Raw genomic sequence first — 57,671 nt, 5'->3', positions numbered from 1 at the left:
TGCCGGAGGTGGGTCAGACGGCTGCGGTGTGGGATCAGGTGTGCTTAATTCAGATTCTCGCGTATCACCTGATTGCGCATTTTCCGGGCCAGGCAGATAAAGTAATTCATCCGGCAAATCCCAATCCTCATCGTCACTATCCAATCCGTCCCTATCTATCCTGACCATGGGTGAGTTGCGTACAAAACGATAAAAATTCAACCCATCCACCGCCCCCGCCGGATCCGGATTGATCCAGCGACTCAACCACGGTGCGTAGTAGCGGAACCCGTAGTAATACAAACCCGTCGTATCACGCTCCTTGCCTGAATATCGAATGGTCTTGTAAGCGCCCGCCTGATCGCTGTGGTCTTCCCACGCCGTGCCACCAAACGGGTAATAGTCTTCACGACTTTGCACGTTGCCCAGTCCGTCCACTTCCAAAGTGCCAGACCCCAGGTGGTCGGTCAGGTGATAACGCAGGGGATGGTCCGGTGCATCAGCCCCGTGAATCCACGTGACCCTATTACGCCCTGCGTCGAGGTCGAGCACTTGGTATTGCTCGCCAGTCGGACGCCGATGCAGTTCCAGGCCGGACAAATAACGAACTTCGGCGGTCACGGTGGTCGCGCTGGTCAGCGCGGTACGCACCTTGCGCAACCGCTTACCGCCCCCACCGTAGATATAGCGTTCGGTGTCGTCGTCCTCTTCCTCCCTCACCACCGGCGAAACGCTGGCCAGCTGATTGCGCAAGTCCCAACTCATGGTCTGACCGCGCTGGAGGTATCGCAGGTTGCCGTTGGCGTCGAACTGGCTGGGGAAATCCACCGGTTGGTCGTCATCAATAAGGCTGCGGTTGCTGTCAGGGGCCACGGCCCAGCGGCGGGTAAAGGCTTGCGCGCCGGCATGCTGCAGTTCAGTCATGTTACCGCCCGCGTCGTAGTCATACGCTTCGCGATAATTGAGGATCGCACCGGGACTGGCAGCTTCCCAACCGGTGGCGCTGATGAGCTGGCCCAAAGTGTCGTAAACGTATAAGCGCTGCGGGTCGATGCGTTGATTTTTGAAGTACCGGATCGGCAAGGCATGATCATCGATTTGCACGATGTTGCCCACCGGGTCTACGGAGTAACGCAAGTCCTGCAACGGCTCGGCGTTGGGCAACCCGGCAGACAGGCGCTCCAGCCGACCGTCACTGAGCGCGTACTCGGCGACGGTGACTACACCATTTCCGGCGGTCTCCCGCTCGACCTTGCCGTTGGGGTTGTAGCGGATGTCCCACACCAGACATTGGCCGGGTGCTGGCGTGTTAGCCGGTTGCAACCAGCCCTGGCTAAGTTGCCCGCCTACCGAGTAGATGAAATGCCGACAGTGGCCGTGGGCATCGGTCAGGCTCAACAGATCCCCCAACGGTGAATACGCCCAGCGACTGGCCAACCCCGGCTCGCCCTCCAGCAACGCATCACGCGCAGGCACCTCCAGCGGCCAGTCGGGTGAATCAAGCGTTTGTAAAAAATGGCTGACCTCGCACTGCGACCGCCCCGAGAGATCGTACTCGGTCATGTGCCGGGTGCCAGCCGGGTCGTCGTGACGAACCACTCGCCCACATTGATTGGCCGCGCTGGCATCAACGCCGCCATACTCGAAGCGCTCCACCACCCGCCCTTGCTCGGTGACCGCCACCGTACGCATCAACGTGTCGTATTCAATATCACCCTGGCTACCGCGACCGTCCCAGCCCGCCAGCACCTGATCCGCTTCGCCATACAGCGATACCCGCCAGCCGGCATCGACGCTGTCACTGGCCAGGACCTTGCCAGACAAACTGGCGCGCTGCCCCACCGCCGGCACACTCAACCGCGCATCCCATTGCTCCGCCAGCCGTCCTGCCCCATCGAACACCTGCCGCGTCGCCCGCGTCGCCGCAGCCTGCCCGACCTCGTCCCGCCAGTACGCCACGCCGCGCACGCCCAGCCCCCGCGAATCAATGACCGACAGGCTGGGTGTGTGCTGATGCAACTCGACCGTGTTCATCGAGTCTCAATACCACCCTGTGCCGAACAGCGTCTACTGACACAAATGACAGGTGTGCCTATGCTCTTCGGCTTTCACCCCGCCATAAGGATGCGATCATGAGTGACTGGCCGCTGGCTCAAACCTATCGTTTCAACGGGCATAACGTTCGCTATGCGGTGCGGGGCGACGGCCCGCCGCTGGTGTTCGTGCATGGCACGCCGTTCTCGTCCTTCGTGTGGCACCGCATCGTGCCGCATTTCATCTGCTCGCACCGGGTGTATTACTTTGACCTGCTGGGGTACGGGCAGTCCGAGAAGATTGACGGCGATGTGTCGCTGGGCGTGCAGAACCACCTGTTGGCGCAGTTGCTGGATCACTGGGGCCTGGATAGCCCGGACGTGGTGGCCCACGATTTCGGTGGCGCCACGGTGCTGCGCACGCATTTGCTCAACGGCAAGGACTACCGCAGCCTGACGCTGATCGACCCGGTGGCCCTGACGCCCTGGGGTTCACCGTTCGTGCGGCATGTGCGCCAGCATGAGGCCGCGTTCACCGGCCTGCCGGACTACATCCAGCGCGCCATTGTGCCCGCGTACATTCGCGGCGCGATCAAGCGTGATATCAGCGACGCCGAGCTCGCCCCCTACGTTCAACCCTGGTTGGGCGAGTCGGGCCAGGCGGGTTTCTACCGGCAGATCGCACAGATGGACGAGCGGTACACCCACGAAGTCGAGCCCCTGTACCCGACCATCCGCTGCCCGGTGCAGATTCTCTGGGGCGAAGATGACCAATGGATCCCCCTCGAGCGTGGGCGCGCCTTGCAGCAGTTGATAGCCGGCTCGCAGTTTCATCCGGTGCCCAACGCCGGGCACCTGGTCCAGGAGGATGCCCCGGAAGCCATCGTTGCCGCCCTGCTGCGCTTCCTGCCGCTGGCCGGCAATGGCTCTACCGCGCTACCGTAGAACAAACCCGCCCGATGAAAAAGGACACGCCCGATGCATATCGTCAACGCCCGTCTGCGTAACCAGGAAGGCCTGCATGAACTGCACCTGGAAAACGGTCTGATCAGTCACATTTCCCGTCAGACCGAAGCGCACACCCTGGGCCCTGAAGATCTGGACGCCGGGGGCAACCTGGTGGTGCCGCCTTTCGTCGAGCCCCACATTCACCTCGACGCCACACTGACAGCCGGCGAGCCGCGCTGGAACATGAGCGGCACGCTGTTCGAAGGCATCGAGTGCTGGGGTGAGCGCAAGGTGACGATCACCGCGCAAGACACCAAGGCTCGCGCCAGGAAAACCCTCCAGGCGCTGGCCGCCCACGGCATACAACATGTACGCACCCACGTGGATGTCACCGATCCGCAGCTCACTGCGCTGAAAGCCCTGCTCGAGGTGCGCGAGGAAAGCCGGCACCTGGTCGACATGCAGATCGTCGCCTTTCCCCAGGAAGGCATCGAGTCGTACCGCAATGGCCGCGAGCTGATGGAAGAAGCGATTCGCCTGGGCGCCGATGTGGTCGGCGGGATCCCGCATTTCGAGTACACCCGCGACCAGGGTGTGAGTTCGGTGAAGTTCCTGATGGACCTGGCCGAACGCACCGGTTGCCTGGTAGACGTGCATTGCGATGAAACCGACGACCCGCATTCACGCTTTCTCGAAGTGCTGGCCGAAGAAGCGCGCAGCCGCGACATGGGGTCCCGGGTCACGGCCAGCCATACCACGGCCATGGGCTCCTACGACAATGCCTATTGCGCCAAGCTGTTCCGCCTGCTCGGGCACTCAGGCATCAGCTTTGTCTCTTGCCCCACCGAAAGCATCCACCTGCAAGGACGGTTCGATACCTTCCCGAAACGTCGCGGCGTGACGCGGGTGAACGAGTTGCTCGAAGCGGGGATGAACGTGTGCTTCGGCCAGGACTCGATCGTCGATCCCTGGTACCCGCTGGGCAACGGCAACATCCTGCGTGTGCTCGAGGCCGGCCTGCATATCTGCCACATGCTCGGTTACCGCAATTTGCAGAGTGCCCTGGATCTGGTCACCGATAACAGCGCCCGGGCGCTGAACCTGGGCGAGCGTTATGGGCTGGAGCCCGGGCGGCCGGCGAACCTGTTGATTCTGTCGGCGGACAGCGATTACGAAGTGATCCGCAGCCAAGGGTTGCCGTTGTATTCGGTGCGTGGGGGGAAGGTGTTGATGAAGCGGGAGATGGCGGTGGTGGAGTTTTTGGGGTGATCCGGGATAGGCGTTGACTGGACAAGAAGCTCGCGAGCAGGCTCGCTTGTATGTTTAGACTTGAAGGGGTGGGGTGGGACTACAGACTCGATTCTGACTCTGACCAGTACAGACCGTGGGAGACTTCTCCTCCCACCCCTTCTACCCAAAGCGCCGATAAGGAATTCATCGGTTAACCGACGATAGAGACAAGCCAGCGCAACGGTAGACCCCAACAAGCACCTAAACCCTAGCTCCGAGGATTTGTTATGACAATCCTTACTTCGCAAACGGTTGTCGGTATCGATGTCGCCAAGGCCGAGATCGTTGTCTACCGCGCTGATCAGCAAACCCTTGAATCCATTAAAAACGAGCGAGCAGCCCTCAAACGTTGGCTTAAAACGCTGCCAGCTCAAAGTGCCATAGCACTTGAAGCCACCAACATTTACCACTTGGACACGGTCGAGCTGGCTCACGAAATGGGCCACCAGGTCTACGTAGTGGATGCTTATCGTGTGAGCCATTACCGCCGTGGAGTCGGTCAAAGAGCCAAGAATGATCCCTGCGATGCACGCTTGCTGGCGCGTTACCTGGAGAGCGAACAAAGCAAATTGCGGATCTGGACCCCGCCGCCCAAAGCCTACAGCACACTGAAGAGCCTTCTTCACAGGCGGGCAACGCTGATCAAGAACCATACTGGGCTGATGTTGAGTTGGACCAGTGAACCTCTGTTGAAAAAGCTACAAACCGCTCAACAGAAGGCATTCAAGCAGGCAGATCAGGCTATCCAGAAACTGCTGCGCAAGGTCAGTAAGGAGGCAGGAATTGAGGAAAATATCGAGCGCTGCAAAGCCATAGAAGGCGTTGGAGAGCTAACTGCAACGGGGTTGGCGGCGACCTATATACGGGGAGATTTTGCGAACGGCGATGCATTCATCGCGTTTCTAGGGATGGACTTGGCGGTCGATGACTCCGGCAAGAAAAATGGGCTGCGATCCCTGACCAAAAAAGGGGATCCGGAGGTGCGTCGTTTGGCTTACAACGCGGCAATGGCGGCGTGTCGCTCGGCCAAATGGAAGCCGTTTTACGAGGCATATCTGGTCAGAGGCTTCTCGAAAACCCAGGCCTTGGTAGCTTTGGCCCGAAAGCTCTGCCGAGTGGCATTCGCCCTGATGAAAAATCAGAGCGAATACCTGTCAGCTTGAGAATTCAAGCTTGTCGGGCAACATAGAATCTCCCACATTGGATTTGTGATCGACGCCCCCCTGTAGGAGCGAGCTTGAACTGGTCAAGTAATCTTGGACACTGATTACGGTTCACGCCGCCAATCTTTCCTTCACGACCGGCGACCTGTAGTCGTTATAGCTGTGAGGCCTGCTGATGTTGTAGCGCGAGACATAGCGCTGCACATCTGCCCGGGCCTCATGCTCCAGTTTGTAGCCCGTTTCAGGCACCCACTCGGACTTCAAACTACCAAAGAAACGCTCCATCGGGGCATTGTCCCAGCACTCGCCTTTACGGCTCATACTTTGCCTGAACCGATGTTTCACAAGCGCATTTCGGAATTTATGGCTGGTGTACTGGCAACCTTGATCAGAATGAAACAACACATCCTGGGGATGGCCGCGCAGCTCAACCGCCATGCGTAGCGCTTCGCAGGTCAGGTTGGCATCAGAAATCATCGAAAACGACCACCCTACGATCCTGCGAGCGTACAGATCCAAAACGGCGGCGAAGTACATCCACCGCTTGCCGACCTTGATGTATGTCACGTCGCCACACCACACCTGATTAACCGCCGTCACATCAAATTTTCGCTTGAGCACGTGCGGCGCCACCAAGGCCTCCACACCCGGCGACTTGTACTTATGGCGCCGGCGCTGACGACTAGCGATGCCAGCTTCGCGCATCAAACTGCGAGCCATATAACGCCCGATACGATGCCCTTTGGCTTGTAGCTCCTTGGACAAAGTACGTGCGCCGGCCGACTCTCTGGACGCCTTGTGGTGCCTGACCAACGCGGCTTTGAGCTTGTCCCGTTCAGGATTTGCTCTGCCTTGGCGCTGGCGCCAGGCGTAAAAGCTACTGCGGTTGCCCCCAAACGCCCGGCAACACTTTTTAACGCCGTACTGCTCGCCCAGCTCATCGATCAGCGTGAATGATCTTTGGCGTCCAAAAGCAGGAGAGCACTGGCCTTTTTTAGGATTTCGATATCCAGGTCTTTCTCTCTGAGCAGAGCTTTGAGTCTCTGGATTTCTCGTTGATCAGCGGTAATCGCCTTGGCCCCCACCGGAGTCGAGCCCAAGCGCTCTTTTTGCACTTGATCAACCCAACGGCGCAGGGCTGTGGGGCCGATATCCAGGCTGGCACAGACTTCGGTAACCGGCTGACCTTCATCCAACACCATGCTGGCAGCCTTGAGCTTGAACTCACTCGAATAGGATTTACGCATATCCAAACACCTCAGATTTGGGCGCTATCATAGCGCCCGATTGAAGTGTCCAAAATCATTAGGCCAGTTCAGCCTGCTCGCGATGGGTTCCCAAAGCTCAACGCATCAACCGCGCCGTCCCAAACAGACTCACCCGCCCCAACTCCCCATCCACCTCCTCCAGCAAAATCGGCGCCGTGCCCCCGGGCATCACCACCTTCACCTCCCCGGCCGCCACCCAGCCCACCCGCCATGCCGCGCAGGCCACCGCCGTGGCGCTGGTGCCGGACGACGCCGTCGGCCCTTCGCCGCGCTCGAACACCCGGGCGGCAATTCGGCCCTCTGCCTCGCGCATCGCCCATTGCAGGTTGATGCCCGCCGGGCACGGCCGCCCTGCCCCCGTCGGCATGGCGTAGGCGATCTGCATCAGGCCTTCGTTCAGGTCCGCCTGGCGCATCTGCTCATTGGTGGGCAAGGCGCTCGCCTGCTCCACCAGCGTCACGCAGTGGGGGTTGCCGACGCGGACGAACTGGCTGCATTGCCAGGCGGGGTTCAACGCCGCCAGCGGTTGCACATGGCTGACATCACGAGCATTGAACATCACCTCGCCGGTGTTCTGTGCACTGACCGCCGCCGGGCCGAAGCCGGGTTTGCCCAGGTCCAGCCAGAACCCCGACACGCCCTCGACCTGCGCGGCCTTCACCGAGGTTTCCCCGGGCGACGCCGTATCGGCCTTGTCATGATGAACCCGCAGCAAACAGGCTTCGTCCTGTGGCAGCAGTCCCTGGTCGGTGAGGGCCTGGGAGAAAATCGTCAGGCCATTGCCGCTACGCTCGGCCAGGGTGCCGTCGGTGTTGACGATCAACAGGTCGAACGGCGGCGCCGCTTGAAACGGGCCGACCAGCAGCCCGTCACTGCGGTGCGCCTTACCGCCTGCCGGTTGCGTGCCCGGTGCCCAGGCACAGAACGCCTCGATGGCCAGTGGAGCCCAGGCCGCACGGGTCTGCGCCGCCTGGCTGGCCAGCACCGGCACATCAATACCGGCAGCGCGCACTGCGTCCGGTGCCACCACCGCATAAATATTGCCGCGCGCATCGTAAAACGGCGTCATCTCGCCTCCTGTCCACCGATCAAAACCGACAACATATCGCGAAATGTCACCTGGCTGTGCAAGGATGTCGACCTGCCTCTGAGGCGCATCACAAGGACGCGGGTCGAACCTCACTGCTCGGCTATTGTCCCTTGCCGACGAGGATGTATTTTTACCAGGGATCGATATGACCAGCCTCAACACCCAGACCACCTTCGTGCCTGGACGTCTGCAACAGATGGCCACGCGCGTGGCTTTTTTTATTGCCGGTTTCGGCATCGCCGCCTGGGCGCCGCTGGTGCCCTATGCCAAGGCCCGGGCCGCACTGGATGAAGGTACGCTCGGTTTGCTGTTGTTGTGCCTGGGTGTCGGCTCGATTTTGGCGATGCCGGTCGCTGGCGCGTTGTCGGCGCGCTTGGGTTGTCGGCGCGTGATGATCGGCGGCACGCTGCTGATATGCACCGCCCTGCCCCTGCTGGCAACGGTGTCGGCGATGCCGGCACTGATCGCGGCGCTGTTCATGTTCGGCGCGGGCCTGGGCACGGTGGACTCTACGGTGAACCTGCAAGCCGTGGTCGTTGAACGGGCCAGCGGCAAAACCATGATGTCGGGCTTCCACGGGATGTTCAGCCTCGGCGGGATCGTCGGCGCGGCGGGTGTCAGCGGTTTGCTCGGTTTTGGCCTGTCGCCGTTGGCCGCCATGCTGGTGGTCGTGGTGGTGCTGATCGCTGCGCTGGTCAAGGCCGCGCCGCACATGTTGCCCTACGGCAGCGAAAGCTCGGGACCGGCGTTTGCGGTGCCCAAGGGCATTGTGCTGTTTATCGGCGGCATGTGTTGCATCGTGTTCCTCGCCGAAGGCGCGGCACTGGATTGGAGCGCGGTATTCCTGGTGCAGGAGCGCGGTATCGACACCGCCTACGCCGGCCTCGGTTATGCCGCGTTTGCCTTGACCATGACCGTCGGCCGCCTGACCGGCGACGCCATCGTGCGCCGCCTCGGCGCGACGCGGGTGATCGTGTGCGGCGGGCTGCTGGCGGCCGCCGGGCTGCTGCTGGCGACCTTTGCCCCCGATTGGGAGTTGGCGCTGGTGGGCTACGCCATGCTCGGCGCCGGATGCTCGAACATCGTGCCGGTGTTGTACACAGCCGTAGGCAAGCAGACCGTCATGCCCGAAAGCATCGCCGTGCCGGCCATTACCACCCTCGGTTATGCGGGCATCCTGGCCGGGCCGGCCGTGATCGGTTTCATCGCCCACGGCAGCAGCCTGAGTTTTGCCTTTGGGTTGATGGCCGTGTTGCTGGTAGCGGTGGCCGTTGGGGGGCGGGTGTTGAAGGTCTGATGTCCCGTGGTGTCTGGATGTCCATCGCGGGCAAGCCCGCTCCTACAGGGGCGGAGCGGGCTTGCCCGCGATGGTCGTTAACGATGACGCTGGTTGTCTGGGGCCCCGCGGTGTTTGAGCTACCATCGCGAGCATGCTCGCTCCTACAGGAGCGGCGGTGTTTTTGTGGGAGCGGGCCTGTCGAGGCGTCGAACCGTGGCGACAGGGTCAACGCGATCAGTCAGAACCCCACGCTGGCCTGCACGAAGAACGTTCGCGGCGTACCCACGTACATCCCCGCATTGTTGTCGCTGGAACGGGTGAAATACTGCTTGTCGAACACGTTCTTCACGCCGGCGCCCAGTTTCAGGTTCGACAGTTGCGGACCAAAGTCATAACCGCCGCGCACGTTCCAGGTGACGTAGCCCGGAATGTCCCCGTACCGGCCATCGGCGGTCCCTTCGGTGATGTAGTTGTTGGTGAAGCTGCCGTTGCCGTTCACCGAAACACCCGGTGAGCGCTGCTTGGACTGGGCGAAGGCATCGACGTTGTAGGTCCAGCGATCGATGTCGTAACGCAGGCCGGCGGTGGCCACCTGGCGCGAGTAGAACGGAAGGTCGCGGCCCTTGAAGGCAGGAATCTCGCCTTCATACACAGCGCGGGTGTAGGTGAAACCGGCGTTGGCGGTCAGGCCATCGAGGCGCGGATCGAGGGCCGCCATGTCGTAATGCACCGAGGCCTCGATGCCTTGGTGCGTGGTCGCGCCCAGGTTGGTCCAACCGGCATCGTTGCTGATGTATTGCAGTTCCTTGTCGAAGTCGATGTAGAACAGCGTCACTTCACCGCCCCACACGTCATCGTTGTAACGCGTACCCACCTCGTAGGTCTTGGCCTTTTCCGGCTCCAGGCCATTGGCCGTGCTGTCACCCGAACCGCCCTGGCCGAGCTGAAAATATTGCAGGCTGCCGAACGACGTCTCGTAGTTGGCGAACAGCTTCCACGCGTCGGAGAGGTGATACATCACGCTCAACGCTGGCAGCGGCTCGTTGCTTTCGATGCTGCGATTCTTTTCCGGCACGCGTTTGCCCGCCGCATCAAGCACCGGGCGGTCGTGCCAGTCGGTGCTGATGTGTTCAAAACGAATGCCCGGCGTGATGGTCCAGTTGCCAACGTCGATCTTGTTATCGACATACACCGAGTTGGCCTCGGTGCCGCCAGTACGGTCCTGATAGACATGACCGTCCGACGTCGGGGTCGCCACCGGAGTGTTGTTGACCAGTGCCAGTCGAGTGGCCTGCTCATGCATCGCTTCCTTGAGGTAGCGATAACCAACGCTCACCTCCTGGGTGGTCGGGCCGACGTCGAACACATGGGACACCCGCGGCTCGATGCCGAAGGTGTAATACGTCCGCGGGAACGAGCCAATGGTCTTCTGATCGAGGGCGGCGATGTTGCTGCCGCGGAAGCTGTCGGTGTAGTACGTCAGCACTTCGGCCTGGGTGCGATCGTCGATCTGGCGAATCCACTTGAACGAAATGTCCTTGCGGCGCCCGCTGAAATTGTCGTTGTTGCGATCGGACTGGAACGGATTGGCATCGTACTGCGCCTGGGTCAAGCCGCCGGGCATGTCTGCACTGGCATCGTAGTAATGCAGGTTGAGGCTGAAATCGTCGACGTCAGTCGGCGCCCAGTGGGTCTTGAGCAATACGTCGTCGATGTCGTTGCCATTGTTGCGTTCACGGTAACCGTTGCCGTTGACGCCCGAGTACAGCAGCGCCACACCGATGCCGTTGTCAGCGGTGCCACCGACGAACGCTGTGTCGATGTGCTTCCAGCCGCCGTGCCGGGAGGTTTCCAGGGTGGTGCCGATCTCAGCCGAGGCTTTTTCCGGAATGGCGCGGGTCACGAAGTTGATCACACCACCAACGTTCTGCGGTCCGTAGCGTACCGAACCGGCACCGCGTACCACGTCGATGCTGTCGAGGTTGCCGGAGGAAATCGGCGCCATGGACAACTGCGGCTGGCCGTACGGGGCGAACGCCGCCGGCACACCGTCGATCAATACGGTGGAGCGTGGCGACAGCCGCGACGTCAGGCCGCGCACACCGACGTTCAGGGAAATATCACTCCCGCCCGTACCGTTGGCTTCCTGCACCTGCACGCCGGGTACGCGCTTGAGCACATCGCCGACGTTCATCGCGCCCTGCTCGACCATGGCTTCACGACGAATCACCGTACGGGCGCCGGGGTGATTCTGCACCACGGCGGCGTCGGCATCGCCGAGCCAGTCACCGACTACCTTGATGTCCGTCACGCCCAGTTCCAGCGGACCATTGGCGGCGGAAGTCGGCGCCGGTGTCAGGGTCACCGAACCTTCGTCGATCTGGTATTCAAGGCCACTGCCTTGCAGCAACTGGCGCAGGGCCTGTTCCGGCGAAAGATTGCCGTCCACCGCCGGGGCCTGTTTGCCGGCGACCAGTTCCGGGCTGAAGAACACTTGCAACGAAGTCTGCTGACCCAGCTCGCTCAAGGCCTGGCCCAGGGGTTGCGCCGGAATGTGGATGGCATCGGCGGCAAACGCCTGGGGCAACGCAAGGTTGACCGCCAGCGCGAGCGCCAGCGGCAGCGGCAGCGGCAGCCAAGGGCATTTGTTGTTTTTGGCAGTGGAGTTTTTCACGTCGAACAGTGTCCTGTGAGCGCAAGAGAGTGCGTCTGTTAATGCAAACCAGTTGCAGTTGGACAAGAAGACGATGTACTCGAAAAAAACCTGAATCTATTTTGAAATTATTTCCTCGCTGCCATCAGGGCGCGTACGCACGGCCACCGGCAGGATGTTCGGCAGGGCCTTGAGCAAGGCTTCGGTATTGTCGGACTTGAACACGCTGGTCAGGCGCAACTGCCCGACTTTGTCGTCGCTGATGGTCAGCGGATTCTCGCGATAACGCGACACCTCCTCGACGACTTCGCGGAGGCTGGCGTTGTTGAACACCAGTTTGCCGCTGCGCCAGGCGGTCAGCTCCGCCGGGTTGACGGCATAGGCCGGGGCGACGTTTCCATGGGCATCCACCCGCGTCCCCAGGCCGGCGGAAAGCGAGACGAAAGCATCGCCTGGCGCTTCACGCCCCTGGACCCTGACCGTACCCTGCTCGACGACGACCCGCGTATCACGGGGACCGCGCCGCACATCGAAGCGCGTGCCGGTGACTGTGACCTTGCCTGCGCCCGACTCGACCACGAACGGACGATCACTGTCATGGGCGACGTTGAACATGGCCTCGCCTTCGGTCAGCTCGATACCGCGCCGGCCTTTCTCAAACCGCACCTGAAGACGGCTGCGGCTGTTGAGGTCGATCACCGAACCGTCCGGCAATGCCACCTGGCGGCGCTCGCCCAGCGCCGTGGCAAACTCGGCGGAGTACGTTGCGGATTGATTCAGACCACTAAAAAGGCCCAGCCCGAGCGCCACTGCCAGCACACTGGCCGCCACCGCATACCGCAAGATTGGACGACGCTTGCTGCGTTGCGGCGGTGCTTCGCACAAGGCGTGCAGGCGCGCAGGCGGCAGCAAGTCTGCCGCCGACCACAGACCCTGGAGCAATTGAAATTCGTCCCGGTGCTGCGGGTGTTCATGCAGCCATCGCTCGAACTCCAGATGTTCCTCGATGCTCACGGCCGGTTCCCGAAGACGCACAAACCACCGCGCCGCCTCATCGCGAACCGTTGTTTGCCCGCACGCGCAGTTATCCATCATGGAAGTTCCTGTGTGGCTGGGGATGAAAATGCGTTGCCGCTCATGATTGCAGTCCGTCGAGGCGGTCGCGCAGATGCCGCAGGGTGCGGATCATATACTTTTCCACCATGTTCCTGGACAGTCCCAGGCGTTCGGCGATTTCCGCCTGGGTCAGGCCTTCGATCTTCTGCCAGACGAACACCTTGCGGCAATTGATCGGCAGCTCGGCAAGGGCACGCTCGATGGAATCAGCCAACTGGACCGCATGCATGAAATGCTCCGGGTCGCCTGACGACGACACACTTTCATCGATTGCCTCGGACTCCCTGGCGCCCCGCCGATCCTCACGCCGATAACCATCTACCGCGATGTTGCGCGCGGTCTGGTGCAGATAGGCCCGGGGCTGCTGCACCGCACCCGAATCGGACTCGAGCACGCGCACAAAGGTGTCGTGGGCCAGATCCTCGGCCTGCTGACGATTTCTCAGGCGACGGGTCCAGGTGCCAACCAACTCTTCGTAATGCTCGAAAAAGCCGTGTCTGCGGGGCAGCTTGGGGATCATTGCGATGTGCTGTGAAGACGGGGCGTGAATAGTAATGTTTCCTATTAACTGGAATCAATGGCCACCCGGCAGGCGCCACACAACCCGTTTGCGCGGCAGATCAGCGGGAACAGTTGATTTAGGCACGCAGGCAAAGGATTCTGGCAGGCATACAACAAGAGCCCGCTACAGCCTGTAGCAAAGTGCGGTAATGCCAGTCATCGGTTTTTGCCCGGGAATACAGTCATGTTCACCTCCATCGCCGCACTTAAAAAACAACCCCTCGCCCGCCTCGCGCTGGCCATTGCCCTGGGCTTGCCCGCCTGGGCCGACAACGCCCTCGCCCACGGCGGCCATGCCGAAATGGTGCCGCTGCAAGCAGGCCTCGAAGCATTCGGCGCCTCGGTCAAGTGGGACGATTACGCCGACCTGTTCGTGATTGCCAAAGATGGCGTGTACCTCAAGGTCAAACCAGGCAGCAAGGTGGCGATGCTCAACGGCAAGCGCATGGAGCTGACGGTCCCGGTGGTGTTCAAGGGCAAGACCGCCTACATGTCCAAGGACTTCATCAACCAGGTGTTCCAGTCCGGCCTGGACAAGACCTTTGTCGTCGAAACCCGGCCGAACCCGCTCAACCCGTTGAGCGCGGACGAGATCAACAGCGCGGTCAACATCGTCAAGCAATCGGCCCATTACCAGCCGGGGTTCCGTTTCACGGAAGTGTCGGTCAAGGAGCCGCCAAAGGAACAGGTTTGGAATTTCGCCCTGAGCGGGCAGAAAGTCACGCAGCCACGTCAGGCCAACATTGTGGTGCTGGACGGCAAACACGTGATCGAAGCCCTGGTCGACCTCGACAGCAAGACCCTCAGGTCATGGACGCCGATCGAAGGCGCCCATGGCATGGTCCTGCTCGACGACTTCGCCACCGTGCAAGCGGCCATCGAGGCCAGTCCCGATTATGCCCAGGCATTGGCCAAGCGTGGCATCAACGATGTGAAGCAGGTGGTAGCCACTCCCCTGACCGTAGGCTACTTCGACGGCAAGGACGGGCTGACGCAAGACAAGCGCCTGCTGAAAATCGTCAGCTACCTCAATACCGGGGACGGCAACTACTGGGCACACCCGATCGAGGGCCTGGTGGCGGTGGTTGACCTGGAGCAGAAGAAGCTGATCAAGATCGAAGACCACGGCGTGATTCCGGTACCAATGAAACCCACGCCGTATGATGGGCGCGGCCGCAAGGGCGTGGCGGTCAAACCGCTGGAGATCACCGAGCCGGAAGGGAAAAACTACACCATTACCGGCAACAGCATTCACTGGCAGAACTGGGACTTCCACGTACGCCTCGACTCCCGGGTCGGGCCGATCCTGTCCACTGTCACCTATGACGACAAGGGCAAGAAACGCAAGATCATGTACGAAGGCTCGCTGGGCGGCATGATCGTGCCTTACGGCGATCCGGATGGCGGCTGGTACTTCAAGGCCTACCTGGACTCGGGCGAATACGGCATGGGCACGCTCACCTCACCGATTGCCCGGGGCAAGGACGCGCCGCAAAACGCCGTGCTGCTGGATGCGACCATCGCCGACTACACCGGCGCGCCGACCTCGATCCCGCGTGCCATGGCCGTGTTCGAACGCTACGCCGGACCGGAATACAAACACCAGGAAATGGGCCAGCCCAACCTCAGCACCGAGCGACGCGAGTTGGTGGTGCGCTGGATCAGCACCGTGGGCAACTACGACTACATCTTCGACTGGGTCTTCCAGCAGAACGGCACCATCGGCATAGACGCCGGGGCCACGGGTATCGAGGCGGTCAAGGGTGTGAAGTCCAAAACCATGCACGAAGCCACCGCCAAGGAAGACACACGCTACGGCACCCTGCTGGACCACAACATCGTCGGCACCACCCACCAGCACATCTACAACTTCCGCCTCGACATGGACGTCGATGGCGAGAACAACTCGCTGGTGGAAGTGAACCCGGTGATTGCGCCCAACGATCGTGACGGGCCGCGCACCAGTACCATGCAGACCGAAACACGCGTGGTCGGCACCGAGCAACAGGCGGCGCAGAAGTTCGACCCCTCGACCATTCGCCTGCTGAGCAACCCGGCCAAGGAAAACAAGGTCGGCAACCCGGTGTCCTACCAGTTGATACCGTACGCTGGCGGCACGCACCCGGTGGCCAAGGGTGCCAACTTCGGCAAGGATGAATGGCTCTACCACCGCCTGAGCTTCATGGACAAGCAACTGTGGGTGACGCGCTACAACCCCGAGGAAAAATACCCGGAAGGCAAATACCCGAATCGCTCGGACAAGGACTCGGGCCTGGGCCAGTTCACCCATGACAACCAGTCCATCGAGAACAGCGACGACGTGGTCTGGCTGACCACCGGCACCACCCACGTCGCCCGTGCCGAGGAATGGCCGATCATGCCGACCGAGTGGGTGCATGTATTGCTCAAGCCGTGGAACTTCTTCGACGAAACCCCGACGCTGAACCTAAACGCCCCGGACTGACACACCAACCCCCCTGTAGGAGCGAGCATGCTCGCGATGGTAGTCCAGACACCGCGGGGCGTCAGACAGCCAGTGTCATCGTTGACGACCATCGCGAGCATGCTCGCTCCTACAGGCGTTCGGGCAAGGGATCAGGCATGCTGCTTGCGATACTCACCCGGCGCAACGCCGAAGCGGGTCTTGAACGCGGTGGAGAAGTAGCTCGAATCCGAGAACCCCCAGGAATACCCCAGCACTGACAGCTTCTGTTCCTTGCCCGATTGGCGCAGGGATTCAGCGCACAGATCCAGGCGGCGGTTCTTGATGTAGCGGGCCACCACCAGGCCCTTTTTGGCGAACATCCGGTACAGGCCACGGGTGGACATGCCGACTTCCCGGGCCAACCATTCCGGGCACAGCTCCTCGGAGCGGATGTGCTGATCGATGAAACTCAGGGTCTTGCGAAAGGCGCGCTCGTGAGGGTCCGCGCTCTCTTCAGCCTGGCTGATCGCCGGGCGCAGCAGGCTGACAATCGCTTCCAGCGTCGCTTCGCTTTCGGTCTGGCTGAGGCTTCGCTGATGCGTGGCATCCAGAATCAACCGATGCGAGAGCATGGCAATTGGCGAGCTCGCGGCAATCCGGTGACCGCACCTGACCTGGTTGAAACGCAGGGTCTGCTCCACCAGTTGCGATGGCAGGATCAACGACAACTGCCGCGAGTTTTCGCTGTAGGTGAAGTCACTGGGGCGCGAGGCGTCGATCAGGGTGATGTCGCCTGCCGTCAACAGCACCTTGTCGTTGCCCTGGGCCATGCCGGCGCTGCCGTCGAGCTGGAACACGGCGAAGTACTTGCCACCCTCGCCCGCCGCGACTTCCTGAGGCGTGCGATACAGCCGCGCCTGGCGGGCGTCGACAAAGCTGAGCTTCAGCGCGCCATCCCGGTGTTCGCGGATCTGCCCGGCGAAGGCATCGCCCAGCGGTTGCGCATTAAAAGCGCCACAAATCTGGTTGATCTGATGAATCCACTGATCGAAACCATCACGGCGCTGTGCAATTGAAGAAATCATGTCGGGCCTCACGCAGGCTTGTTTTTATTATCTACGCCAATCCACGGGTTCTCCTGAACAGTGTTTCTTCCTGACAGCACACGGGTTTACTTGAGCCCGCCAAAACGTCTGTAGAAGCTCTCGCCGACATCCGGCAACGGCCCATCGGCGGTTTCCAGCGCACTGTTCAACCATTCTTCGGCCTTGGCGTAGATCAGCCGATAGATATTGCGACACAACTGCCGGGCGGCCCGTCCTTCCCAATCGCCGGGCAACAACTCATCCGGCAGTTGTGGGTCACGCAACAGCAATTTGCGGTACTCGTGAATAAGCAGGACACGTGCCAGGAAGCAGTCCGACGGTTGCAGGTTTTCCTGCTCGCGAAGCGCTTGCCAGAGCGGTCGGAACAACTGGATGAACTCGCTGTAATGGGCCGCCAGCTCCTCGATGTTCCAACTCTCGCGCACCTGCAGACGCAGGGCCTTGGAGGCCAGTACATCCTGCGCCGTGGTTTCGAAAACGATGGTGTCTTCCTGTGCGCCAAGGTCGAGCAACGTCGCATTGAGGTCTGAACGATCACTGCGCGGGCAAGCCAGCACCGCCGGCGAGATCGCACCAAAACCTTGCCACTCCAGTTCTTCACGCACCTGTTTGCGCTTGTCCTGGGTCAACTGGGTCAGCATCACCAGGCACCAGGAACCGTCCCAGGCCGGGACGCTGGAGCTGTAGACCCGCTTGAACGCCTTGTCGAAACGCCGCCGACCAGTGCCGGTCAGGCTGTAGTAGCTGCGTCGACCGACCTTTTCGGCGGTCAGCCAACCTTCCTTGGTCAGGCGGAAGATCGAGGTGCGGATCAGGCGTTCATTGATGCCGATCGGTTCGAGCAATTGAATCAGGCTGCCCAGCCACACCGTACCGCCATGGGGTTCGATGGCATCCCCGTATAGCGTGATGATCAGGGAACTGGCGCGGATCGGCGTCTGTTCCTGGAAGCGGGTAATCAGTTGGTTCAGGGGTGTCAGGGACGACATGGGCGTACCGAGCGAAAAAAGAAATGGAATATACCGAAAGTTTGCCTGTTGATCTCACCGACCCTGTAGGAGCGAGCTTGCTCGCGATGAGGGACTGCCAGCCAACCTCTCTGGCACTGACCCACCGCAATCGCGGGCAAGCCCGCTCCTACAGTGTCATTTGGCGCTGCCTTTGGGCCGCAACCCCCGATCGGCGATCCGCGGCCGATCCACTTCCGGCTCAGCCAGCGGTTCGCACACCTGCATCTGCTCCAGGCAGCGCTTCGCCAACTGCTGATATTCGCGAGTGCCCGCCTGTTTCCACGCCACTTCCTGATCGCTGAGCGCGCGCTTGACGCTCGCCGGTGCGCCCATGATCAACGACTGCTCCGGGCCTTCGAACCCGGCCTTGACGAACGCCGCCGCCGAAACGAACGAACGTGCACCGATGCGCGCGTTGTCCATCACCACCGCATTCATGCCCACCAGCGCGTCGGCGCCAATCCGGCAGCCGTGCAGCACAGCGCCATGGCCGATGTGGCCGTTGCGCTCGACCACTGTGTCGCTGTCCGGAAAGCCATGCATCACGCAGGTGTCCTGCACATTGGCGCCCTCCTCCAGGACGATCCGCCCGAAGTCTCCACGCAGGCTGGCCAGCGGCCCGACATAACAGTGGGGACCGACGATCACGTCACCGATCAGGACGGCCGAGGGGTGGACATAGGCGGTCGGATCAACCACCGGGGTCAAGCCATCGAGGCTGTAGCAGGTCATGGGCGATTCCCTTTCGAGGCATTCACAAAGCGATGCCGATATATGAACATTTTGTATCACATCACTTTTGATAGAACAAATAACAAAAGCGGTATCGCTTAGGAAATCACGCCAAACGACCGCTGGTCGGCCTCGCAAAAACCCGTAAAACACCCGTAAATTAGGCTTAAACGGCTTGATCTAAAGCGGCCTTTGGCCCTTCATGAAAAGCCAACGAACAACTAATAGGACACATTAAATCAATTCTTATGTTGATTTTACGTATCATATTGACGATATACTCCGACCAAACCGGCACACCTTGCCGATCCAATAATGAGCCGGCCGTTCAGCCGAGCGTGCACCGTGAGGGCATCCGCCATGCCTCTAACCCTTGCTGTCGACTTCATCGAGCCGGGCGTCCGCCTGATCACCCTGCAACGCCCACAAGCGTTGAACGCCCTTAACACCGAACTGCTCGGTGAACTGGCTGATGAACTGAACGCGGCCCAGGCCGATCCCGACACCCGTGCGGTGGTCCTGACTGGCAGCCGCAAGGCCTTTGCCGCCGGCGCCGACATCAAGGAAATGGCGGAACGCAACCTGGTGGGCATCCTCGATGACCCGCGCCAAGCGTCCTGGCAAACCATCACCCGTTTCAACAAACCACTGATCGCCGCCGTCAATGGCTTCGCCCTGGGCGGTGGCTGTGAATTGGCAATGCACGCCGACATCATCGTGGCCGGCGAAGACGCCCGCTTCGGCCAGCCGGAAATCAACCTGGGAATCATGCCCGGCGCCGGTGGCACCCAACGTCTGCTGCGCGCCGTGGGTAAATCCCTGGCCATGCAAATGGTCCTCACCGGCGAGCCGATCGACGCCCGCCAGGCCCAGCGCGCCGGACTGGTCAGCGAAGTGACACAGCCGGAATTCACTGTTGATCGCGCCGTACAGATCGCCGCCAGCATCGCCAACAAAGCGCCGCTGGCGGTGCGACTGGCCAAGGAAGCGCTGCTCAAGGCCATGGACACAGACCTCGCCAGCGGCCTGCGCTTCGAGCGCCACGCTTTCACCGTGCTGGCCGGCACCCGCGATCGCGACGAAGGCATCGCCGCGTTCCAGGAAAAACGCATGCCGACCTTCACCGGCCAGTAACCCCTTACAAAAAAGCGACCGACCTCCAAGAGAGCGCCAAGACCATGAACTTCGAACACATCCTGTTTTCCATCGAGGCCGGCGTCGCCCTGCTCAGCCTCAATCGCCCGGACCAGCTCAACAGTTTCAACGCGCAGATGCATGGCGAAGTCAAGGAGGCGCTGAAGCAGGTTCGACAGAGTCCAGACGTTCGCGTGCTCCTGCTGACGGGTGAAGGCCGAGGCTTCTGCGCCGGCCAGGACTTGAGCGACCGCAACGTCGCCCCGGGCGCTGCTGTGCCGGATCTGGGCGAGTCCATCGGGAAGTTCTACAACCCGCTGATCCGCCAACTCCGCGACCTGCCGCTGCCGGTGATCTGCGCGGTCAACGGCGTGGCGGCCGGTGCCGGTGCCAACATCCCGCTGGCCTGCGACCTGGTGCTGGCAGCGCGTTCGGCCAGCTTCATCCAGGCGTTCTGCAAGATCGGCCTGATCCCCGATTCCGGCGGCACCTGGACCTTGCCGCGCCTGGTCGGCATGGCTCGCGCCAAGGCCCTGGCCCTGCTCGGCAACCGTTTGAGCGCCGAACAGGCCGAGCAATGGGGCCTGATTTACCGCGTGGTGGACGATACCGACCTGCGCGAGGAAGCCCTGACCCTCGCCCGTCACCTGGCCACGCAACCGACCTATGGCCTGGCCCTGATCAAGCGCAGCCTCAACGCCGGCCTGAGCAACACGTTCGATGAACAGCTTGAGCTGGAGAAAGACCTGCAACGCCTGGCCGGACGCAGCGAGGACTACCGCGAAGGCGTCAGCGCCTTCATGGAAAAACGCAGCCCAAGTTTCAAGGGGCGCTGAATCATGACCGCTCTGAATATCAACGCACGCATCGCGGTCATCGGCGCCGGCGCCATGGGCGCCGGTATCGCCCAGGTCGCGGCACAGGCCGGTCACTCGGTGCTGTTGCTGGACAACCGCCCAGGCGCCGCCGCGCAAGCCATCGAAGGCATTGACCGACAACTGGGCAAGCGCGTCGACAGCGGCAAGCTGCCGGCCGAATCACGCAGCGCAACCCTCGGTCGCCTGCACGCCGTGGAAAGCATCGAAGCACTGGCCGATTGCGACCTGATCATCGAGGCCATCGTCGAGAACCTCGAGGTCAAGCGTGCATTGTTCCGCCAACTCGAAGAGCTCTGCGACGAACACTGCATCCTCGCCAGTAACACCTCGTCGCTGTCGATCACCAGTATTGCCGCGCAACTGCGTCACCCACAGCGCCTGCTGGGCCTGCACTTCTTCAACCCGGCGCCGGTCATGGCGCTGGTGGAGATCGTCTCGGGCCTGGCCAGCGATCCGGCCCTCGCCGAATGCTTGTACGACACGGCCAAAGCCTGGGGGAAAAAACCGGTGCACACCCGCTCGACCCCAGGTTTCATCGTCAACCGCGTGGCTCGGCCGTTCTATGCCGAAAGCCTGCGCCTGTTGCAGGAAGGCGCGGCAGACTGCGCGACCCTGGATGCCTTGATGCGCGAGGCCGGCGGTTTTGCCATGGGCGCGTTCGAGCTGACCGACCTGATCGGCCACGACGTCAACTACGCCGTGACCCGCTCGGTGTTCGACGCCTATTACCAGGACACGCGCTTTTTGCCGTCACTGATCCAGAAGGAACTGGTGGATGCCGGCCGCCTGGGCCGCAAGAGCGGACAAGGTTTTTACAGCTATGCCGAAGGCGCGGTTCGCCCGCAGCCGGCATCAATCCGTAGTGGCCAGAATGTTGCCACCTGCACGGTCGAAGGTGACCTCGGCATCGCGGGCGGCCTGGTCCCGCGCCTGCGCGATCACGGTATCGAGGTCATCCAGCGCGATGGCCGCGGCCTGCTGCGGGTGGGCGATGCGGTGCTGGCCCTGAGTGACGGGCGCATGGCCTGCCAACGCAGCCGCGAAGACGGCCTGCGCAACCTGATCCTGCTGGATTTGGCCGGCGACTACGCCAGGGCCAGCCGACTGGCGATCAGTTGCGCCACCGACATCGACCCGAGCGCCCTCGAACAGGGCGTGGCCCTGCTGCAACAGGCCGGGCTCACCGTCAGCCAGCTCAGCGACAGCCCGGCCCTGGCCGTGTTGCGCACCGTGGCCATGCTCGCCAACGAAGGTGCCGACGCGCTGCTGCAAGGCGTGGCCTCGGCCGCCGATATCGATCTGGCCATGCGCGCCGGGGTCAACTACCCGCAAGGCCCGCTCGCCTGGGCGGACAGCATTGGCCTGGCGCACATCCTCAAGGTACTGGAAAACCTGCAAGCCAGTTATGGCGAAGAACGCTACCGACCGTCGCTGCTGTTGCGTCGCCGCGTGGCCGAAGGGAGAACCTTGCATGACTAATCATGAAGCGATGAACCTGGCAAGCGCCTGCGCACAAGCGTTGTTCAGCCGCGACAACGCCAGCCAGGCCATGGGCATGCGCCTGCTGTCCGCCGGCCCAGGCTGCGCACGCGTCGGCATGACGGTACGCGACGATATGGTCCAGGGCCATGGCACCTGCCACGGCGGCTACCTGTTCGCCCTCGCCGACTCGGCGTTCGCGTTTGCCTGCAATAGCTACAACGAGGCCACGGTGGCCATCGGTTGCAGCATCGACTACATCGCCCCGGCGCGCCTGGGCGACACCCTGACCGCCGATTGTATCGAGCAAAGCCGTTCCGGCCGGACCGGCAACTACGACGTACGTATTGAAAACCAACAGGGCCAGCTGATCGCGCTGTTCCACGGCAAATCCTACAAAGTGCGCGGCGCTGTGCTGACGCAGGAGACTCCCAATGAATGATGCCTTGATCATCGATGCGGTGCGCACCCCCATCGGCCGCTACGCTGGCGCCTTGAGCAGCGTGCGTGCCGACGACCTCGGCGCGGTGCCGCTGCGCGAGCTCGTGCGTCGTCACCCGCAGGTGGACTGGGCGCGCGTCGACGACGTGGTCTACGGCTGCGCCAACCAGGCCGGCGAAGACAACCGCAACGTGGCACGCATGTCGGCACTGCTGGCCGGGCTGCCAGTCAGCGTGCCAGGCACCACCCTCAACCGTCTGTGCGGTTCGGGCCTGGACGCCATCGGCAGCGCGGCGCGGGCGATCCGTTGCGGCGAGGCCGGGTTGATGCTGGTGGGCGGCGTCGAGTCGATGTCCCGTGCGCCGCTGGTCATGGGCAAGGCGGAGCAGGCGTTTTCCCGCGACGCACAGGTTTACGACACCACCATCGGCTGGCGTTTCGTCAACCCGTTGATGAGCAAGACCTGGGGCATCGACTCCATGCCGGAAACCGCCGAGAACGTTGCCGAGCAGTTCAACGTGTCCCGCGCCGACCAGGACGCCTTCGCCCTGCGCAGCCAGCAACGCGCCGCAGCCGCCCAGGCCAGCGGGCGACTGGCCAAAGAGATCGTTGCGGTCGAAATCCCCCAGCGCAAGGGCCCGGCCAAAGTCGTCGAGCACGACGAGCACCCGCGTGGCGACACCACCCTTGAGCAATTGCAGAAACTTGGCACGCCGTTCCGCGAAGGCGGCAGCATCACCGCCGGCAATGCCTCCGGGGTCAACGACGGCGCCTGCGCGCTGCTGCTGGCCAGCCCGCAAGTGGCACGACGGCACGGCCTGAAGGCCCGCGGGCGGGTGGTCGCCATGGCCACCGCCGGCGTCGAACCGCGAATCATGGGCATCGGCCCGGTGCCCGCGACCCGCAAGGTGCTGGAACTGGCCAACCTGAGCCTGGCCGACATGGACGTGATCGAGCTCAACGAAGCCTTCGCCGCGCAAGGCCTGGCGGTGTTGCGCGAACTCGGCTTGAGCGACACCGACCCACGGGTCAACCCGAACGGCGGCGCGATTGCCCTTGGCCATCCACTGGGCATGAGCGGCGCGCGACTGGTGACCACCGCCCTGCACGAGCTTGAGGAACGGAAGGGGCGCTACGCCCTGTGCACCATGTGCATCGGCGTCGGCCAGGGCATCGCGCTGATCATCGAGCGACTGTCCGACTAAAGAACCGCGATTCCCGAGGAGCCGAGAGGTATCCTTGACACATGCACTCAAAGCCCCGCTGCGGTGGGGCCGAAACACAAAAATAATTCGAGTGAAGATATGAACATGCCAATTGCCAACGCCGTGCTTGATCCTGTGCTGGACCCGCTGGAAACCGCCAGCATCGACGAACTGCGCAGCCACCAGCTCGATCGCCTGCGCTGGAGCCTGAACCACGCCTACAACAACGTGCCGCTGTACCGCCAGCGCTTCGATGCCCTGGGCGTGCACCCCAATGACATCCGCTCCCTGCAAGACCTGGCGAAGTTTCCCTTCACCACCAAGTCCGATCTGCGCGACAACTACCCATATGGCATGTTTGCCGTGCCGATGCCGGAAGTGGTGCGCCTGCACGCCTCCAGCGGCACCACCGGCAAACCCACCGTCGTCGGCTATACCCAGAACGACATCGATACCTGGGCCAACGTGGTCGCCCGCTCGATCCGTGCGGCGGGTGGCCGACGCGGTGACAAAGTGCATATTTCCTACGGCTACGGCCTGTTCACCGGCGGCCTTGGCGCGCACTACGGCGCCGAACGCCTGGGCTGCACGGTGATCCCGATGTCTGGCGGGCAAACCGAGAAACAGGTGCAACTGATCAAGGATTTCCAGCCGGACATCATCATGGTCACGCCGTCCTACATGCTCAACATCGCCGATGAGCTCGAGCGCCAGGGCGTCGACCCGCACAAACTCGCCTTGCGCCTGGGCATCTTCGGCGCCGAACCGTGGACCGGCGAGCTGCGCAGCGCCATTGAACAGCGCCTGGGCATCACCGCGCTGGATATCTACGGCCTGTCGGAAATCATGGGCCCGGGGGTCGCCATGGAATGTGCCGAGACCAAGGATGGCCCGACCATCTGGGAAGACCACTTCTACCCGGAAATCATCGACCCGGTCACAGGCGAAGTGCTGCCGGACGGGCAAATGGGCGAGCTGGTGTTCACGTCGCTGAGCAAGGAAGCCCTGCCGATGATCCGCTACCGCACCCGCGACCTGACTCGCCTGCTGCCGGGTACGGCCCGACCGATGCGACGCATCGACAAGATCACCGGACGCAGCGACGACATGCTGATCATCCGTGGCGTCAACGTGTTCCCGACGCAGATCGAAGAGCAGGTGCTGAAAGTCAAACAACTTGCCGAGTGCTACGAGATTCATTTGTATCGCAATGGCAACCTGGACAGTGTCGATGTGCACGTCGAACTCAGGGCCGACCAGCAGCACCTGGGCGACGAGGCACAGAAAGCGGTTTGCGCCGAACTGAGCCGGCACATCAAGACCTACATCGGCATCAGCTCGCGGATCGTTCTGCAGCCGTTCCACTCCATCAAGCGCTCCGAAGGCAAGGCCTGCCACGTCATCGACAACCGCCCCAAAGCATGACTGCTGCACCTTTTGAGCCCCGCGATGCGGGGCTTTTTTTTGCCCCTTCATTGCTAGACCCGCACCCCTCTGTAGGAGCGAGCATGCTCGCGATGGAGCTAGGAGCACCGCGGGGTATCAGGCTTCCCGCGTCATCGTTGACGACCATCGCGAGCATGCTCGCTCCTACAGTAAAGGGGGACGGGATGGCGCAAAACCAACCACTCATCCCAAAGCGATACAAAAACATATACGACACGATATTTTCTGTTTGATATTAAATTCTGTATCGCTTATAAAGTTCTCCATGCCCTCGATCAGATTCAAGGCGGGAGAACCCCCATGTACGCACAGCTTGTAGAAACCGGCGTCAAGCGCATCAAGGACCTGTCGGAGATGTCCGAACAGGAACGCGCCTTCCAGGAAAAAATCGATTCGGAAATCAAGATCGAAGCCAAGAACTGGATGCCGGATGCCTATCGCCAGACGTTGATCCGGCAGATATCCCAGCACGCTCATTCTGAAATCGTCGGCATGCTGCCTGAAGGCAACTGGGTGACCCGCGCGCCCACGCTCAAACGCAAGCTGCAATTGATGGCGAAGATCCAGGACGAAGCCGGCCACGGCCTGTACCTGTACAGCGCCATGGAGACCCTGGGCGCAGACCGCGACGAAGAGATCGCCAAGCTGCACAGCGGCAAGGCCAAGTATTCGAGCATTTTCAACTACCCGACCCTGAACTGGGCCGACATGGGCGCCGTGGGCTGGCTGGTGGATGGCGCGGCCATCGTCAACCAGGTGGTGCTGCAGCGCACCTCCTACGGGCCCTATTCCCGGGCGATGATCCGCATCTGCAAGGAAGAGAGCTTCCACCAGCGTCAGGGCTACGAAATTCTCCTGACCATGATGCGTCACGGCACCCAGGCGCAAAAAGACATGGTCCAGGATGCGATCAACCGTCTTTGGTGGCCGTCACTGATGATGTTCGGCCCGAGCGACGAACACTCGCCGAACAGCGCGCAATCCATGGCCTGGAAGATCAAGCGCCAGAGCAACGACGAACTGCGCCAGCGTTTTATCGACCAGACCATCCCCCAACTGGAGCTGCTGGGCTGCACCTGCCCCGACCCGGACCTCAAGTGGAACGCCGAGCGCGGCCACTACGACTTCGGCGAAATCCAGTGGAGCGAATTCTACGAAGTGCTCAAGGGCAACGGCCCGTGCAATACCGAGCGCGTCGCCACCCGGCGCAAGGCCCTTGAAGACGGCGCCTGGGTACGCGAAGCCGCCGTCGCCCACGCCCGCAAAAAACAAAACAAGAACGCCGCCTGAGCCGGCCCGAACCCTCTGTAGGAGCTGGCTTGCCAGCGAGGCGGCCTAAAGGGCAGCAGTGATCTCACTGAGGTCATCGCGGGCAAGCCCGCTCCTACACAGAGCAACCGATGTGGAGAACTGAAATGTCCGAGTGGACCCTCTTCGAAGTCTTCGTGCGCAGCAAGCACGGTCTCAATCACAAGCACGTCGGCAGCGTGCATGCCGCCGATACCACCATGGCCATCGAGAACGCGCGCGAGCTCTACACCCGCCGCAGCGAAGGCGTGAGCCTGTGGGTGGTGCCGTCGGCCATGATCACCGCCTCGTCGCCGGATGAAAAAGATCCGCTGTTCGATCCCTCGGACGACAAGGTCTATCGCCACGCCAGCTTTTACGAGCTGCCGGCCGAAGTCGGGCATATGTGAGGTCGACCATGAACATCAAGACCGATCTGATCGAATACCTGCTGCGCCTCGGTGACAGCGCCCTGATCCAGGGCCAGCGCCTGTGCCAATGGTGCGGCAAGGCTCCGGCGCTGGAAGAAGAACTGGCGCTGATGAACGTCGGCCTCGACCTCGTCGGCCAGGCGCGCAACTGGCTGGAATACGCCGCCGAGCTGCTGGATGACGGCCGCGACGCCGATCACCTGGCGTTCCGCCGCGACGAGCGCGCCTACCGCAACCTGCTGCTGGTGGAACAACCCAACGGCGACTACGCGGTCACTATCCTCAAGCAGTTCCTCTACGACGCCTGGCACCTACCGGTGCTGCAGGGCCTGAGCCAATCCAGCGATGAGCGCATCGCCGGGATCGCCGCCAAGTCCGTGAAGGAAGTCACCTATCACCTGCGCCGCTCCAGCGAATGGGTCGAGCGCCTGGGTGACGGCACCGAGGAAAGCCACCAGCGCATGCTCGCGGCGATCCCGGAAGTCTGGCGGTTCACCGTGGAACTGATCGCCGCCGATGACAGCGAACAGCGCCTGCGCACAGCCGGCATCACGCCGGACATCGCCAGCATCGCCGCGGCATGGCAAGCCCGTGTCGAAGCGACTTTCGCCAGCGCCACCCTGCCCGTTCCGGCTGCCGCGAACTACTTCTACCTCAACGCCCGCAAGGGCCTGCACACCGAGCACTTGGGCATCCTGCTGGCCGAGATGCAGTTTTTGCCACGAGCGTACCCCGATGCAACCTGGTGACCTGATCGCCAGCGACCTCGGCGCCCGGCCGGCACAACCGACCGACCTGGCGGCCGCATGGTCGATCCTGTGCGAAGTCATGGACCCGGAAGTGCCGGTGGTCAGCGTCGTCGACCTGGGGATCGTGCGCGATCTCGATTGGCAGGCGGGGCATCTGCACGTGGTGGTCACGCCGACCTACTCCGGCTGCCCGGCCACCGAAGTCATCGAAAGCGACATCCGCGATGCGCTGGAGCACGCGGGCTTTCGCGCGCCGCAACTGGAGCGCCGGCTGACCCCGGCATGGACCACCGACTGGATCAGCGCCAGCGGTCGTGAGCGCCTGCGCGCCTACGGCATCGCGCCGCCCGAAGGCAGCACCAGCAAGCGCAGCCTGCTCGGCGAAAGCCCGCGGGTGCTGTGCCCGCAATGCGGCAGCGCCCACACCGAGGTGCTCAGCGAGTTCGGTTCCACCGCCTGCAAGGCCTTGTATCGCTGCGTCGATTGCCGCGAGCCGTTCGACTATTTCAAGTGCATCTGAGCGGCCAATGACCGCCTCAGCTGGAGAACAACAATGAGAATGAGCAAATTTCATAGCCTGACCATCAAGGACGTGCGTGCCGAGACCCGCGATGCGGTGTCCATTGCCTTTGAGATCCCACAGGACTTGCAGGACAGCTTCCACTTCAAGCAGGGCCAGCACCTGGTGATGCGCACGCAACTGGATGGCGAAGAGGTGCGTCGTTCTTACTCGATCTGCACCGGTATCAACGACGGTGAACTGCGCATTGCGGTCAAGCGTGTGGTCGGTGGGCGTTTTTCCGCCTTCGCCAATGAACACCTGAAAGCCGGGCACACCCTGGAAGTCATGCCGCCGGCCGGTCATTTCAGTGTCGAACTGGACCCGAGCCGCCACGGTAACTACCTGGCCGTCGCGGCCGGCAGCGGCATCACGCCGATCCTGTCGATCATCAAGACCACCCTGGAAACCGAGCCCCACAGCCGCGTCACCCTGCTGTACGGCAACCGCTCCAGCGCAGGCGCCCTGTTTCGCGAACAGCTCGAAGACCTGAAGAACCGCTACCTGCAACGCCTGAACCTGATCTTCGTCTTCAGCCGCGAGCAGCAGGACGTCGACCTGTACAACGGCCGGATCAATGCCGAGAAATGTGAGCAGCTGTTCTCCCGCTGGCTTGACGTCAAGGCCCTGGACGCGGCGTTCATCTGCGGCCCTCAGGAAATGACCGAAACCGTACGCGACAGCCTCAAGGCCAAGGGCCTGGCGCCCGAGCGCATCCACTTTGAATTGTTCGCCGCCACCGACAGCCAGCAAAAACGCGAGGCCCGTGAAGCCGCCCGCCAGGTGGACGCCGCCGTCAGCCAGATCACCGTCATCAGCGACGGCCGTGCCCTGGCGTTCGATCTTGCGCGCAACACCCAGAGCATCCTCGATGCCGGCAATGCCCAGGGTGCCGAACTGCCCTACTCGTGCAAGGCCGGCGTGTGCTCGACCTGCAAGTGCAAGGTCATCGAAGGCGAAGTGGAAATGGACAGCAACCACGCCCTGGAAGACTACGAAGTCGCCGCCGGCTACGTCCTGTCCTGCCAGGCCTTCCCGATCAGCGACAAGGTGGTGCTGGATTTCGATCAGCTCTGATCCAAAACCCTGTAGGAGCGAGCATGCTCGCGATGGTCGCCAACGATAACGCTGGCAGCCTGGCAACCCGCGGTGCTTGATCCACCATCGCGAGCATGCTCGCTCCTACAGGGAACTGTGTTTCACCCACGACAAAAACAAAAAACAAGAGAGCGTGCCATGACCCCACAAGACATCGAACTCATCCAGCAGCACCCCGCCTTCAAACAACTGGTGCGGCGCAAACAGAAGCTCTACTGGTCGCTGTCGTTGATCATGCTGGTGATCTATTTCGGTTTTGTCCTGCTGGTGGCGTTCTCGCCGGCCACCCTTGGCCAGTCGCTCAATGGCGGCGTGACCTCGGTGGGCATGCTGGTGGGTGTGGTGGTGGTGATCCTGGCGTTCGCCCTCACCGGGTTTTATGTCTATCGCGCCAACCACGTGATCGACCCGCTCAACGACAAACTCAAGCAGGAGTGCGCCCAATGAGCCGGCTCCTGGCATTATTCCTGCTGCCATTGGCCATCGTCACCGACTTCGCGGTGGCCGCCGAGAGTGCGGCTCGCCCGCTGAACTGGAATGCCATCGGCATGTTCCTGGTGTTCGTACTGTTTACACTCGGCGTGACCCGTTGGGCCGCCTTGCGCACTCGTTCGGCCAGCGACTTCTACACCGCCGGCGGCGGCATGAGCGGCTTCCAGAATGGCCTGGCGATTGCCGGCGACATGATCTCCGCCGCCTCGTTCCTGGGCATCTCGGCCATGATGTTCCTCAATGGCTACGACGGCCTGCTCTACGCTTTGGGCGTATTGGCCGGCTGGCCGATCATTCTGTTCCTGATCGCCGAACGCCTGCGCAACCTGGGCAAATACACGTTTGCCGACGTGGTGTCCTACCGCCTGGAGCAGACCCCGGTGCGCCTGACCTCGGCCTTCGGCACCCTGACCGTGGCCCTGATGTACCTGGTGGCGCAGATGGTCGGCGCCGGCAAGCTGATCGAATTGCTGTTCGGCATCGACTACCTCTATGCGGTGATGCTGGTCGGCGTGCTGATGGTGTTCTACGTCACCTTCGGCGGCATGCTCGCCACCACCTGGGTGCAAATCATCAAGGCGGTGATGCTGCTGTTCGGCACCAGTTTCATGGCGTTCATGGTGCTCAAGCATTTCGGTTTCAGTACCGAAGCGATGTTTGCCGGCGCCACCGAAGTGCACGCCAAGGGCACCGCGATCATGGCGCCGGGCGGCTTGCTGTCCAATCCGATCGACGCGATCTCCCTGGGGCTGGGCATGATGTTCGGCACCGCTGGCCTGCCGCATATCCTGATGCGTTTCTTCACCGTCAGCGATGCCAAGGAAGCGCGCAAAAGCGTGTTCTACGCCACCGGTTTCATCGGTTACTTCTACCTGCTGCTGATCGTCGTCGGCTTCGGCGCCATCGTCATGGTCGGCACCGACCCGTCGTACCGAGACGCCAGCGGCTCGATCATCGGCGGCGGCAACATGGTCGCGGTCCATCTGGCACAAGCGGTGGGTGGCAACCTGTTCCTGGGGTTCATCTCGGCGGTAGCGTTCGCCACCATCCTGGCGGTGGTTGCAGGCCTTGCCCTGTCCGGCGCCTCGGCCGTGTCCCACGACCTCTACGCTTGCGTGATCCGTAAGGGCCAGGCCAGCGAACAGCAGGAAATGCGCATGTCGCGCATCGCCACCCTGTGCATCGGCGTGCTGGCGATCATCCTTGGCCTGTTATTCGAATCGCAGAACATCGCCTTCCTCTCCGGCCTGGTACTGGCCATCGCCGCCTCGGTGAATTTCCCGGTGCTGTTCCTCTCGATGTACTGGAAAGGCCTGACCACTCGCGGTGCGGTGCTGGGCAGCCTGATGGGGCTGGTTTCGGCAATCGTCCTGCTGGTGCTGAGCCCGGCGGTGTGGGTCAACGTCCTGCATCACGACAGGGCACTGTTCCCGTATTCCAACCCCGCACTGTTTTCCATGAGCCTGGCTTTTTTCAGCGCCTGGCTGTTTTCCGTCACCGACCGTTCGCCACGTGCCGCCCTCGAGCGCGGCCGTTACCTGGCGCAGTTCATCCGTTCCATGACCGGCATCGGCGCCTCGGGCGCGAGCCAGCACTAACCCTCCTATTTGCCAACCCGGAGCAATCCAGATGTCTCACGTTGCCACACTGCAAAGCTTCATCGCCGGTCGCTGGATCGGCCAACACGGCGCACAGATCCTGCGCAGCGCCCTCGACGGCCACGAGATCGCCCGCACCCACGAAGAACGCCCGGACTTTGCAGAAGCCATCGAGCACGGCCGTCGCCAGGGCGTCAGCGGCCTGATGGCGCTGGACTTCCAGCAACGGGCCCAGCGCCTGAAAGCGCTGGCCCTGTACCTGAGCGAGCGCAAGGAACAGCTTTACGCGATCTCCCACCACAGCGGCGCCACCCGCGCCGACAGCTGGATCGACATCGAGGGCGGCAACAGCACGCTGTTCACCTACGCCAGCCTCGGCTCACGGGAATTGCCATCGGGCAACGTCGTGCACGAAGGCCCGGCGCTGCAACTGAGCAAACTGGGCAGCTTTGCCGGCACCCACATCCTGGTGCCGCGTGGCGGTGTCGCGGTGCACATCAACGCCTTCAACTTCCCGATCTGGGGCATGTTGGAAAAGTTCGCCCCGAGCTTTCTCGCCGGCATGCCGTGCATCGTCAAGCCGGCCAGCGCCACCAGCTACCTGACCGAAGCCGTGGTGCGCCTGATGGACGAGTCCGGCCTGTTGCCCACCGGCAGCCTGCAACTGATCATCGGCGGCACCGGTGACCTGCTCGACCGCCTGCAAGGCCAGGACGTGGTGACGTTCACCGGCTCCGCCGACACCGCCGCCAAGCTGCGGGTCAACCCGAACCTGATCCGTAACTCGGTGCCGTTCACCGCTGAAGCCGACTCACTGAACTGCGCGATCCTGGCCCCGGATGTCAGCCCGGACGACGAAGAGTTCGAGCTGTTCGTCAAGGAAGTCGCCCGGGAAATGACCACCAAGGCCGGGCAGAAATGTACCGCCATCCGCCGCGCCATCGTGCCGGCCAAACACATCGATGCGGTGGCCTCGCGCCTGCGTGATCGCTTGGCCAGGGTGGTGGTCGGCGACCCGTCGGTGGAAGGCGTGCGCATGGGTGCGTTGGCCTCCCATGATCAGCAAAAAGACGTGGCCGAACGCCTGGAAGCCCTGTTGCAGAGCAGCGACATGCTGTTCGGCGCACGCGATGGTTTCGAGCCACGCGGCGACAATGTCGATAAGGGTGCGTTCTTTGCCCCGACGCTGTTGCAGGCCCGCGATCCGCATGCCGAAGGCGGCGCCCACGACATCGAGGCGTTCGGTCCGGTCAGCACCCTGATGGCCTACGACGACCTGGACGAAGCCCTGGCCCTGGCCGCCCGTGGCAAGGGCAGCCTGGTGGCCAGCCTGGTGACCAAGGACCCGTTGATTGCGGCCAAAGCCATTCCAGTCGCCGCGGCATTGCACGGCCGCCTGCTGGTACTCGACCGCCACTGCGCCGGCGAATCCACCGGCCACGGCTCGCCGTTACCGCAACTCAAACACGGCGGCCCGGGTCGCGCGGGTGGCGGTGAAGAACTCGGCGGCCTGCGTGCCGTGAAGCATTACCTGCAACGCGCGGCGGTCCAGGGCTCGCCAACCATGCTGGCGGCGGTCACGGGCGAATACGTGCGCGGCGCCCAGGTCATCGAGACCGAGGTGCATCCATTCCGTCGTTACTTCCAGGACCTGCAGATCGGCGAATCGCTGCTGACCCACCGTCGCACCGTGACCGAAGCGGACCTGGTGAACTTCGGTTGCCTGTCAGGCGATCACTTCTACATGCACTTCGATGACATCGCGGCCAAGGAATCGCAATTCGGCAAGCGCATCGCCCACGGCTACTTCGTGCTGTCGGCCGCCGCCGGGCTGTTCGTTTCGCCAGCGCCCGGCCCGGTGCTGGCCAACTATGGCCTGGACACCCTGCGTTTCATCAACCCGGTGGGCATCGGCGACACCATCCAGGCGCGCCTGACCTGCAAACGCAAGATCGACCAGGGCAAGAAGAGCCCGCAAGGCATCCCGCAAGGGGTGGTGGCGTGGGATGTCGAAGTGACCAACCAGCTGGGAGAGCTGGTGGCCAGTTATGACATTTTGACGTTGGTGGTGAAGCGCGAGGGTTGATCCTCAATTTGTGGTGAAGTTGATGGCCTCATCGCGGCGGTGCGACGATTCGACAAGCCCGCTCCTCTGTAGGAGCGGGCTTGCCCGCGATGAGGCCATCACATTCAATAAAGACCCTAATGCCTGCGCAACCACTCGATAAACAGCGCAAACAACTCGGACTGCGACCCCACTTCAAGCTTCAGGTACAGGTTCTTGCGGTGCATGCGCACCGTCTCCGGCGAGATGTTCAATTGGCTGGCCGTGGACTTCACCGAATGCCCGCGCAACACCATATGCGCCACTTCACGCTCGCGCTCGGTCAGCAAATCGCTGCCAAAATGCTCGAACGCTGACTGCACCCGCTGCTTGAGATCGTCACGGCCACTCGCCTCCTGATCCGCACGATGCTGCAAGCCACGCTGGCCGAACTCAGCGATGAACTCACGCACCAACGGCTCGACGGCGCGCAACAGGTTCAGTTGCTCAACCCGCAGGCTTTCCCCGCCAAAGCCCTGGAACAGGCTCACGGAAATTTGTGTGTCGTTGCCGGTGTCCACCAGATAAAAACTGTCTTCGGAACTGCCGGCCTTCAAGTAGTAAGTCTTGTAGTACTCGCTGTCGAAGAAGTTGTCCGGGGCGATTTCCTCCAGGTGATAGAAGCCTTCGGCCAAGCCCTGCCCCACCGCCAGGCAGAAGGGGTCCAACAGGTAGCCGCCGGAAAAATAGCGCTCCAGCAGCGACACCCGGTATTGCTCCGGGATGCCCTGCTGATACAGCAACTGGGGCGCGCGGTCCTTGTGTTCCAGGCTGATCATCACCGACTCGATTGACACCAGATGGCCGAATGCCGAGGCCAGATGGCGCAGCGCGTCGGGCTCGTCGATGTGGGCGAAAGCCTTGCGCACTTCGGCATGCCATTTATGCAAGGCACCGAAAGGCAAGGCGATCAAGGTGTCATCGTTGGGTTTGCTCATGCCCCGCAGTCTAGCGGGTGAACCGAGCCCCCGTAAGCGGCTCGAACTCATTGGCCGGCGTACTGACCGCTTTGTTCAAGCTCGGCCGCCACCTCGAGAATGCACACCCGCAAGGTTTCGACGATTTCATCCACCTGGGCATGCGTGAGGATCAGCGGCGGCGACATCACGTTGAGGTGCATGATCGGCCGTACCAGCAAGCCCCGCGTCTGCGCCCGTGAATGAATGCGCTCACCGATGTTGATCTCGTCGGCAAACAGCGCCTTGGTGCGCTTGTCGGCGACGAACTCGACGCAGGCCATCAGCTTCTCGCAACGCACGTCGCCCACCAGCGGCAAGCCGCTGAGCGTGGCCAGACGCTGTTCCAGGTAGCTGCCAACCTCCTCGACATGCTCCAGCAGGTTTTCCCGCTCGATGATCTCGATGTTCTTCAGGGCGGCGGTGCAGCACACCGGGTGGCCGCTGTAGGTGAAGCCGTGGGTGAAACAGCGGCCCTTGCCCGGCTCGGCGATGACTTTCCAGATGCGGTCGGAAAAGATGCACGCGCCCAGCGGCAAGTAGGCAGACGTCAGGCCCTTGGCCGTGGTGATGATGTCGGGCTGCACGTCGAACACGTCCTTGGAGGCGAAGAATTTGCCCAAGCGCCCGAACGAGGTCACCACTTCATCGGCGACGAAAAGGATGTCGTAGCGCTGACAGACTTCCCACATACGCTTCAGATAACCCTTGGGCGGAATGATCACCCCACCCGAGCCCATGATCGGCTCGGCGAAGAACCCGGCGACCTTGTCCGCGCCGATGGCGAGGATCTTGTCTTCGAACTCCTCGACCAGGAATTCGAGGAATTGCCCTTCATCCATGCCGTCCGGTGCACGGTACGGGTTGGGGTTGGACACGTGGTGGATCAGGTCGTTGGCATAGTCGAACTCCGGCACCCGGTCGGCGGCCTTGTTACCGATCGACATGGTCAGCGTGGTGGAGCCGTGATAGGCGTTGAAGCGCGCGATGATGTGCTTCTTGTCCGGCTTGCCCCGGCAGTTCTGGTAGTACTGGATCAGGCGGTACGCAGTGTCCACCGCGGTTGACCCGCCGGTGGTGAGGAACACGTGGTCCAGGTCCCCCGGCGCCAGGCTGGCGAGTTTTTCGCACAACTGGATGGCGACGTTGTTGGTCATGTCGCAGAACGGGTTCGAATAGGCCAACTGGCGCACCTGGTCGGCGATGGCCTGGGCCATTTCCTCGCGACCCAGGCCGATGTTCGTGCACCACATGCCTCCGACGGCGTCGAGAAAACGGTTGCCCTGGGTGTCGTAGATGTAGGCGCCATCACCGGCGACGATATTCAGGGCGCCCTGTTCGGCATGCTCGTCGAACATGTGGTAGCCGTGCATGTAGTGCGCTTTATCGGCTTTGGTCAGCCGCGATTCATCGGCGGCGGACATTACGTCATGCGTTGGAGTAGCCATACAAAAACCTCGAACCTGTTGATTTGACGATCAGATGCCGCTTTTCACCGTGCTCCAGACCCGCGTGATGGCACGCATGTCCTTGGGGTCCTGGGTCTTTTGCGCAAACAGGCGCTCACGGGTCTCGTCATCGGGATAAATAGCGGGATTGTTGCGCACATCGGCATCAAGCAAAGGCGTGGCGGCGGCGTTGCTGTTGGCGTAGTGGATGTAGTCGGTGACGTCGGCCATCACCTGAGGCTTCATCAGGAAGTCGAGAAACTTGTGGGCGTTGGCCACGTGCGGGGCGTCGGCCGGGATGTACATGTTGTCGAACCAGATCAGCGAGCCTTCCTTGGGAATGAAGTAGGACAGGTTGATCTTCAACTTGGCTTCTTCGGCGCGAGCCATGGCGGTGGCGTAGTCGCCGGACCAGGTCATGGCCATGCAGGTGTCACCGTTGGGCAGGCTGGTCAGGTAGTTGACGGAGTCGAACTTGCGGATGTACGGGCGCACCGACAGCAGCAGTTCCTGCGCGGCCTTGAGGTCAGCCGGCGCAGCGCTGCGCGGATCGCGGCCCAGGTATTTGAGGGCCAGGGGGATGACTTCGGTCGGCGCATCCACCAGGGTCACGCCACAGTCGGCGAAGCGTGAGACGATTTTTGGATCGAAGATCATCGCCAGCGACCCGATGGGCGCGTCGGGCATGCGTTCCTTGATCTTGTCGACGTTGTAGGTGATGCCGTTGCTGCCCCAGGTGTAGGGCGCGGAATAGAGATTGCCGGCGTCGAAGCCCTGCATGTCCTCAAGGACTTTGTGATCGAGGTTGGCCCAGCCTGGCAGTAGTTTTTTGTTCAGCGGCTGGAACACCTTGGCTTTGATCAGCGGTGGCGCGAGCGAGGCGTTGAGCACCACCAGGTCGTAACCGGAGTGGCCGGTGAGCAACTTGGCCTGCACGGTTTCATAGGCGTCGAAGGTGTCGTAGATGACTTTGATGCCGGTGGCTTTCTCGAATTCGGCCAGGGTGTTTTCGCCGATATAATCCGCCCAGTTGTAGAGCCTGAGTGTTTTACTGTCGTCCACCTCGGCGGCCTGGCTGTTGTGGGTTGTTATCAGGGAAGCGAGAAACAAGCTGGAAATCACCGTGAGGGCCTTGCGCATAGCAAATTCACCTTATCAAGCGACGTCGGCTCGGGATGAGCAGGTGGATCTACTATTGGCCGGTTTGGCGAGGGGCGCCATACCCCGAATGGGGGTGTGCGTGGTGTTGTTCTTTTTTGGCTGGCCTGTGCGCTCTGGAATGGTGATCCCCCCTGTGGAAGCGGGCTTGCCCGCGATGGGCGGTATCGTGCCCCGCTTTTGATCTTGATCTTCTGTAGGAGCGAGCACGCTCGCGATGGTCGTTAACGATGACGCGGGCTGCCTGGAAGCCCGCGGTGTCTGGGCTACCATCGCGAGCAAGCTCGCTCCTACAGGGGATCGTGCCCCGCTTTTGATCTTGATCTTCTGTAGGAGCGAGCTTGCTCGCGATGGTCGTTAACGATAACGCTGGCTGCCTGGATGCCCGAGGTGTCTGGGCTACCATCGCGAGCAAGCTCGCTCCTACAGGGATCGTGCCCCGCTGTTGATCTTGATCTTCTGTAGGAGCGAGCACGCTCGCGATGGTCGTTAACGATAACGCTGGCTACCTGGATGCCCGCGGTATCTGGGCCACCATCGCGAGCAAGCTGAACTGGCCTAATGATTTTGGACACTTCAATCGGGCGCTATGATAGCGCCCAAATCTGAGGTGTTTGGATATGCGTAAATCCTATTCGAGTGAGTTCAAGCTCAAGGCTGCCAGCATGGTGTTGGATGAAGGTCAGCCGGTTACCGAAGTCTGTGCCAGCCTGGATATCGGCCCCACAGCCCTGCGCCGTTGGGTTGATCAAGTGCAAAAAGAGCGCTTGGGCTCGACTCCGGTGGGGGCCAAGGCGATTACCGCTGATCAACGAGAAATCCAGAGACTCAAAGCTCTGCTCAGAGAGAAAGACCTGGATATCGAAATCCTAAAAAAGGCCAGTGCTCTCCTGCTTTTGGACGCCAAAGATCATTCACGCTGATCGATGAGCTGGGCGAGCAGTACGGCGTTAAAAAGTGTTGCCGGGCGTTTGGGGGCAACCGCAGTAGCTTTTACGCCTGGCGCCAGCGCCAAGGCAGAGCAAATCCTGAACGGGACAAGCTCAAAGCCGCGTTGGTCAGGCACCACAAGGCGTCCAGAGAGTCGGCCGGCGCACGTACTTTGTCCAAGGAGCTACAAGCCAAAGGGCATCGTATCGGGCGTTATATGGCTCGCAGTTTGATGCGCGAAGCTGGCATCGCTAGTCGTCAGCGCCGGCGCCATAAGTACAAGTCGCCGGGTGTGGAGGCCTTGGTGGCGCCGCACGTGCTCAAGCGAAAATTTGATGTGACGGCGGTTAATCAGGTGTGGTGTGGCGACGTGACATACATCAAGGTCGGCAAGCGGTGGATGTACTTCGCCGCCGTTTTGGATCTGTACGCTCGCAGGATCGTAGGGTGGTCGTTTTCGATGATTTCTGATGCCAACCTGACCTGCGAAGCGCTACGCATGGCGGTTGAGCTGCGCGGCCATCCCCAGGATGTGTTGTTTCATTCTGATCAAGGTTGCCAGTACACCAGCCATAAATTCCGAAATGCGCTTGTGAAACATCGGTTCAGGCAAAGTATGAGCCGTAAAGGCGAGTGCTGGGACAATGCCCCGATGGAGCGTTTCTTTGGTAGTTTGAAGTCCGAGTGGGTGCCTGAAACGGGCTACAAACTGGAGCATGAGGCCCGGGCAGATGTGCAGCGCTATGTCTCGCGCTACAACATCAGCAGGCCTCACAGCTATAACGACTACAGGTCGCCGGTCGTGAAGGAAAGATTGGCGGCGTGAACCGTAATCAGTGTCCAAGATTACTTGACCAGTTCAAGCTCGCTCCTACAGGGATCGTGCTCGGCTTTTGATCTTGATCTTCTGTAGGAGCGAGCACGCTCGCGATGGTCGTTAACGATAACGCGGGCTACCTGGATGCCCGCGGTGTCTAAGCTACCATCGCGAGCAAGCTCGCTCCTACAGGGATCGTGCCCCGCTTTTGATCTTGATCTTCTGTAGGAGCGAGCACGCTCGCGATGGTCGTTAACGATAACGCTGGCTACCTGGATGCCCGCGGTGCCTGAGCCACCATCGCGAGCAAGCTCGCTCCTACAGGTTTGCGCTTCAGGCAGGCAAAAAAAGACGCGCAACGAGTTGCGGCTCGTCCACGCGTCAAAACGGGAAGCTTCAGTACAGTTCTTTGTGTACGCGATGGTTGCTCGCCAGGTCGGCGACAAAGGTCTGTGCGTCTTCCTCGCCTAGATGACCGAAGGTCATCGCGATATTGACCAGCGCCGCGTCAATGGCTCGTTCCAGGTTGCTCTTGTTGCCGCACACGTACAGGTGCGCGCCCTGGCTGAGCAAGGCCCATAGGTAGGCGCCGTGTTCGAGCATGGCGTCCTGCACGTAGTACCGTTGCTCGCTGTCCCGCGAGAAGGCGGTGATCAGCACATCGAGCACGCCGTCAGCCTGCCATTTTTCCAGGCGCGGTTGATAAAGGAAGTCCGAATCCCGGCGGCGGTCGCCGAAAATCAGGCAACTTTGCGCCGGGCTGTCCTGTTGCTCGATCTGTTCCAGCAAGGCAATCAGCGGCGCGATGCCCGTGCCGGTGCCGATCATGATCACCGGGTGCTCGACCTGCCGAGGGAGATGGAACGCCGGATTGCTGCGCACGAACACCTGCGCCTCGGGGTGCGGCCCGACCAGATGGCCGGTCGCCGTGCCAGTACGTGCACGGCCGGCCATGTCATAGGCGACCTCACGGATGCACAGGTCAACGTAACCGGCGTGATCATGGGAGGCGATCGAGTAAGCACGCGGCAGAACGTTGGGCAGCCACTCGACCAGATCCTCCACACTCACCTGCCCCGGCTCGCAGAAATCATTAAGCACATCGAGCATGTCCCGGCCATACAGGTAGGCTTCCAGCTCCTTGCGGGCGCTGACCTTGAGCAAACCCTTGAGCGTCTCGTGCTGGCTGACCTTGGCAATGTCGCGCAGCACCGACTTGCTCAACTGGCGCAGCTCTTTGTCCCGCAGCAGCGTGCGGGCGTCTTCACGGCCGAACCATTCGCCCATCTGCTCAAGCAACGGTTCATCGTTGTGCGCCAGCACGTAAAGGTTGTCGCCAGCACGGTACTTGATGCCGCTCCCTTCGATGTCCAGGCGCACTTGCCAGGCGTAAGGCGCCGTGCCGTTGAGCCGGGTCCGCGAGATCACCCGCGCTGGCCAGGTGTCGTTTTCGCCATAGGCGGTGACCTGCAACTGCAAGGTCGTGCCGGCACGCCAGTCACCCCTGAGCACTGCCTCGAGCGTGGCGCACCAGGTGTCGAAGAAGCCCTCGAAATCAGTGTCCGCGTCGACGCGGTTGATCCAGGGTTTCGCCTGCTTTTGCGCAAGCGTGGCGTCGATGAGTTTGCTGAAGCCACAGAAAGTCGGGTAAGCCGTGTCGCCCAGGCCGAAGATGGCGTAAGGCTGATCGATCAATGAGGCGAACTCGTTCAGTTGATCCATGAAGCAATCGGCATTGCCCGGCGGCTCGCCGTCACCGAAGGAGCTGCACACGATGAGCAGCAAGTCCCGCGGGGTCAGGCTGTCGAGTTTCAGCGAGTTGAGATCCTGCACGGCCAGTTCGTACGGCTGCAAGCAAGGCAGACGCAACAGACGTTGCGTCAACCCACGGGCGTTGCCGGACTCCGAGCCATAACCGATCACGATGCGTTCGATCAGAGCTGGCATGGCCACTTACCTGTCGTAGAATTCGTCGAAAGTTTCCTTGGAGAACTCCAGGCCTTCGAAGTCGCTCATCAGGTCGTTGATCACCCGGCGAATGCTGATGTATTCAACGATATTGCCCTGCGCGTCGAACACCGGCTGCACGGTGGTATCGACCACATAGAGGCCACCGCCCTTGCCCACGTTGGGGATCACGCCGGTCCAGATTTCGCCTTTCTTGATGGTGTCCCACATCTGCTTGTACGTGCTTTTAGGCACGGCAGGATGACGCACGACGCTGTGCGGCTGGCCCAGCAGTTCTTCGCTGGTGTAGCCGGTCAGCTTGCAGAACAGATCGTTGACGTAAGTGATGTTGCCCTGCAGGTCGGTGGTGGAGATCACCATGACGTTTTCCAGTGCGCTCAAGACTTTGGCGTTGATGGCTTGCATTGTGTTACCCCTCGATTGATTAAAAATGGCGGCGATGACTGAGAAAAAAGAGGATCCGACCCATGAGCGGATCCCAAAGGAGCTCGGGGATGAAACGCGCAGGTGTCGGGTTCAACTGTCCTGCGACTGCAGGCGCGAACCTTTGCGCGTCACTTGCTGGCCAACGTCGAACTTGGCGTTGGGCGAGCGAACGGTGCTGACTTCGCCCTTGGCGTCTTTCACTTCATAAGCGGTTTCGGTCAGGCCAGCCGCTTCCTGCACCGAGCTGCCGGCGAAGAAACCGGCACCGGCACCGATCAGCGCGCCAATCGGGCCGCCCACGGCGCCGACCATCAACCCGGTTACCACACCAGCACCTTTGCCAGCGGTGGTGTCGGGGACTTCGCGAACCACTTGGTCGGCCATGCTCAACGGGGAAAACAACAGGCAGAGGGTGAAGCTGAACGGGAGAGTACGAGTCATGATCAGTTCCTGCTCGGGTGGGAGTTACTCTAAGCATTCCACTAAACGTGCCAATATTTAATTACTTAATTTTCAAATAGTTATAATAAACAGGTGTCATTGTGACAACACTGGAAACAGGTCATTAGGACTACCGTGTTGTCTTTGTGACTAATTCTCATCCCGCCATTTCTCGACCGGACGAACCCAACTGACCACCGGCAGTAAAAATCAATTGCGAGCAAATATTACATGCGTCATATTATCTACGTAATAAAGCACCGTTCCTCACAGGTATTACTTCATGACCAGCATGCCCAGCCTCGAATCCGATCTTGCTGCCCCGGTGAGTCCACCTCGCCCGCCCCTGCTCAAGCGCTTGATCCTGCTGACACTGGCCACCGCCGCCCTGGTGTTCGCAGGTTTCTTTGCCGTGCACTGGTGGACCGCCGGCCGCTTCATCGAAGAAACCGACGACGCCTACATCGGCGGTGACGTGACGGTGATCGGGCCAAAAGTCGCGGGCTACATCGACGAAGTGCTGGTCACCGACAATCAGAATGTCAAAGCCGGTGACGTGCTCATCCGCCTCGATTCACGCGACTACCGCGCCAATCTGGCCAAGGCCGAAGGCGCGGTTGCCGCTGAAGAAGCGCTGCTGGCCAACCTCGACGCCACGCAGCAACTGCAACAGGCAGTGATTGGCCAGGCCCGCGCCGGCATTGAGGCGGCCGGCGCCGAAACCGCTCGCTCGCGGGACGACAACCAGCGCTACAGAAAACTGGTGGGCAGCAATGCCGTTTCAGTGGAAAGCGCCCAGCGCGCCGACGCGACCTTCAAGACTGCCCAGGCCTTGAGCGCCAAGGCCCAGGCCGAATTGCTCGCCGCGCAACGCCAGTTGAACGTGATCGAAACGCAGAAACAGCAAGCCCGGGCGGCGCTGGTCCAGGCCCGCGCCGAGCGGGACCTGGCACAGCTCAACGTCGGCTATACCGAGCTGCGCGCACCGATCGACGGGGTGATCGGCAATCGCCGTGCGCGGGTCGGGGCTTATGCACAGGCCGGGTCGCAGCAGTTGTCGGTGGTCCCGTCGAGCGGGCTCTGGGTTGATGCGAACTTTAAGGAAGACCAGTTGGCCCACATGGTTCCCGGCCAGCGGGTGGTCATCCGCGCCGACGTGCTCTCCGGGCAGGCCTTCCACGGTCGACTCGACAGCCTCGCCCCCGCCAGCGGCTCGCAGTTCAGCGTGCTGCCGCCGGAAAACGCCACCGGCAACTTCACCAAGATCGTCCAGCGCGTGCCTGTGCGGATCCGCCTCGATCCGGCCGACAGCGTGCTCGGCCACCTGCGCCCCGGCCTCTCGGTGACCGCCGAGGTGGACACTCGCAAGGAACCTGAAAGTGCCGCCGTGGCCAGCGCGCCATGAGCCGCACCCTCGCCGCCCCCGCACAACCGTTCAATGCCGCCGACATGGCAACGGCGACCAAGGTATTCGCGTTCGCCACCATGTGCATCGGCATGTTCATTGCGCTGCTGGACATCCAGATCGTCTCGGCGTCGCTACGCGACATCGGCGGGGGGCTCTCGGCGGGCACCGATGAAACTGCCTGGGTGCAGACCAGTTACCTGATCGCCGAGATCATTGTGATCCCGCTGTCCGGGTGGCTGTCGCGAGTGTTCTCGACCCGCTGGCTGTTTTGCGCCTCCGCCGTGGGGTTCACCCTGGCCAGCCTGCTCTGCGGCGCGGCCTGGAACATCCAGAGCATGATTGCCTTTCGGGCGTTGCAGGGTTTTCTGGGCGGCTCGATGATCCCGCTGGTGTTCACCACGGCGTTCTTTTTCTTCACCGGTAAACAACGGGTCATCGCCGCCGCGACCATCGGCGCCGTGGCGTCATTGGCACCGACCCTGGGCCCGGTCATCGGCGGCTGGATCACGGACGTATCGTCGTGGCACTGGCTCTTCTATATAAACCTCGTGCCCGGCATCTTCGTCGCGGTGGCCGTGCCGATGCTGGTGAAAATCGACCAGCCGGAGCTTTCGCTGCTCAAGGGCGCCGACTATTTGAGCATGCTGTTTCTCGCGCTGTTTCTGGGTTGTCTGGAATACACCCTGGAGGAAGGCCCGCGCTGGAACTGGTTCAGCGACCGCACGATTCTGACCACGGCCTGGATCAGTGGCCTGGCGGGCCTGGCGTTCATTGGCCGGACCCTGCACGTGGCCAATCCGATCGTCGATTTGCGCGCCCTCAAAGACCGCAACTTCGCCCTTGGCTGCTTCTTTTCGTTTGTCACGGGGATTGGTCTGTTTGCCACCATCTACCTGACACCACTGTTTCTCGGTCGGGTGCGTGGCTATGGGGCGCTGGACATTGGACTGGCGGTTTTCTCCACCGGGGTGTTCCAGATCATGGCGATTCCGCTGTATGCCTTTCTGGCCAATCGCGTAGACCTGCGCTGGATCATGATGACCGGTCTTGGGCTGTTCGCCTTGTCGATGTGGGAATTCAGTCCGATCACCCATGACTGGGGTTCTGCCGAGTTGATGTTGCCGCAAGCCCTTCGCGGGATTGCCCAGCAACTGGCGGTGCCGCCCGCCGTCACCCTGACCCTGGGCGGGTTGGCGCCGGCACGGCTCAAGCACGCCTCGGGGCTGTTCAACCTGATGCGCAACCTGGGGGGTGCCATTGGCATCGCCGCCTGCGCGACGATCCTCAATGACCGCACCAACCTGCACTTCACCCGGCTGGCGGAAAACCTCAACAGCAGCAATGAGGCGCTGAACCAATGGCTGTCCCAGGTCGGCAACAATTTCGCCAACCTGGGCCTTGTCGGCGACACGGGCGCCACGGCCAGCCTGCATCAACTCTGGCAGTTGACCTACCGAGAAGCGCAAACGCAAACCTACGGTGACACCTTCCTGCTGATTGGCGCCTGCTTCCTCATTGCCACGGCGATGGTGCCCTTGATGCGCAAGGTGCAACCACCGCCCGCGCCCAGTGCCGACGGGCATTGATGGCCAGGGCAAGCTGCAAGCTCAACGCTTGCAGCTTAGCGTCACGCCTGAGGGGTTTTACGAAAGCCCACCGCCAGGCGATTCCAGCTGTTGATGGTGGAGATCGCCACGGTCAAGTCGACCATTTCCTTGGGACTGAACTGCGCGGCGACGTACTCGTAGACATCATCCGGCGCGTGGGTCTGGCTCAGCTCGGTCAGTGACTCGGTCCACGCCAGCGCAGCGCGTTCGCGGTCGGTGTAGAACGGGGCTTCACGCCAGGCGGTGACACCGAACAAACGACGCGTGGTTTCCCCGGCCTTAAGGGCATCGCTGGTGTGCATATCGATGCAGAACGCGCAGCCATTGATTTGCGAAGCACGCAGCTTGACCAACTCAATCAGGCTCTTTTCCAGTGGCAGCTTCGAAACGGCGCCCTCCAGGGCCATCATGGCTTTGAGTGCATCAGGGGAGGCAGTGTAGAAATCGATACGAGGTTTCATGGTGGGCTCCTGGGAGGTAGTGGGTGCAGCTACGTTAATCCCGCGGGCAGGCTGCGCAAATATCCAATACTCCCGAAGTCGAGGAGGCCATTGGCGCCTGCGAAAAAAATAAAGTCCATCGGCCAATTGCCAGCGGTCACCCTGCGCCACTAGAATGCGATCAATTCTTAATTGCAGTCAGGCCAGCACGCCCGAATCGAGTAGCCGCCTTCCATGCCGTCAACCGAGCACGCTTCGAACCAGCAAATTCACACCCTCTATAGCGAACATCACGGTTGGCTGCAGGGTTGGCTGCATCGGAAACTCGGTAATCGCTGCGATGCTGCCGACCTCGCCCACGATACTTTCCTGCGCCTGCTAACCCGCCAGGTCACCAAGCCACTGGGCAGTGAGCCCCGGGCACTACTGACGCACATCGCCAAAGGCCTGGTCATCGACCGTTGGCGACGCCAGGACCTTGAGCGCGCTTACCTGGAAACCATCGCCCAACTGCCTGCCGCCGAAGTGCCTTCACCGGAAACCCGCCTGCTGATCCTCGAAACCCTGACGCGGATCGAAGCGCTGCTGCGCGAGCTGCCGGCGGTCACCCGCGACACCTTCCTGTTGTCGCAGATCGAAGGCCTGACCTACGTGCAGATCGCTGAGCGCCTGGACGTGTCGCTGATCACCGTCAAACGGCACATGCGCGCCGCCTTCGTTGCCTGCCTGAGTGTCGCCTGATGAACCCGATGATCAACCCGCAAATCCTCGGCGAAGCGGCCGACTGGCTGGTGCAGTTGCACTCTGGCAGCGCCACGCCGTCCGACCACCACGCCATCGCCCAATGGCGCAACCGCAGTGCAGAGCATGCCCAGGCATGGCAGCGTGCTGAAGCCTTGCTCGGGGAATTTCGCAGCGTACCGCCCAACCTGGCCCTGCAAACCCTGCAACGGGCGGCACGCAAGGAAGGCCTCAGCCGTCGGCAGACGCTCGCGCGCCTGGGTCTGTTGCTGATGGCAGGTCCCGTGGGCATCGCCGCGCAACATGTGCCCTGGGAGCAATGGAACCCGGATCAGCGCACGGCCGTGGGCGAACAGAAACAAGTGCAATTGCCGGACGGCAGCCAGTTGCTGCTCAACACCCATTCGTCCGTGAATATCGCCTTCACCCCCCAGGAGCGGCGCATCACGCTGCTGGGCGGCGAGGTGCTGATCAGCACCGCCAGGGACGCGGCCGCCCGCCCCTTCATCGTCGAAACCCCGCAAGCCATTGCCCGGGCGCTGGGCACCCGGTTTTGCGTGCGTACCCACGACTCGCGAAGCCAGGTGTCCGTACTTGACGGCCAGGTGGAGGTCACGCCGCTGTCGTTGTCACAGAGTTCGACCCTCAACGCCGGTGAGCGCCAGGCCTTCCGGTCCGACCGCTTCGACCCGGTGGAACGCTTCGACACCAGCGCCCTGGCCTGGGACAAGGGCATGTTGCTGGCCAACAACATGCGCCTGGATGAATTGCTCACTGAGCTGAGCCGCTACCGTCCCGGCATCCTGCGGTGTCATGCCGATGTCGCCGGGTTGCGGGTGTCGGGAGCGTTTTCCCTGCGTGACACCGACGCCAGCCTGCGCCTGCTCAGCGACACGCTGCCGCTGAAAGTCAGCAGCCTGACCCGCTACTGGATGTCGGTCGAACCCCGGGCCTGAGTGGCCTTCTTTTTTTTCACTGCCTCCTGATACCTTTTTGCGTTTCGTTCGGTGTGTGGATAGACCTTTTCAATTCCACGCGCTCGACAGGAACGCCGAATGACTTCCACGCTACAGCACTGCCCCGCCGAATTCCCGCTCAAGGCCCTGAGTCTGAGCGTCGCACTGGCCTTTACCGCGTTGTTGCCCGTCACCAGCCAGGCCGCCGACAGCGTCAGCGAAAATGCCACCCGCAGTGTCAATATCGCACCGGGCCTGCTCAGCCAGACCCTGGCGCAATTTGCCGTAGCGGTCGGCGTTCCCTTGTCGTTCGATCCGGCACAACTGGGTAACCGCCAGAGTGCCGGTCTGCAGGGGACTTACAGCGCCCAATCGGGTTTCGCGACATTGCTCGAAGGCAGCGGCTTTGAATTGATCAGCACCGGCGGCAACGGTTACACGGTAGCGCCGCGCGTGTCAGCCGACGGCGCCCTGGAACTGGGCGCCACCAACGTAAACGCTGTGCGCGATGACAACGCCGACACCTACGGCGGCGGCCAGGTGGCCAAAGTGGCGCAGGTCGGTATATTCGGCAATCAGGCGCTGAAGGACTTGCCTTTCAGCGTCACCAGCTACACCGCCAAGACCATCGCCGACCAACAGGCCCAGACCATCGGCGACGTGTTGCTCAATGATGCCTCAGTGCGCCAGTCCTCCGGCTTCGGCAACTTTTCACAGGTGTTCATGATTCGCGGCTTGCCGCTGGTGTCCGACGATATTTCCTACAACGGCCTGTACGGTATCCTGCCGAGACAAATCGTTGCGGTTGAAGCCTTGGAGCGGGTCGACCTGTTCAAGGGTCCGAACGCCTTTGTCAACGGCGTCACCCCCAGCGGCAGCGGGATTGGCGGTGGCGTCAACCTGCAACCCAAGCGCGCCAACGATGTACCGACCCGCAGCGTAACCCTCGATTACAGCGCCGATGGCCAGGTCGGCGGGCATCTGGACCTGGGCCAGCGCTTTGGCGAAGACAACCGTTTCGGTGCGCGGGTCAACCTGATGCAACGCGAAGGTGACACCGCCGTCGATGACGAAGACCGGCGCTCGTCGCTGATCAGTGTCGGCCTGGACTATCGCGGCGATCGCCTGCGGCTTTCGGCGGACCTGGGTTACCAGAAACAGGTGATCAACCAGGGCCGTTCGGTGATCTATGTCGACTCGTCCCTGAGCAAGGCCCCCAAGGTGCCTCACGCCAACGCCAGTTACGCGCAGAGCTGGAGCTACTCGCAGCTGGAAGACACCTTCGGCATGGCCCGCGCCGAGTACGACCTCAATGACAACTGGACGGCCTATGTCTCCGGTGGCGCCAAGCACACCCGGGAAAACGGCGTGTATTCGTCGCTGACCGTGACCAACCTCAACGGTGCAGCCAAGGGCGGCATGCTCTACCCGCCCCACGACGAAGACAACAAAAGCCTGATGACCGGCCTCAATGGCCACTTCAACACCGGCCCCGTCAGCCACCAGATGAACTTCGGCCTGGCGGGCATCTGGGGCCAGCAGCGCTCGGCGTTCGAGACCATCGGCGCCGCCTCGCGGTACGACACCAACCTCTATGATGTCACCGACAAACCTCGCCCGGCGGCCACCTCGGTTGCCAGCGACATTTCCGATCCGCGCATCGTCGGCAAGAACACCCTGCGCAGCGCTGCGGTGTCCGACACCCTGGGCTTTCTCGACGATCGCGTGTTGCTGACACTGGGCGTGCGCCGCCAGGCCATGAAAATCGACGGTTGGGCCACCGCCAGCGGCCTGCGCACTTCCAGCTACGAAGAGTCGATCACTACCCCGGTCTACGGCCTGGTGATCAAGCCTTGGGAGCACGTTTCGTTCTACGCCAACCGCATCGAAGGCCTGGCCAAGGGCCCGACACCACCGACCACCGCCATCAACCGCGACGAAACCTTCGCCCCGGTACGCAGCAAGCAGGTCGAAGCCGGTGTGCGCCTGGACATGGACAGCTACGGCGCCAGCCTGGGTGTGTACCGCATCGAACAGCCGGCGAGCTACACCCAGAGCGGCATCTTCCGGGTCGACGGTGAACAGGTGAACAAGGGGGTGGAACTCAACCTCTACGGCGAACCCCTCGATGGCTTGCGCCTGCTCAGCGGTGCCACCCTGATGAAAACCGAAATCGAAGGCAGTGCCAACGGCGTCAATGACGGCAACCGCGCGGTCGGCGTGCCACGCTTCCAGTTCAACGTTGGCGCCGTCTGGGACGTGCCTGGCATCGAAGGTGCAGCGCTCAGCGCACGGATGTTGCGCACTGGCGGGCAATATCTGAACGCCGCCAATACCCAGAGCATCCCGGCGTGGAACCGCTTTGATGTCGGCTCGCGATATGCGTTCAAGTTCGACGACAAGGAAATCACCTTGCGCGCCAACCTGGAGAACGTTGCGAACAAGGCCTACTGGGCCTCGGCCTATGGGGGTTACCTGACACAGGGCACGCCGCGGACGCTGAAGGTGTCGGCGACGGTGGATTTTTGAACTGACATCGGGTGGATGCCATCGCGAGCAGGCTCGCTCCCACAAGAATCTTCGGCGTTCTTATTGTAGGAGCTGGCTTGCCAGCGATCCGCGCAGCCGCCATCAATGCTCAAGCCCGGTTACGCAACCACTGCAAAAACCCCTTCTTCACCGCCACCTTCGGCACTTCTTCGGTCAACGTCTGCGCCCGATGCAAGCGGTAATCGAGCAACGCCTTCATTGCCTCGCCAATGTCGTGCCGTGCCTCGAGACAGGGCTTGAGGTAATCCTTCTCGATCCGGTACAGACTGCAAGCGGTCTTGGCGCTGAATTCGGCCGGCAGCGAAGTGTCCGACAGAATGCCGCCTTCACCGATCACCTCGCCCGGTCCCATGCGCCCGGATTCAAACTTGACCCCGGCGCGGGCCAGCGTGACTGTCACGACACCGGACTCGATGATAAACAAATGATCGCTGACCTCCCCGGCTGGCAGGATCGTTTCCCCGGCACGAAAGGTCTGCAGGGCCATGTGCTGGCTGAAGGTTTCCTTTTCCTCCTGGCGCAGGGTGGAGAAAATCGCCGAGCTTTCCAGCAACGCCCGTGGTCGTGAGAGGCCGGCCGACGTGTTTGGCTCCACGCTCGACAGCAGGCTGACGCCCGAAGCCTGCAAGTGGCGGAACGCAAGGTCGAAGAGCAGGTTGCGCACCATGCGCTTCTGATCCATCGAAACCACGAAGCCGCTGATTTCATATTCCACGCCGGTAGCGCTCGATCCCTTGAGCGCAACGCTCGGAGCGGGTTTGCTCAACAGATGCCGGCAGCCCTCGACCGCACGTTCCAGCGCATCGATCACCGTTTGCGGACGCGCGTGGGGGCTCAGTTGCAAACTGATCGACACGCCAAAGATGTCGCTGGGACGGCTGAAGTTGACGATCTTGGCCTTGGCCGCCAGCGAGTTGGGGATCACCGCCATGCTGCCCTGGGATGTTTGCAGGCGCGTGGCCCGCCAGTCGATATCGGTGACCCGGCCTTCGGTGCCGTCGATGGAGATCCAGTCATCGAGTTGATAGGGTTTGGTGGTGTTGAGCACAATGCCCGAAAACACGTCGCTGAGCGTACTTTGCAAGGCCAGGCCGACGATGATCGCCAACGCACCGGACGTGGCCAGTACGCCCTTGACCGGCAGGTCGAGCACGTAGGCCAGCGCGGCAATGATCGCAATCAGGAAAATCACCGCACCGAGCAAATCCTGAAGCAGGCGCCCGGTGTGCCCGACCCGCTGCATCATCCCCGCGCCGATCAGTACTGTCAGTGTGCGCGCGCCGAACAGCCACCAGCCAATCTGCAAGCCGGTGGCCGCCAGGTGCAACGGGACATTATCGGCCCACGGCGCCGGCTCCAGCGGGTTCAAGCCTTCGTTGAACAGCAGAATGCTGAACAGCGAAAAAATCAGCAGGCGCACCAACAGTTTCCAGTTGCTGCCATTGGCGCTGATCAGGCGCCACAACCCCAGGTCGATCAGGATCAGGATCAGCGCACAGATCAGCGGGTGATTGGTAAGCAGTGACAGCATCGAACGGCTCCTGCCGGATACGGATGGCCACAGTGTAGGAGCAATCACAGGTCCTGGAGCAATACAAAAATGCGGGTTTGTGCAGCGCTCGGCAACCGTGCCTCAACCGCCCATCCGCCCGAAGCGCCCCGACTGGAAATCCGCGAACGCCTGGTGAATTTCCTGCTCGCTGTTCATGACGAACGGACCGTGGCCGACGATGGGCTCGTCGATCGGTTCACCGCTGAGCAACAACACCACGGCATCATCGTTGGCTTCCAGGCTCAGTTGCTTGCCGTCACGCTCGAACAACGCCAATTGCCCCTGGCGCACCAGCGCCTCGCCGTTGACCTCCACCGTGCCGCGCAACACCACCAGCGCCGTGTTGCGCCCCTCGTGCAGATCGAGGGTCAGCAACTGGCCACCCTTGAGGCGCAGGTCCCAGACGTCCACCGGGGTGAACGTGCGCGCCGGACCGGTGTGGCCGTCGAACTCACCGGCGATCAGGCGCAGGCTGCCGGCCCCGTCCTTGAGCGGGATGCTCGGAATGTCGGCGTCGAGAATCGTCTGGTAACCCGGATCGGCCATCTTGTCTTTGGCCGGCAGGTTGACCCACAACTGCACCATCTCCAGGTTGCCACCGGTTTGGGCGAAGCTATCAGAGTGGAACTCTTCATGGAGAATCCCTGAGGCAGCGGTCATCCATTGCACGTCTCCCGGGCCGATCGTGCCGCCGCTGCCCGTGGAGTCTCGGTGCTGCACTTCGCCCTCATAGACGATGGTCACCGTTTCAAAACCGCGATGCGGGTGCTGGCCGACGCCACGTCGCTCGGTGGTGGGCGAGAATTGCGCCGGGCCGGCGTGGTCCAGCAATAAGAACGGGCTGATATGTTCAGCCAGGTTGTCGTAGGAAAACAGCGTACGCACTGGGAAGCCGTCGCCGACCCAATGGGTTCGCGGGCTGGTGTAGATGCCAATGATATTTTTCATGCTTTCTCCAATTCTGTAGCTTGACCCATGGATAAAGCTTAAAACTCAAACCAATGATGCGCTAGACGGCGAAAACAGGCTTCATCGTTCTACTGGGAGAACAGTGGTAAAGGAGCAGGCCCCGCGAATTCTGCGTATTAAACATTCGTCGAGACTTGCTTGGCTCCCAAAGGCATCGCGTCGAACGGGGATTGATCATCAACCTTGGGCGAGACGATGTTCCAGGTATGTCATGGCCTGCTGCAACTGATCGACGGCCCCATCGATTTGCGACTCACGACCATCGCCGCAGGCACGCTCCAGCGCCTCGCAGCACTCGATCAGGGTCTGCGCCCGGACCATCAACGCCCCACCCTTGATGCGGTGCGCCAGCGCACTCAAGGCCGACTCGTCATGCGCGGCATGCGCCTTGAGCAGTTCCTCCCGGTCAGTGCGGTTGCTCAGCACCAGGTCGCGCAGCAACTGTTCGATCAGCTCATGATCCTCACCGACATAGTGCTGCAGACCGCTCAAGTCTATTTCGGAACAAGCGCCTGGCGACTCGATGCTCGCCCCCCTGGGCTCCGCACTGAATCTGGCGGCCAGCCAGGCGGCCAGGTCCGCCAGGCGAATCGGTTTGAACAGGCAGTCGTCCATCCCCGCCTCGATGCAACGCGCCTTTTCACTGGGCTGCGCGTTAGCGGTGAACCCCAGGATCAGGGTGCGTGGCAATCCTTGCTCACGCTCCTTTTCGCGGATCGCTGCTGTCATCTCATAGCCGCTGAGCACCGGCATGTTGCAGTCGGTGATCAGCACATCGAAGGCTGCCTGGCTCCACTTCTCGAAGCCTTGCCGACCCTCTTCAGCCGCCGTGACACGATGCCCCAGATAATTCAGCTGGCGGGTCATCAACAACCGGTTGGCCGGGTAATCGTCGACCACCAGGATCGTCAACGCACGTGTCTGTACTGGCGCCGACGGCTCGGGTGACTGGCTGTTGGCAACAGGTTTCAACAGCGGCAGTTCGAGGCTGATATCGATCCGCGTCCCCCGGCCCATTTCACTGTCGAGTTGCAGCCGGCCACCCATCATTTCGCACAGGGTTCGGCTGATCACCAACCCCAGGCCTGAGCCCTGCTGACCGGACTGCGGGGTATTGCTGGCCTGGACGAAGGGGCTGAACAGTCGCTGTTGATCAGCCGCACTGATACCGATACCGGTGTCTTCGATGCACAGGCTAATCGCCAGATAGCCCGAGCTCTCAGGTTCGACCTGCAAGAGCAGGCTCACTTCACCCCGGCGGGTAAACTTGATCGCGTTGCTCAGCAAGTTGGACAGCACCTGCTTGAAGCGCGTGGGGTCGATCAGTACGTCGCAGGCGCTTTGCTCGTCCAGTTCGACACGCCACTCCAGGTTTTTCTGGCGCGCCAGCCCCTCGAACACCCGGCACACCGATGCCACCAGCGCGCGCAGGTTGGTCCGTTCCGGCGTCAGGGACAAATGCCCGGACTCGATACGCGCGATGTCCAGGATGTCACCGATCAACGCCAGCAACTGTTGCCCGGCATTGGACGCCACTTCGATGGCGCCACGGTCGGTGATGCCGTCGTCGGCACGCTTGAGCGCCAGTTCGAGCATACCCAGCAGCGCGTTCATCGGCGTACGGATTTCATGGCTCATGGTTGCCAGGAAGGTGGTCTTGGCCCGATTGGCGTCGTCCGCCGCTTCCTTGGCTTCCTGCAATTGACTGAGCAATTGCTGGCGCATGCGAATCTGGCGACGCTGCCAGGCGATCCAGGCTAGCGCCAGTAACAGCAAGACGCCAACACCGGCAAAGGCCTGGAGGATGTTCAAGCGGTGACGCAACCAGAAGCTCTGCTCGACCATCAGGTCGTTGCGCCAGTACCCAGTCATTTCATCGATCTCTTCCGGGGCGATGCTGAGCAGGGCCTTGTCCAGGATCGAATGCAACTCCACCGCATCGCGGCCGGTGGCCAGCGTGGCGCGGGCCGGATCTGTGCCGACCGTGCTGGTCACTTGCAATCGGTCCCGGTACTGGCGGGAAATCATGATCCGTGCGCTGATCAGCGAATTGATCGCGCCGTCTGTCTTGCCCTGCGCGACCATTTCCATGCCGTCCGCGGTCAAGGGAGCATTGACCAGCTCGACCTGTGCAAAGTGCTGGCGAACGAACTCGCCGGCACTGTTGCCCTGGGTCACCGCCAGCCGCTTGCCCGCCATCTCATCCAGCGTCCGGGGGCCGTCTGGTCCTATGCGAGTCACCAGCACATTCGGGCTCGTAAGGAAGGGTCGGGTGAAGCGCAGATCGGCTTCGCGCTCGATGCTGGGGCTTGCCCCCGCCACGATGTCGATCTGTCCGGTCTTGATCTGATCGAGCATTTCAGCGATTGAACTGGCGGGCTGGAGGTCAAACTTCAACCCGGTACGCAAACTGATTTTACCCAGCACATCAATACTGATGCCGCGGTACTTGCCCTCACTGTCGATAAATGAAATCGGCATCATGTTTTCGTTGATCGCCACTTTCACATGGGGATGCTGCTTGATCCAACGTTGCTCCGCCATGCTCAATTGCAACGGTTGGGTGCCGGCAATGGACGCACCGCTGGCCCCCCACCGCCGCAGGATATTGATGCGTTCATTGGTCGGAACCGCCGCCAGCGCCTGGTTCACGATGCGTTTGAGTTGCACGCTGTCACTGGCCATCGCGAACGCGAAGCGCCCCGATTCCATGGGGGAAAAGTCCGCCAGCTGCACGTTGTTCAGGTAATTCTTGCTGATCAGGTGATGGGCGCTGATGGCGTCGCCAATAAACACGTCCGCCTGGCCGAAGGCTACGGCACCCACGGCTCCCAGCGTCGAAGGAAAGAGTTGCACATCGGCCTTGGGATAAAACGCTCGCACCTGTTGTTCGGGCAGGTAGTGGTACAACATTGCCAGGCGTTTGCCGGCCAGGTCCGGGTCCAGGGGAAGCGTCGCGTCGGTGCGGGTCACCAGTACGGGTTGATCGTCGGCGTAAGCGCTCGATTTGCTTAACGTCGGGTCCTGGGTCTCATAACGATTGGCCGTTCCCAGAAGATCGACCGTCCCTTGCTTGATGGCCTGTACCGCATCGTCGCGAGAGGCGTAGCGCTGGACCACGATGTCCACGTGCAGAAGTTGCTGGAGCAAGCCGGCGTAGTCCGCCGTCAAGCCTTCGTAGTCGGAACCGGTGGTGGTGATGTCGAAGGGGGGGTAATCGGGCGCGGTGACGGCCAGTACCAGTCGGCCTTTCTGTTGCAACCAGCGTGAATCGGCCTCCGAGAGCTTGATGTCATGGCCATCGACGCTCGAGCGCCCCAGCAGCGTGAGGACCTGTGGCTGCGCACCCACGCCGACCGCCCAAAGGCCGCTCGCCAGGAAGAAGACGATCGAACAACCGTATCGGCGTAATGTGTTCATTCAGATCAGATGATTGCGTTTGGCGAAATCCCTCAGGTGAACCTTGGATTCCACATTGAGTTTTTCCACCACGCGGGTCTTGTAGGTGCTGACCGTCTTGTGGCTCAGGTTCATGAGTTCGGCGATGTCCTTGTTGCCCTTGCCCCTCGCCAGATGCTGGAAGATCGTCAACTCACGATCCGACAGTTTGTCGATCATCTCCTTTTCGCTGCGTTCCAGCGCGCTCATCGAAACCGAGCTGGACCGTAGCTGGATAAAATAGGAATACCCGGCCCGGACCGCATGGATAGCCTTGTGCAGATGTTGCAGGTCGTTGGTCTTGGACACATACGCCACGGCACCGGCACGCATGCAACGCTCCTGGTAATAGTCCGCATCCTGGCCGGTGAAGACAATGACCCGACACCGTACGTCGCTGGCCTGGATCCTGCCCAGCACACCCAGCCCGTCGAGACCGGGGATATCCAGATCCAGCACCACCACCTCCGGTTTGTGCTCCCGTATCGCCGGCACCACCTCGTTGCCGCTGGATACCTCGATGATCCGGCTGAATCCCTCCTGTTTGAGCAGGATCCTGACTGCAGCGCGAACCACCGGATGATCGTCCGCTATCACGACTGAACTCATGGCAACTCCCTGTGCAAATACACAACCTTTGGACAAAAAATCTCCAAGGTAGACCCCGAATTAGACGCAGTGCTGCGCGAAGACTCTTGCATGTCTCGAAGCGCAGGACTAGCTGACAGAAATGACAGTGCCGACGAGCGGTTGCCTCGACTCAATAACGGCCATTGATCGCTCAATGAACGGCAGTTCAGGCATCGCAGACCCGATGACGTGAATTTTTTGCTGTCCGCGAGCGGATACAGGCGGTGACTGAGGGGCGTCGTCGCCATAGATCAAAGCGTGATGAACCTGTGGATGATCGAGGAAGAAGTCGAACAGGTTCAGCTCGCCCCGGGCCATCGAGGCGTTGATGACCACAAGGTCGAAGGGCACGCTCCCGTAATCGACCAGGGTCAGCAACTCCGCCAGACTGTGCACAGGCACCACCCGGTAATAACCGAGCTGGTTGAAGAGGCGCTCGATTCGCATGCGTTGAAAATGTTGCTCGTCGGCAATCAGGATACGTAACGCTTTGTTCGACAACCGGGACCACCAGAAGAAGTTCAGTTCGGAAGGCTGCAAGACTACGGAAGAGACATAGAGCTTTCTGTAGGACTATTCCGAAATTCCCGGTATCTAATCGGCTATGCCCTGCAAGGTGCCGGAGCCCACCTGCGCACAGGCAGGTAGGACCCGTACCCAACGCCTATTGCCAGCCAAACCGGCGAATGTAAAAACCCTTTACTGCCTGGGTCAGCGCCATGTAGGCGAGCAGGATCGCCGGCAGGAACACGAAGTACAGCGATGGCAGCGCCTGCAACTTGAAGTAATGCGCCAATGGTCCCATCGGCAGGAAAATGCCCACGGCCATGATAATCGCGGTCATCGCCATCAGCGGCATGGCCGCCCGGCTTTGCAGGAACGGGATCTTCGGCGTGCGGATCATGTGCACGATCAACGTCTGGGTCAGCAGCCCGACCACGAACCAGCCGGATTGGAACAGGGTCTGGTGGTCCGGGGTGTTGGCGTCGAACACGTACCACATCAGGGCGAAGGTGCTGATGTCGAAGATCGAACTGATCGGCCCGAAGAACAGCATGAACCGCCCGACATCCGTCGGCTGCCAGCGTTGCGGTTGCTTGAGCATCTCTTCATCGACGTTATCGAACGGGATGGCGATTTGCGAAATGTCGTAGAGCAGGTTCTGCACCAGCAGGTGCATCGGCAGCATCGGCAGGAACGGAATGAACGCACTGGCCACGAGCACCGAGAACACGTTGCCGAAGTTCGAGCTGGCCGTCATCTTGATGTACTTGAGCATGTTGGCGAAGGTGCGGCGCCCCTCCAGCACGCCCTCCTCCAGCACCATCAGGCTTTTTTCCAGGAGAATGATATCTGCCGCCTCCTTGGCGATGTCCACGGCGCTGTCCACCGAAATGCCGATGTCGGCGGTGCGCAACGCCGGAGCATCGTTGATGCCGTCGCCCATGAAGCCGACCACATGGCCATTACCCTTGAGCAAACGGACGAGGCGTTCCTTGTGCGTGGGTGTCAGCTTGGCAAAGACGTTGGTGGTTTCCACGACCAACGCCAGCTCGGCATCTGTCATTCCCTCGATGTCATTGCCCAGCAGCAGGCCTTGCTGTTCCAGACCGACCTCCCGGCAGATCTTCGCGGTGACCAGCTCGTTGTCACCGGTCAACACCTTCACCGCCACGCCATGC

The 57,671-nt window shown here is 61.6% G+C and carries 47 protein-coding genes (2 of these 47 only partly in view); 25 read left to right on the top strand and 22 right to left on the bottom strand.

From position 1 onward, the window contains the following. On the bottom strand, positions 1–2,013 hold the 5' portion of the coding sequence (locus AB4O36_RS05695) for an RHS repeat-associated core domain-containing protein (protein ID WP_460141213.1). It extends 618 nt beyond the left edge of the window; only the first 2,013 of its 2,631 coding nucleotides appear in the window; it begins with the start codon at positions 2,011–2,013; the stop codon falls past the left edge of the window. Between the two features lie 98 nt (positions 2,014–2,111). Here AB4O36_RS05695 and AB4O36_RS05690 point away from each other — a divergent pair, with 98 nt between their 5' ends. From AB4O36_RS05690 to AB4O36_RS05680, 3 genes are all read left to right on the top strand, one after another. After that, positions 2,112–2,957: an alpha/beta fold hydrolase gene (locus AB4O36_RS05690; RefSeq protein ID WP_460141212.1), complete on the top strand. Its 846-nt coding sequence runs from the start codon at positions 2,112–2,114 to the stop codon at positions 2,955–2,957. A gap of 33 nt (positions 2,958–2,990) precedes the next feature. Next, positions 2,991–4,229 carry a cytosine deaminase gene (codA, locus tag AB4O36_RS05685; RefSeq protein ID WP_460141211.1) on the top strand — a complete coding sequence of 413 codons (1,239 nt, stop codon included), beginning with the start codon at positions 2,991–2,993 and terminating at the stop codon, positions 4,227–4,229. Positions 4,230–4,477: 248 nt separating this feature from the next. Continuing rightward, positions 4,478–5,413, top strand: coding sequence for an IS110 family transposase (locus AB4O36_RS05680; protein ID WP_460121494.1), 936 nt, complete (start codon positions 4,478–4,480; stop codon positions 5,411–5,413). A 111-nt stretch (positions 5,414–5,524) separates the two neighbouring features. Here the strand turns inward: AB4O36_RS05680 and AB4O36_RS05675 are convergent. Next, positions 5,525–6,660 (bottom strand): IS3 family transposase gene (locus AB4O36_RS05675; RefSeq protein ID WP_460140388.1). Its coding sequence is split into 2 segments (ribosomal slippage): positions 5,525–6,411 and positions 6,411–6,660, totalling 1,137 coding nucleotides; the frame shifts between segments, so codons are not numbered across the junction. Positions 6,661–6,757: 97 nt separating this feature from the next. After that, positions 6,758–7,750 carry a diaminopimelate epimerase gene (locus AB4O36_RS05670; protein ID WP_460141210.1) on the bottom strand — a complete coding sequence of 331 codons (993 nt, stop codon included), beginning with the start codon at positions 7,748–7,750 and terminating at the stop codon, positions 6,758–6,760. Positions 7,751–7,916: 166 nt separating this feature from the next. Here AB4O36_RS05670 and AB4O36_RS05665 point away from each other — a divergent pair, with 166 nt between their 5' ends. Then, complete coding sequence (locus AB4O36_RS05665; protein ID WP_460122351.1) at positions 7,917–9,068, top strand: MFS transporter; 1,152 nt, start codon at positions 7,917–7,919, stop codon at positions 9,066–9,068. A gap of 220 nt (positions 9,069–9,288) precedes the next feature. Here AB4O36_RS05665 and AB4O36_RS05660 read toward each other — a convergent pair whose 3' ends face one another. From AB4O36_RS05660 to AB4O36_RS05650, 3 genes are all read right to left on the bottom strand, one after another. Continuing rightward, positions 9,289–11,724 (bottom strand): TonB-dependent siderophore receptor, encoded by a 2,436-nt coding sequence (locus AB4O36_RS05660; protein ID WP_460141209.1) that lies wholly within the window; start codon positions 11,722–11,724, stop codon positions 9,289–9,291. 96 nt (positions 11,725–11,820) lie between these two features. Further along, on the bottom strand, positions 11,821–12,798 hold the full coding sequence (locus AB4O36_RS05655) for a FecR family protein (RefSeq protein WP_460141208.1): 978 nt from the start codon (positions 12,796–12,798) through the stop codon (positions 11,821–11,823). Positions 12,799–12,838: 40 nt separating this feature from the next. Then, a complete protein-coding gene (locus AB4O36_RS05650) occupies positions 12,839–13,339 on the bottom strand; it encodes a sigma-70 family RNA polymerase sigma factor (RefSeq protein ID WP_460122345.1) in 501 nt (166 codons plus the stop codon). 225 nt (positions 13,340–13,564) lie between these two features. Between AB4O36_RS05650 and tynA the strand changes: the two genes are divergently transcribed. Next, positions 13,565–15,844, top strand: a complete 2,280-nt coding sequence (gene tynA, locus AB4O36_RS05645) for a primary-amine oxidase (protein ID WP_460141207.1) — start codon at positions 13,565–13,567, stop codon at positions 15,842–15,844. Positions 15,845–15,975: 131 nt separating this feature from the next. On the opposite strand, the gene feaR is transcribed toward tynA, so the two are convergent. The 3 genes from feaR to paaY form a co-directional block, all read right to left on the bottom strand. Then, on the bottom strand, positions 15,976–16,890 hold the full coding sequence (gene feaR / locus AB4O36_RS05640) for a transcriptional regulator FeaR (RefSeq protein WP_460141206.1): 915 nt from the start codon (positions 16,888–16,890) through the stop codon (positions 15,976–15,978). 86 nt (positions 16,891–16,976) lie between these two features. Beyond that, the gene (gene paaX, locus AB4O36_RS05635; RefSeq protein WP_460122339.1) at positions 16,977–17,900 is read right to left on the bottom strand and encodes a phenylacetic acid degradation operon negative regulatory protein PaaX; all 924 of its coding nucleotides are present in this window, start codon (positions 17,898–17,900) and stop codon (positions 16,977–16,979) included. A gap of 156 nt (positions 17,901–18,056) precedes the next feature. Next, a complete protein-coding gene (gene paaY / locus AB4O36_RS05630; protein WP_460122337.1) occupies positions 18,057–18,653 on the bottom strand; it encodes a phenylacetic acid degradation protein PaaY in 597 nt (198 codons plus the stop codon). A 360-nt stretch (positions 18,654–19,013) separates the two neighbouring features. Between paaY and paaF the strand changes: the two genes are divergently transcribed. The 14 genes from paaF to paaZ all read left to right on the top strand — a co-directional run bounded on the left by paaF (position 19,014) and on the right by paaZ (position 33,536). Continuing rightward, the gene (gene paaF / locus AB4O36_RS05625) at positions 19,014–19,787 is read left to right on the top strand and encodes a 2,3-dehydroadipyl-CoA hydratase PaaF (protein ID WP_460122335.1); all 774 of its coding nucleotides are present in this window, start codon (positions 19,014–19,016) and stop codon (positions 19,785–19,787) included. Positions 19,788–19,831: 44 nt separating this feature from the next. Next, a complete protein-coding gene (gene paaG, locus AB4O36_RS05620) occupies positions 19,832–20,623 on the top strand; it encodes a 2-(1,2-epoxy-1,2-dihydrophenyl)acetyl-CoA isomerase PaaG (protein WP_460122334.1) in 792 nt (263 codons plus the stop codon). Between the two features lie 3 nt (positions 20,624–20,626). After that, entirely contained in the window at positions 20,627–22,144 is a 1,518-nt protein-coding gene (gene paaH, locus AB4O36_RS05615; RefSeq protein WP_460141205.1) for a 3-hydroxyacyl-CoA dehydrogenase PaaH, read from the top strand. Next, positions 22,137–22,586, top strand: a complete 450-nt coding sequence (gene paaI / locus AB4O36_RS05610) for a hydroxyphenylacetyl-CoA thioesterase PaaI (protein WP_460122330.1) — start codon at positions 22,137–22,139, stop codon at positions 22,584–22,586. The genes paaH and paaI overlap by 8 nt, the downstream gene beginning before the upstream one ends. Further along, positions 22,579–23,790, top strand: coding sequence for a 3-oxoadipyl-CoA thiolase (gene pcaF / locus AB4O36_RS05605; RefSeq protein ID WP_460141204.1), 1,212 nt, complete (start codon positions 22,579–22,581; stop codon positions 23,788–23,790). Before paaI ends, pcaF begins: the two co-directional genes overlap by 8 nt. A gap of 99 nt (positions 23,791–23,889) precedes the next feature. After that, positions 23,890–25,215: a phenylacetate--CoA ligase PaaK gene (paaK, locus tag AB4O36_RS05600; protein ID WP_460141203.1), complete on the top strand. Its 1,326-nt coding sequence runs from the start codon at positions 23,890–23,892 to the stop codon at positions 25,213–25,215. A 321-nt stretch (positions 25,216–25,536) separates the two neighbouring features. Further along, a complete protein-coding gene (paaA, locus tag AB4O36_RS05595) occupies positions 25,537–26,526 on the top strand; it encodes a 1,2-phenylacetyl-CoA epoxidase subunit PaaA (RefSeq protein WP_460141202.1) in 990 nt (329 codons plus the stop codon). Positions 26,527–26,651: 125 nt separating this feature from the next. Beyond that, positions 26,652–26,933, top strand: coding sequence for a 1,2-phenylacetyl-CoA epoxidase subunit PaaB (gene paaB / locus AB4O36_RS05590; RefSeq protein WP_460122323.1), 282 nt, complete (start codon positions 26,652–26,654; stop codon positions 26,931–26,933). An 8-nt stretch (positions 26,934–26,941) separates the two neighbouring features. Next, complete coding sequence (paaC, locus tag AB4O36_RS05585; protein ID WP_460141201.1) at positions 26,942–27,703, top strand: 1,2-phenylacetyl-CoA epoxidase subunit PaaC; 762 nt, start codon at positions 26,942–26,944, stop codon at positions 27,701–27,703. Next, entirely contained in the window at positions 27,690–28,223 is a 534-nt protein-coding gene (paaD, locus tag AB4O36_RS05580) for a 1,2-phenylacetyl-CoA epoxidase subunit PaaD (RefSeq protein WP_460141200.1), read from the top strand. Before paaC ends, paaD begins: the two co-directional genes overlap by 14 nt. 39 nt (positions 28,224–28,262) lie before the next feature. Then, positions 28,263–29,339, top strand: a complete 1,077-nt coding sequence (gene paaE / locus AB4O36_RS05575; RefSeq protein ID WP_460122317.1) for a 1,2-phenylacetyl-CoA epoxidase subunit PaaE — start codon at positions 28,263–28,265, stop codon at positions 29,337–29,339. A 159-nt stretch (positions 29,340–29,498) separates the two neighbouring features. Beyond that, the gene (locus AB4O36_RS05570; RefSeq protein ID WP_460122315.1) at positions 29,499–29,807 is read left to right on the top strand and encodes a DUF485 domain-containing protein; all 309 of its coding nucleotides are present in this window, start codon (positions 29,499–29,501) and stop codon (positions 29,805–29,807) included. After that, positions 29,804–31,450 carry a cation acetate symporter gene (locus AB4O36_RS05565; protein ID WP_460122313.1) on the top strand — a complete coding sequence of 549 codons (1,647 nt, stop codon included), beginning with the start codon at positions 29,804–29,806 and terminating at the stop codon, positions 31,448–31,450. The genes AB4O36_RS05570 and AB4O36_RS05565 overlap by 4 nt, the downstream gene beginning before the upstream one ends. A 31-nt stretch (positions 31,451–31,481) precedes the next feature. After that, positions 31,482–33,536 carry a phenylacetic acid degradation bifunctional protein PaaZ gene (gene paaZ / locus AB4O36_RS05560; RefSeq protein WP_460141199.1) on the top strand — a complete coding sequence of 685 codons (2,055 nt, stop codon included), beginning with the start codon at positions 31,482–31,484 and terminating at the stop codon, positions 33,534–33,536. 116 nt (positions 33,537–33,652) lie between these two features. On the opposite strand, the gene AB4O36_RS05555 is transcribed toward paaZ, so the two are convergent. From AB4O36_RS05555 to AB4O36_RS05545, 3 genes are read right to left on the bottom strand one after another with little or no spacing between them, the layout of a single operon-like run. Next, positions 33,653–34,492 (bottom strand): helix-turn-helix transcriptional regulator, encoded by an 840-nt coding sequence (locus tag AB4O36_RS05555; RefSeq protein ID WP_460122309.1) that lies wholly within the window; start codon positions 34,490–34,492, stop codon positions 33,653–33,655. A gap of 47 nt (positions 34,493–34,539) precedes the next feature. Further along, positions 34,540–35,958 (bottom strand): aminotransferase, encoded by a 1,419-nt coding sequence (locus tag AB4O36_RS05550; protein ID WP_460141198.1) that lies wholly within the window; start codon positions 35,956–35,958, stop codon positions 34,540–34,542. Between the two features lie 30 nt (positions 35,959–35,988). After that, positions 35,989–37,098, bottom strand: a complete 1,110-nt coding sequence (locus AB4O36_RS05545) for a polyamine ABC transporter substrate-binding protein (RefSeq protein WP_460122306.1) — start codon at positions 37,096–37,098, stop codon at positions 35,989–35,991. Between the two features lie 638 nt (positions 37,099–37,736). On the opposite strand from AB4O36_RS05545, the gene AB4O36_RS05540 reads away from it, so the two are divergent. Beyond that, a protein-coding gene (locus tag AB4O36_RS05540) for an IS3 family transposase (RefSeq protein WP_460140388.1) occupies positions 37,737–38,872 on the top strand; the annotation gives its coding sequence in 2 pieces (ribosomal slippage) (positions 37,737–37,986 and positions 37,986–38,872; 1,137 coding nt in all). Positions 38,873–39,259: 387 nt separating this feature from the next. On the opposite strand, the gene AB4O36_RS05535 is transcribed toward AB4O36_RS05540, so the two are convergent. The 3 genes from AB4O36_RS05535 to AB4O36_RS05525 form a co-directional block, all read right to left on the bottom strand. Continuing rightward, on the bottom strand, positions 39,260–40,810 hold the full coding sequence (locus tag AB4O36_RS05535) for a diflavin oxidoreductase (protein WP_460141197.1): 1,551 nt from the start codon (positions 40,808–40,810) through the stop codon (positions 39,260–39,262). 6 nt (positions 40,811–40,816) lie between these two features. Beyond that, a complete protein-coding gene (locus AB4O36_RS05530; RefSeq protein WP_460122302.1) occupies positions 40,817–41,236 on the bottom strand; it encodes a PAS domain-containing protein in 420 nt (139 codons plus the stop codon). Between the two features lie 111 nt (positions 41,237–41,347). Then, positions 41,348–41,698, bottom strand: a complete 351-nt coding sequence (locus tag AB4O36_RS05525; RefSeq protein ID WP_460122300.1) for a hypothetical protein — start codon at positions 41,696–41,698, stop codon at positions 41,348–41,350. Between the two features lie 283 nt (positions 41,699–41,981). On the opposite strand from AB4O36_RS05525, the gene AB4O36_RS05520 reads away from it, so the two are divergent. Together AB4O36_RS05520 and AB4O36_RS05515 are read left to right on the top strand one after the other, a co-directional pair. Continuing rightward, entirely contained in the window at positions 41,982–43,103 is a 1,122-nt protein-coding gene (locus tag AB4O36_RS05520; protein WP_460141196.1) for an HlyD family secretion protein, read from the top strand. Next, positions 43,100–44,692, top strand: a complete 1,593-nt coding sequence (locus AB4O36_RS05515; protein WP_460122296.1) for a DHA2 family efflux MFS transporter permease subunit — start codon at positions 43,100–43,102, stop codon at positions 44,690–44,692. The genes AB4O36_RS05520 and AB4O36_RS05515 overlap by 4 nt, the downstream gene beginning before the upstream one ends. Positions 44,693–44,733: 41 nt before the next feature. Here the strand turns inward: AB4O36_RS05515 and AB4O36_RS05510 are convergent, their stop codons facing one another. Continuing rightward, positions 44,734–45,174, bottom strand: coding sequence for a carboxymuconolactone decarboxylase family protein (locus tag AB4O36_RS05510; protein WP_460122294.1), 441 nt, complete (start codon positions 45,172–45,174; stop codon positions 44,734–44,736). A gap of 213 nt (positions 45,175–45,387) precedes the next feature. On the opposite strand from AB4O36_RS05510, the gene AB4O36_RS05505 reads away from it, so the two are divergent. From AB4O36_RS05505 to AB4O36_RS05495, 3 genes are all read left to right on the top strand, one after another. Next, positions 45,388–45,894 (top strand): sigma-70 family RNA polymerase sigma factor, encoded by a 507-nt coding sequence (locus tag AB4O36_RS05505; protein ID WP_460122292.1) that lies wholly within the window; start codon positions 45,388–45,390, stop codon positions 45,892–45,894. Beyond that, positions 45,894–46,850: a FecR domain-containing protein gene (locus AB4O36_RS05500; RefSeq protein ID WP_460122290.1), complete on the top strand. Its 957-nt coding sequence runs from the start codon at positions 45,894–45,896 to the stop codon at positions 46,848–46,850. The genes AB4O36_RS05505 and AB4O36_RS05500 overlap by 1 nt, the downstream gene beginning before the upstream one ends. 99 nt (positions 46,851–46,949) lie before the next feature. Continuing rightward, positions 46,950–49,379, top strand: a complete 2,430-nt coding sequence (locus AB4O36_RS05495; protein WP_460141195.1) for a TonB-dependent siderophore receptor — start codon at positions 46,950–46,952, stop codon at positions 49,377–49,379. 109 nt (positions 49,380–49,488) lie between these two features. Here AB4O36_RS05495 and AB4O36_RS05490 read toward each other — a convergent pair whose 3' ends face one another. The 6 genes from AB4O36_RS05490 to mgtA form a co-directional block, all read right to left on the bottom strand. After that, entirely contained in the window at positions 49,489–50,931 is a 1,443-nt protein-coding gene (locus AB4O36_RS05490) for a mechanosensitive ion channel domain-containing protein (RefSeq protein WP_460122287.1), read from the bottom strand. A 102-nt stretch (positions 50,932–51,033) separates the two neighbouring features. Next, positions 51,034–51,900: a pirin family protein gene (locus tag AB4O36_RS05485; protein WP_460122285.1), complete on the bottom strand. Its 867-nt coding sequence runs from the start codon at positions 51,898–51,900 to the stop codon at positions 51,034–51,036. A gap of 198 nt (positions 51,901–52,098) precedes the next feature. Beyond that, positions 52,099–55,341, bottom strand: coding sequence for a transporter substrate-binding domain-containing protein (locus tag AB4O36_RS05480; protein ID WP_460122283.1), 3,243 nt, complete (start codon positions 55,339–55,341; stop codon positions 52,099–52,101). Then, a complete protein-coding gene (locus AB4O36_RS05475) occupies positions 55,342–55,968 on the bottom strand; it encodes a response regulator (RefSeq protein WP_460122281.1) in 627 nt (208 codons plus the stop codon). It abuts the gene before it with no gap. A 108-nt stretch (positions 55,969–56,076) separates the two neighbouring features. After that, entirely contained in the window at positions 56,077–56,490 is a 414-nt protein-coding gene (locus AB4O36_RS05470; RefSeq protein ID WP_460122279.1) for a response regulator, read from the bottom strand. Between the two features lie 163 nt (positions 56,491–56,653). Then, a protein-coding gene (mgtA, locus tag AB4O36_RS05465; protein WP_460122277.1) for a magnesium-translocating P-type ATPase crosses the window boundary here: on the bottom strand, positions 56,654–57,671 show its final stretch. 1,685 nt of this gene lie beyond the right edge of the window; only the last 1,018 of its 2,703 coding nucleotides appear in the window; its start codon lies off the right edge, out of view; it ends in the stop codon at positions 56,654–56,656.

The sequence above is a fragment of the Pseudomonas sp. S2_E01 genome (genome assembly GCF_054668365.1).
The sequence above is the reverse complement of the archived record's forward strand: the minus strand, read 5'-3'. Positions and strand labels throughout refer to the sequence as shown.

Bases quoted from the DNA above. Each gene is read 5' to 3' on its own strand.
- AB4O36_RS05690 (WP_460141212.1), top strand. From the start codon at position 2,112: ATGAGTGACTGGCCGCTGGCTCAAACCTATCGTTTCAACGGGCATAAC.
- codA (WP_460141211.1), top strand. From the start codon at position 2,991: ATGCATATCGTCAACGCCCGTCTGCGTAACCAGGAAGGCCTGCATGAA.
- AB4O36_RS05680 (WP_460121494.1), top strand. From the start codon at position 4,478: ATGACAATCCTTACTTCGCAAACGGTTGTCGGTATCGATGTCGCCAAG.
- AB4O36_RS05670 (WP_460141210.1), bottom strand. From the start codon at position 7,750: ATGACGCCGTTTTACGATGCGCGCGGCAATATTTATGCGGTGGTGGCA.
- AB4O36_RS05665 (WP_460122351.1), top strand. From the start codon at position 7,917: ATGACCAGCCTCAACACCCAGACCACCTTCGTGCCTGGACGTCTGCAA.
- AB4O36_RS05655 (WP_460141208.1), bottom strand. From the start codon at position 12,798: ATGATGGATAACTGCGCGTGCGGGCAAACAACGGTTCGCGATGAGGCG.
- AB4O36_RS05650 (WP_460122345.1), bottom strand. From the start codon at position 13,339: ATGATCCCCAAGCTGCCCCGCAGACACGGCTTTTTCGAGCATTACGAA.
- tynA (WP_460141207.1), top strand. From the start codon at position 13,565: ATGTTCACCTCCATCGCCGCACTTAAAAAACAACCCCTCGCCCGCCTC.
- feaR (WP_460141206.1), bottom strand. From the start codon at position 16,890: ATGATTTCTTCAATTGCACAGCGCCGTGATGGTTTCGATCAGTGGATT.
- paaX (WP_460122339.1), bottom strand. From the start codon at position 17,900: ATGTCGTCCCTGACACCCCTGAACCAACTGATTACCCGCTTCCAGGAA.
- paaY (WP_460122337.1), bottom strand. From the start codon at position 18,653: ATGACCTGCTACAGCCTCGATGGCTTGACCCCGGTGGTTGATCCGACC.
- paaF (WP_460122335.1), top strand. From the start codon at position 19,014: ATGCCTCTAACCCTTGCTGTCGACTTCATCGAGCCGGGCGTCCGCCTG.
- paaG (WP_460122334.1), top strand. From the start codon at position 19,832: ATGAACTTCGAACACATCCTGTTTTCCATCGAGGCCGGCGTCGCCCTG.
- paaH (WP_460141205.1), top strand. From the start codon at position 20,627: ATGACCGCTCTGAATATCAACGCACGCATCGCGGTCATCGGCGCCGGC.
- paaI (WP_460122330.1), top strand. From the start codon at position 22,137: ATGACTAATCATGAAGCGATGAACCTGGCAAGCGCCTGCGCACAAGCG.
- pcaF (WP_460141204.1), top strand. From the start codon at position 22,579: ATGAATGATGCCTTGATCATCGATGCGGTGCGCACCCCCATCGGCCGC.
- paaK (WP_460141203.1), top strand. From the start codon at position 23,890: ATGAACATGCCAATTGCCAACGCCGTGCTTGATCCTGTGCTGGACCCG.
- paaA (WP_460141202.1), top strand. From the start codon at position 25,537: ATGTACGCACAGCTTGTAGAAACCGGCGTCAAGCGCATCAAGGACCTG.
- paaB (WP_460122323.1), top strand. From the start codon at position 26,652: ATGTCCGAGTGGACCCTCTTCGAAGTCTTCGTGCGCAGCAAGCACGGT.
- paaC (WP_460141201.1), top strand. From the start codon at position 26,942: ATGAACATCAAGACCGATCTGATCGAATACCTGCTGCGCCTCGGTGAC.
- paaD (WP_460141200.1), top strand. From the start codon at position 27,690: ATGCAACCTGGTGACCTGATCGCCAGCGACCTCGGCGCCCGGCCGGCA.
- paaE (WP_460122317.1), top strand. From the start codon at position 28,263: ATGAGCAAATTTCATAGCCTGACCATCAAGGACGTGCGTGCCGAGACC.
- AB4O36_RS05570 (WP_460122315.1), top strand. From the start codon at position 29,499: ATGACCCCACAAGACATCGAACTCATCCAGCAGCACCCCGCCTTCAAA.
- AB4O36_RS05565 (WP_460122313.1), top strand. From the start codon at position 29,804: ATGAGCCGGCTCCTGGCATTATTCCTGCTGCCATTGGCCATCGTCACC.
- paaZ (WP_460141199.1), top strand. From the start codon at position 31,482: ATGTCTCACGTTGCCACACTGCAAAGCTTCATCGCCGGTCGCTGGATC.
- AB4O36_RS05555 (WP_460122309.1), bottom strand. From the start codon at position 34,492: ATGAGCAAACCCAACGATGACACCTTGATCGCCTTGCCTTTCGGTGCC.
- AB4O36_RS05550 (WP_460141198.1), bottom strand. From the start codon at position 35,958: ATGGCTACTCCAACGCATGACGTAATGTCCGCCGCCGATGAATCGCGG.
- AB4O36_RS05545 (WP_460122306.1), bottom strand. From the start codon at position 37,098: ATGCGCAAGGCCCTCACGGTGATTTCCAGCTTGTTTCTCGCTTCCCTG.
- AB4O36_RS05535 (WP_460141197.1), bottom strand. From the start codon at position 40,810: ATGCCAGCTCTGATCGAACGCATCGTGATCGGTTATGGCTCGGAGTCC.
- AB4O36_RS05530 (WP_460122302.1), bottom strand. From the start codon at position 41,236: ATGCAAGCCATCAACGCCAAAGTCTTGAGCGCACTGGAAAACGTCATG.
- AB4O36_RS05525 (WP_460122300.1), bottom strand. From the start codon at position 41,698: ATGACTCGTACTCTCCCGTTCAGCTTCACCCTCTGCCTGTTGTTTTCC.
- AB4O36_RS05520 (WP_460141196.1), top strand. From the start codon at position 41,982: ATGACCAGCATGCCCAGCCTCGAATCCGATCTTGCTGCCCCGGTGAGT.
- AB4O36_RS05515 (WP_460122296.1), top strand. From the start codon at position 43,100: ATGAGCCGCACCCTCGCCGCCCCCGCACAACCGTTCAATGCCGCCGAC.
- AB4O36_RS05510 (WP_460122294.1), bottom strand. From the start codon at position 45,174: ATGAAACCTCGTATCGATTTCTACACTGCCTCCCCTGATGCACTCAAA.
- AB4O36_RS05505 (WP_460122292.1), top strand. From the start codon at position 45,388: ATGCCGTCAACCGAGCACGCTTCGAACCAGCAAATTCACACCCTCTAT.
- AB4O36_RS05500 (WP_460122290.1), top strand. From the start codon at position 45,894: ATGAACCCGATGATCAACCCGCAAATCCTCGGCGAAGCGGCCGACTGG.
- AB4O36_RS05495 (WP_460141195.1), top strand. From the start codon at position 46,950: ATGACTTCCACGCTACAGCACTGCCCCGCCGAATTCCCGCTCAAGGCC.
- AB4O36_RS05490 (WP_460122287.1), bottom strand. From the start codon at position 50,931: ATGCTGTCACTGCTTACCAATCACCCGCTGATCTGTGCGCTGATCCTG.
- AB4O36_RS05485 (WP_460122285.1), bottom strand. From the start codon at position 51,900: ATGAAAAATATCATTGGCATCTACACCAGCCCGCGAACCCATTGGGTC.
- AB4O36_RS05480 (WP_460122283.1), bottom strand. From the start codon at position 55,341: ATGAACACATTACGCCGATACGGTTGTTCGATCGTCTTCTTCCTGGCG.
- AB4O36_RS05475 (WP_460122281.1), bottom strand. From the start codon at position 55,968: ATGAGTTCAGTCGTGATAGCGGACGATCATCCGGTGGTTCGCGCTGCA.